Below are 56,959 nucleotides of genomic sequence, written 5' to 3'. Positions count from 1 at the left end.
CAGCACTGTTTCATCTGCGGCGCCGATCTTCTGGGCGATCCTTTGTAGTTCTGCCTTCAATGACTTGATGCTCATTGCTGCATTCCCTCCATTTGCGTGCGGAGTTCTTCGACGGCCTTTTGAAGCTCGGCAACCTCGATCACTCGGGCGACGGCGCCCAAGCCTTCAATGAGTGACTTTCCTTGGTCGGGCGCGAGTTGTCCGCCGGCAACTGCACGCATGATTGATTTGGCTGCGCTCGGTAGGTCTGTATCGTCGAGTTCAAATTGCACCGGCTCGGAGGTCGGTTTGATTGGCGGGACAAGGCGTTCAAGGATCAGTCGACAGGCTTGCATATCGCCCTTCTTGGCAGCCGCGAGCACCTTCTTTGTAACTGCGTCCGCACCCTCGGCAAGTCGAGCGCGAAGTTCCTGTGTTTGCCCGGAGCGCCCACCTGGGTTGCCTGACTGCCCGGGCTTCCATTTCCCGCTCTTGTCGCGCTCAGTCATGCGGAGGGCGATTCCATGGCAATGACCGGTTTGTTTTCCGCAAGCGCGATGAGGAGGGCGGATGCCTGGATGCTTCCTTCGCTGGCAGCGTCGCGCAGGCGACCCCACGCCGCGGCTACCTCTGAGCGAGTCGGTTTGTGTTGTCGACCTCGAGCGGTCTTGGCTGTGTTCATGGGATGGCCTCGAGTGGATTCGAATAAGCTTCAAACCCACATTAGGCATGATCTGATCTTATATCCAGTGTTTTTTGGGTGCACCTCAGGTGCTACACGTAACAGGACGGAATGGGACTGAAATAGTTGGTTTTGCTGGTCGAGAAGGGAGAATTTTTGTTGCAGTAAGTTGGCGACAGCCAAAGTGATACACGGCTGAACTTTCAGCCCAGTCATTCATCCTGCAATGAAGGTTGGGAAATTGCCGTGGAGTGGCGGGACTTCCTCAACTTGAGGAACACCCCCCAATGGGGGGAAGTTGAGCGATCCAACCCCCGTTGGGGGCTGGACCTGACCTCCCATTTCGGTATGGCAGGTGTCGCGACACGTTTTGCGAATTATGAAAACGTGTCGCGTACTCGATGCGCTCAGTTTTGAGCACATCTTCCCCCAGCGGGGTAATACCCCGGATATGAGGGGGTTCGAACTACCGAGAAATCCTCGGTAGTTCGCGGACAGGGCAAAGTGAGAAAATCCCACATCTGTATGAATGGCCCAAAAGTGAGCCAGTCATTTCGTAAAGCGAGTCTCTAGCACCTGGCCAGACGCTTCATCGATTCGGCAACTGAAGCCAGCAAAGTTCCCAACCCACAGCGGCTCCTCGTTCGTCACGCCGGTATAGGCATCCACGATCCCCATTCCGATGTCTTGCGCGCGCCATAGAAGGTTTCCGGATCGGTCATAGCAAAAGAGGTTTCGAGCAGGAACATCCTTCTCAAAGGCCATCCAGTCGAATGTCACCATCATTCGCTCCTCTATCAGCACTGCTTCAAGGACCGCGTACTCACCCTCAAAGCTTATTCCATCGCCGAAAATGCGTTTACCGCTGACATTGAGTCGCATCCGGCTTTTCCCCCTCTCTTATAACTTGATGCGGTTCACTCACGTCTACCTTGGCCTGATTGCCCTGTTCTAACCTGCTGTCAGGTATTTGTCCAATGATGCTTCGGGCACGGCGATATCTGAATGTTTTGAAGCCTACAGGGTGTATCCAGAGATGCTACCCTCGTCGGATACACGCTTTTGATGGAATATAAATGAAAAACAAGGGAGGTTGGTTATGAGCGAGCATCCGTCTCAAGAATGGTTCGAGATGGCAGAAGTACGCCGACGGCGTCTATCTGCATCGGTTTGGATTCCGCTTAGACGTAGTGAAACAGTAGTTATTCAAGGTGAAAAGAACACCATCGGTTTGCGGGAAGAAGTGGACTGCGTTGGGAGTGTAGCGGTTGCTCTTGAGCATCGTGCGATAGGCGAACGATTAAGTTGGAGCGATATTGGGCTGATTAAAAATCCAGGCCCGAGCGCCTACAAGAACTTACCGTATAAGCCGGCGGATGTTCATTGGTTTAATGATGATCAGCCCATCGGTGTCGATTTGGTCCTTGTGCACTCACTTAATGGTAACCATGAGCGCGAGTGGTTTATTAACCAGGACTTGATAATGGCGTTACGCCTGCTTAAGGAGGGTGATGTCTGGCTTGCTGTTGACGAGGGGTATGAAGAAGTCATTCGCCGACGTCGAGATGCAGGAGGCAATGTAGTTTCAATCGATATTAAGTCCGAATACTTACGTGATTATTTGTGCGCTAGAGGCATGGCTCTAAGGATCTCTCAATATCGTCAGCGGATGGCTTTACTCGACGATCCCTCTTATCTATCTTGGCCAGAAAATGGGCTTCTTGTCGAAGATGACAAGGGACGCTTTAGTAGCCGGGTGTTTGGAGTCGATTCCCGAGGCTGGATGACGGGGGGGAGCGTAGCCTTAATGCAAGTTTGGCGAACTGACGTTGATGAAGGCGAGGATGTTCCTATTTTTGATGGCGAGAGTGACGAAAATACGGAGTATAAATCGTCGACTTACACACGACCGGATACGCCCTACGCATATCGTACAGAGGGCGAATTGTGGCGAGAGGACTGGATTGAGCCAGCGGATCGCAGTACGAGAATCAGAGACGACGATCCGGTTGAAGATTTAGCATATGTAGTTGATGCAAGCGGCGAGCGCCTCCCTGCTTCGGCACTGGATAATGAGGATGTCGGCAGATGGTTGTGGTTTAAACCTCAAGTTATCGAAGCGTTGCTAGGTTTTCGAGGCAGTTCCCTAAGTTGGTATTCTAAAAATACTGGAGGGGTGAAATGTTCTCCAGATTACGATACGCATTTTGGTATCAATGCTGGTGGTTATATTAATGTGTATGCTTACGATATCGCGAAGCTACCACAGTGGCAGCAACGTGTGTGGTATGGGCACAACGCGGCACCAGATGGGCCGGTCTCCGCTGAATTGATGTCTGCTCAAATGGGAAAAGGGCCTGCTGATACTATAGCGCCTGAAGCCAGATTTGCAGAGCTTCTTGAAGAGTTAGATGTAACTTTCGTTAAAGGATTTGGATCTCCACTGTTCCGCCCCCATGACGTCCAGCAAGATGTGCTTTCTAGAGTTCATAGATTTAGATCGCTTGCTCCATCGGGGATTTTATCTCTGGCAAAGGACGTGGCGCGTTTAACGGCGGATTCATTCGATATTCCATTCTTGCGTAGTGTTCTAAAGCTTGGTCCAAAGGAAACATTAGGATCTATCAAGCTACTGCAGGCCGTGCTAAGTAAGGCAATTAATGATGAGGCTGAAGCCAGAAAAATTTTAGGTCCGCTGGTAGGCGTCTATGATTTGCGTCTGGGAGATGCTCATTTGCCTTCAAGCAAAATTGATGACGCTTACGCATTGGTCGGAATTGATCGATCAGCGTCTGCAATAGATCAAGCTGTTGGCTTGCTCGATAAGGTCTGTGTAACATTTGAGGCGATAAATTTAGGCATTCAAAGTGCAAAGGAAGGGCAATAGTTTTGCGCCGTTAAGCTGGGAGGTAGGAAGGCTCATTTATAGAGCCTTCTTTCATCCCTCAATTCTGGCACTAGCTGGTATGACACGTTTCGGTCATTAGGTCTCATGAGTCCGGTCCGTCTCACTCCGTTACGCCAGATTGAATGCTCCTGATCGGAAAATTTAATGAATAGTAGTCATAATATTCACTGCTCGCGCCCGTAATCTTTAGAACAATTCTGTGAAGAGTTAGCTTTAGTAATTTAGTATCTTTTATGAGAGAGATGTAATCCCCGTCTACTAACTCGTTGCCGTGAGCAGCATCGTTGCGCCGTTGCCATGCGTTAACTTCCGCGTCTCCCATGCTCAAATTTATATGCTCAAAGAATCGCTGAGATCTGACTTTTAGAGATATGGTATTCCCATTGCTAATCTTGTCATGAAAAACTTTTCTGATTTCGGGTGTTAAGTCGCAATCCTTAATGGCCTCGAATATAGCTGTTTTTAGGGTGTGGTATTCGCGCTTGGGAATAATGAGATTATTGAATTTGGCGCCCTCTCCATCGATATATTTTTTTTGAATCGTTTCGATGATTGCGCCAAAATATGCCGCAGCCATGTGTGCTGGTGCTGTCACGGCGTGCCAATAAACCCAATTGAGGGAGCTCAGACTGTAATTGTTGTAATTAGCAAAAAAAGAGGTCGCTACTTTTTCAAGTTTTCCCTTGTCGAGCATATTGCTTCCCACTGGCGTGGAGATTGGTGCTGGAGGCATAACAGCAACGTTATAGGCCCTACCATCCATAGAGTAGGCGTTTATTGCCTTGAAACTGAGCAGCTCCTGCTTTTCGCTATATTTTGCGCACCCCAAATAAACGATGGGGAATCCAAGTGCAAAGGACAAGCTATCTCGAATTCTCTTCCTGGTCTCCTCATCTGGATCTCCTATATAAAGGATATACCCCGGCTTAACATTTTCTCTTCCGGTTTCAGGCTTAGTGGAGCCTAGTATCGCCCGAAATCCTCCGATGTTGAGATCCAAGCAATTTCTTGAACCGCTTTCATCCGTGGAGGTGGTCGTCAGAGTGACCGCTTCATCGCCGTACCCGAAGGTACGGGTTGATATCTCCTGCATTGAGTCTTTTGCGATGTCTGGCCAGATATAATATCCCTTATCAATATTAGCCACCCAATCAAAAATGTAGCTCACAGTACCGGTTCGAGATGTTACGGTCTCAAAATTATGCAGCGAACAGGTCTGAGTTGTTTCATGCGTACCGTGCTGGTGATTTGAATGGCTCTTCGTATTCCTAATATCTACACCATAAGCGCGAGCTGTTGCCCCTCCTGGACTAATAAATTCCACCGCATCTTCATTCATGCGCACCGTGCCAGGCGGATATTCTTGTTCTCTATTTTTCAGGTGCTGCGCTGATTTTGTCTCCATAAAAAGGCGAAGGTTATGGTCTCTCCAGATTTTTACGCTGCGAATCGGAGCCAAGAGCTTCCCTGGATCGGATATTCTGAAAAAGTTCTTTTCTACATACGACTCTAAGCGTTCCCATTCCCAGAACAGCATAAGAACCTTCCTAAATTTTCGACAGTGACCAAAAGATAGCTCGAATCGTGATCATGGTGTGAACGGATGTGCTCAAAGTTGAGTACATCGAAGATGTGAACAGTTATCGACTAAACCTCGCAAATCGAGATTTTTTCCTGTGGCAGCGAGGTTTCTCAGGGGCTTTGCCTGCATTTGGCGATGTCCTCAAATCTCAGGACATCACCCGGAGCCCGTATGTCGTTCGTCAATTGCGATTACCTGCCAACCCAGCCAACACCAAAGTCCTCCCGGACTAGCCCTCCTGATCCTGCGCAGAGCTACGTCGGTCGCCGATGAATTCGAGCAGAATGCGCTGGATCAGCTCACTCGGGACGCGACCTCAGTGATCGCCGCCGACGCCGATCCGCGCCAGGTGATCAGGCAAATGCGTCTGTAACTCCAACCGGTGGTGGAAGTCTGGGTCTCCCACTATTGGTGGCGCGTCGAGGTTTCCGCCATTGGAGTAAACCTCTCCGCCTTTTACGACCTTCTCGCGAAAGTGTCGGCAAACCCGACAGATAACAGCAAAGCGGGAATTCCCACTTTCAGATCTCTAATCCAGATGTGAGCAAAAGTCCGCGCATCTCTGGGGGTGTAATTTTTTTGCACCCTTCCTCTTGCGTGACTGCTAACGATGATTCATTATTGGTCTATCGTGACTGCTAACGGAGGTTGTTGTGAAGAAAGAGGAATCGAAAGGCCCGCTATCTGCGGCCGATCGCCAGAGGATCTACAAAGAGCGTCAGCGCGAAGCTGGTTTTAGGCAAACAACCGTATGGATTCACGGTGAAACAGAGGAGGAGGGCAGGCAGGCAGCCCGGGATGGCAAGCCACTCAAGCCGATGGGAACGAAAGACCCAATGAGCTGGGCGGCAGGATGGATCAGCGAGAAGGGTAAGCAGTAACAGTTGAAATGGTGGCTCAAATCTGAGCCATCAGAGAAGAAGTGCCAGGCCGCTGCGTCAACAGCGGCCTGGCGATCACACGACGACTCTTGAAGGTGAACGTCATGCAATTTAAACAGAATACCATCCAAATTTTGGATGCGCACGGGCAGGTCATCACCACCATGGAGCTGCCGGCCAACATCAAGCTGACGCAGTTGGCGCCACTGAAGATCCTCGGCGACATCAGTGTGAAGGTTCTGCCAGGCGCCGCGCCATTCCGCGGAATCTGTGTAGGGGGTGTGCAATGAGCCAGCCAGCCGCCCGCATCGCCGACGAAGCCCTTGAGCTTCTGCGCGCCACGCACGAACGCATCAGCAATATGCGGGTGCTTTTCAACGCGATCGGCAAGGATTTGAAGCACGGCAAGTCACACGACATCGAAGAGCTGGCCAGCCTCGGCAGCTTCCTTGGCTACGACTGGGCGAATTACGTCGACAGCGAAGTCGAGCAGATGCAGAAGTCGCTCGACGCGGTGGAGGTGGCCCAATGAGCGCCTCTATTCGATCACGGGACGACCTGAGCTTCACCCAGCGCGATGATGTCGGACGCCTCGTAAACTGGCCTCGGAACAATCCCGGCGTTGCGGCCGATTGGCAGAAGGGTATCGACTTCTTCGAGTGCGAAGTGCGCGACCTAGCGACCCTTGACGAAACTGAAGCGTTCGACGCGATCCGGTTCGCCCTGTCCGGGATGGGAGGACGTTATACCTGCCTTGAACTTGGTTTTATTGAGCGCGTAGCCCTGGCGGCGATGGTCGGGATTCGCGCGCTGCGTGATGGTGCTCAGCCATTCAGCCCCGCGGAGACCGACTGAGTAACTACGAAACTTTCGTTGTATCGACGGCACTACCCTGCAAAGGGGTGGTGCCTTTTTGCTGTGGGAGCGAGTCGAGTTAGATCGTCAACTACCGGCCTTTTCCTTTCTCGACCTGGTAGATCAGATCCTTCCGTACCTCTTCCGCACATGGGCGACACATCCCGATCTGCGTCCATGGCAGGAACTCGACAACGAGAAAAGTGAAGCCTCCAGCTCGCTTACATTTGCCTGCATAACCGTGCTGGCAGCTGACCTGTTTGATGGCGTGCAAGGTCATTCAATAACCCCCATGGTGGTGTAATTATATAAGACTGGGATTTTTTCCCGTTGGCCTGATCGCTACAGGCCCCGATTTCATTGGGGGGGCACTGGGAAAAAATCCCAGTGGTTGATCAGCGAGAAATCTTGACCGGACAGAACCGGACAATTGCCACCCTAACCACTGGGAAAAATTCCCAGTACTTTCCGGAAAAAATCCCACCGGCAATTTCGAAATCAAACGAACTTGAAGCGGGGCGGGCCCGGGCGAAGTTCGAGGTTCTTGCCGGGGCAATCGTCTATCGCGGCCCAGGTGATCGCATACAGTGCCGGCTGGTGTTTCCCATCCTTTGCGAAAGGACCGTGCTCCCTCGTTTTCACGATCAGGCCCGCGGCTATCAGCTCTTCGAGCGCAGACCTCAGCGTTTTGTCATCCATGCTCCGTCCGCTCGACAACATCGCGACAGTGCAGGCGAGGTCGCCGTTGTTTTTGCCGTTGTAGTTCCTGGCCAGCTTGATCAGCACCACTACTGCTTTGGGCGATAGGTTGTCGAAGGCGTCACTGATCAACAGTCGATAGGGTAGGGCAAGCACTCGACCGCCGCCAAAGTCGACCTTGTAGGACTTTTTTCTGGCCATTCAAATGCTCACAGGCAGGCGCAAGGGGGTATCCTCAATATTGAGGAGACCTCCATGCGAACTCTGATTTACGACGCTTCGCGCATGAGAATGTACTTGGCGACCCGGTGCGGAGGTCGACCGGGCTCAGTCGATTGGTGCGTCCAGTAGGTGCGGATTTCGTGCCCCTTTTTCCTGAGGCGCCGAATGGTGCTCGGTGGCTGAACAATGTCGAGCATTTGAGCCGCTTCGACTGAGGAGATTGGGCCGTTTCTTAGCGCCTCGATCATCTTGCGGTCTTGCTCGGTGGAAGAGTGGCGTGTCATAGTTTGCCCTTCATATTGGTGCTATCCAGTGTGTTTTCGCCCAGGCGGTGTTCCCGCACCGCCTTGGCAATTTCTCGCGCATTCCTGCGCAGTTTCTCCCTGATCATTTGTCGCTCGGCTCGTCGACGAAGCGACTTAGAACAAGCCAAAGGACGGCAGACTTCTCCTCCTCCCAGCGCTTGCACAGTCGTTCGTATTCGGTGGTAGTGGTACTCACTCCTTGCATAGCCTGGAACGTGTCGCAGGCGGACTGAAGCATCAGCTGCTCCTTATCGGTAAATTCCAAGATCATCGCGCACCGTCCTTCGCGGCACGCTCAACCCACGCCTTGAGCTCTGTCATCAGGATCAACCGACGGCGGCCGATTTTGAACGCCTTCAGGTCGCCCGAGGCGATCAGCTCATAAACACCAGAGCGCGAATACCCGACAATTCGCGCCGCATCTTCGACGCTCACCGATAGCGGGCTTATCTGATTTGCTTGTTCCATGGGGCATCTCCAAATCCTCTGCCGACAGGGCAAGGTGCAACAAAATAATATTGCTGTAAGTATTGCACGTCAACTGCAATCACTGGCTGATTGTGATCGCGTGGACTTCGGCGGACGCAAAAGGTAGGATTCGTTTCAGGCGTAAATTTTGTGGGTGAAGCGGAATGGCGAAAAATAAGCCGAGTCAAGGAGCACGTAAGACAGAGACGTTGACGTTGCGCCTTGATCCAAAGGTTAAGCTGATGATCGAGTTGATATCACGCATCCGTCGTCAATCCATCACTGGGGTGGTGGAGGCTGCGATTGAGGAGATAGCTTTCGACCTAGATGCGCCGTTTGTTTCTGGCGGCGAAGCACATCCCATGTCGCTGCTTAGTGCCGTAAGCGAGATTTGGTCAACAGACGAAAGTGAGCGATTTATCCAGCTGTGTCATTACCTGCCTTCACTGATCACTTATGAAGAGCAGCGCCTATGGGAAACCATTAAAGCGTCGAAATTCTTTCTTACTCCTGGCACGGGGGATAACGCCCAATATTGGGAAGTGCCGGGCGTGGGGCGAATCGATCGGCAGAATCTTCGGCACTGGTGGCAGGAACTGCTGAATCATGTCGAGGACAACAAAGAGAGTAGAACTATTGTCCCCTACGAACCGCCGTTCTAAATGAGCTCCACTGCCGCTGCTTTGCTGTCAGGAGCAAGGTGGGCATAGCGAAGTGTCATCTTGAGGTCGGCGTGCCCCAGCAGGTCCCGGATCGTGTTGAGTGGCACGCCCTTCATGGCCAGTTTCGACGCGAAGGTGTGGCGCAGATCGTGCCAGCGGAAACCGCTTACGCCGGCTGCCTTCAGGACGCCATCCCAAGACTTTTTGACGTTATCCATGACGCCGCCGGTTTTGCTGGGAAAGACCCTTTCGCCGCTTGATTGATCCTTCCATGCCTTCACCACCGCGAGAGCCTCTTTATTCAGCGGAATGTGCCTCGTCTGGTCGGACTTCGCCCCCTCGCCGGCGACGGTCAGTGTCTTTTGCTGCAGGTCGATGTCGGCCCAGGTCAAATTGAAGAGCTCACCGCGACGAAGGCCGGTGTTTATGCTGACGATGGTCATGGGTTTCAGGTGATCGGCGAACGCCCTCTCTCTCAAGTCTGGCAGCGCTTCCTTTCTCCGCTCGGCGCGCCATTTGTTTGCGCTGTCACGCTCGGCCCTGATTCGCTCTTCTCGATCATCCAGCGCCTGGCGCAAGCGCTGTTCCTCCTCCGCTGACAGGAATCGAACCCGCCCCCGTGTGTCGAGCCTCATCGGCTTGAGCTTCGTCATCGGGTGCTGCTCAAGCATCCCCCACTCGACAGCCTTGGAAATGGCTCCGCGCAGGGCGGCCAGTTTCCTATTTGCCGTGGCATCCTTCAGACCGGCCGCGAGCCACTTCACCCGCATCGCTTCCAGATCGTGCTGCGTTATCTCCGACAGAGCTTTCCCCATCAGCGCGGCGAAACTGTACTCTATGGCGTGCCGCGTCTTCTGGTGGGCCTTGTGGTGGGTTTCCAGCCACGGGTAATAGCTGTCCTCCAGATATGACTGGAGCGTGTGCACAGCCCGGCGACTGCTCTTGCCGGTGATCAGCGGGGCGCCGTGGGCGTGCGCTTCTGCAAGCCAGCGCGCGGCCTCGGTCCGGGCCTGATCGAGAGTCATCATCCCAACGCGGCCCAGGGTGGCGGCCTTGTTTCTGCCCCAGCTCACCATGTAGCTGGCGTGACCACTGGGCAGCACCCGGATCGACAGGCCAGGCTGAGCGGTGTCGTGTATGCGAAATTGCTTTTCCTGAGGCTGAATGCCCGAGAGGGTTTTGGCGGTGATCTTGGTTTTCATACCGGAGCTTCCGTGACAGCAGGATGACAGCAAAAACGACTATACGGGTCTGTTTCGGCGGACTCAACCAGACGTTTGATCCCTGTCGATGCTGGGCCTGGCCCATATTCATTGGGCCAAAAAACGCACTCGTAACGCGAAGGTCGCAGGTTCGATTCCTGTCTCGGGCACCAACTCCTTATTTCACCTTGCGACTCAAATCCTCAACGGTGCGTTTGAGCTGGTCCATCGCCCGATCCTGATCGTTGATCTTCTGCTTCAGGTTTGAAATCTCGCTGCTGTTCGAGTTGGAGCTCGAGCCACTGTTGCGCTTGAGGTCTTCGACCTGACGGCCAAGTGTGTCCAATTCACGATCCTGCTCTTTGACTTTGTTCTTCAGCTCATCGATTTCCTTGCTGCTGGCACTGCTACTCGAACCGCTGTTGCGTTTGAGCTCTTCTATCTGGCGCGACTGATCATTGACGGTGTCGCGCATCTTTTTCAGTTCATCGATGCTGATGTCGCTTCTGATGACGACCTCTTTGCCGTAATCATTGTGAATCAGAGAAACCTTGTCGCCATAGGAGGGGCTGCTGGTGCTCAGTTCAACGGCCATTGCACTGGCCGGCAGAGCCAGTGCAGCCATTAAAGTGGTGACGGAGACAATGGAGGAAATCTTCGAAAAGCTGCGCATCACTGGTTTTCCTTGTGAACAGCGGAGAGGGTGCCGAAGTGGCACATCGCTATGACTCGAAATCCACCGTTATGTTCCGCAGGTCAACTTTTTGTGGGAGAGATGTAAAGAGCCGTGTAATTCGTCATGCAAACGTCCTATATTCGGTGCCTGCATGAGCATCGCCCAGCAGTTTTCAGATGATCCCGAATGGTTCCGAAGGCCGGACAAACCGCGTCAGAGAGATCCTTGATGATCCAGATCCATCCTCCATTCTTATGATCAGCGAGAACGCCATGACCGAATTAACTCAAGAGCAACGTCACGAACAAGCGCTGGAGAAATACAAACTCGACGTGCCCCAATTGATGGACGAGATCAAGGGCTTGAGTCCCGACGATCAGAAAGACGAGATTCAGTGGGCGTTCGAGGATGAAGCCGAAGCCCAGGGCCTGCAGCCGTGGGAGCTGACACTCAAGTACACGAGCACGCCAGAAGCGTTCGAAGCTCAACGTCTTGTCCTGCACAAAGAAGCAGCCGAAGTGCTGGGCGTAGAGTGGCAAGAGTATTGCGAGATGAACAATCTGGTGGTCTGAAACAAAAACGCCAGCCTCAACCGGGCTGGCGTTTTTTATCGCGTGAAGGTCTTAGAGACTCAGTCGCATCGACAGATCCACCGCTTTGACATCCTTGGTCATCGCGCCAATCGAGATGTAATCGACCCCGGTCTCGGCGATCGGCAGCAGCGTGCTTTCGTTGATGCCGCCGCTGGCTTCCAGTTTTGCCTTGCCGCCGTTCAGGCGCACGGCTTCGCGCATGTCGTCCAGGCTCAGTTCGTCGAGCATGATGATGTCCGCGCCGGCCGCCAGTGCTTCTTTGAGCTCATCCAGACTTTCCACTTCGATTTCCACCGGTTTGCCCGGGGCGATCTTGTGCGCGGCGGCAATGGCTTGCGCGATGCCGCCGCTGGCAGCGATGTGGTTTTCCTTGATCAGAAACGCGTCGTACAAACCGATGCGGTGGTTATGGCAACCGCCGCAGGTCACTGCGTATTTCTGCGCCAGGCGCAGGCCCGGCAGGGTCTTGCGGGTGTCGAGCAGCTTGACCTGAGTGTCGGTCACGAAGTCCGCCAGGTATTGCGCATGCGTTGCCACGCCAGAGAGCAGTTGCAGAAAATTCAGAGCACTGCGTTCGCCGGTCAGCAGCGAACGGGCCGGGCCTTCCAGATGAAACAGCGGCTGATTGGGTTTCACCCGCTCGCCATCAGTCACCTGCCAATGCACGGCCACCCGTGGATCGAGTTGGCGAAATACTGCATCGACCCACGCGGTGCCGCAGATGACGGCCGCGTCCCGGGTAATGATGGTGGCTTTGGCCAGGCGTTCGGCCGGGATCAGTTGCGCGGTGATGTCGCCGCTGCCGATGTCTTCGAGCAACGCACGGCGCACGTTGGCTTCGATTTCGGCGGTCAAATCGGCGAGACGTAGATTCGGCATAACGGGCTCCACAAACAAAGTGGGTCGATTATAGGGGCATGGCACGAACCAACCCAAGGCGAGAACTCGCGTGCTGGTCTGCATTCGGTCGATTTTATGTGAGCAAACCCGGCGAACGCGCGGTCATTGCAAGGTAGGCGGACATAGGGGAAACCCTGACGCCTCTGGCGCTGGAGACATCTTTTGCAAGATAATCCGCCTTGCATTTGACGTCATAGCTTTGACATCTCCTGCGCTCGAGGTTTCTGCTCAAAGAAGAATCACCGTTCCAGGAGGCTTGGATGCACAACGACGGGAAAGTAGTGCCTTTGCACAAGGCCGCTACCGATCAGGCGAATCACTCGCCGCTCGCCCGCCTGCCTGTGATTCTGCTTCAGGTTCGCGACAAGGCTGCCCAGCAACTTCGCCAAGGTTTGCAGGAGCTGTTCGATAACGCCGATGACACCTTGTTTGAAATGGCCGACCGCGCACGCAACGACGTCGAGCAGAATATCTTTTTTGAAGCCATGCGCGACCTGCGCCTCAAGCGCAAGAATATCGAGCGCGGCTTTCTCGAGCAGTTCTTCGAAGCCTTTGTCGGCCTCACTCAATACGATTCCACGCACAGCACGCTACCGCACTCTCTGATTTACGAAGACCTGGCGCCGCGCACCGATGACATGGAGCGCAATGTGGCGGTGGAAACCATGGTCGGTCGAGTGCTAAAACGCGATGGCTTCGCGCTCGATCAGTTGAGCACACGGTTCAACGCGCTGCTCGGCAACACCCTTGACGATCAAACCAACCCGCTCGGCCCGGCGCTGCTCTGCGAGTATTTCCTGCAAGCCGGACGTAACCTCGGCGTGGAGATCAAGGTCAAGTTGATCCTGCTTAAACTGTTCGAGCGCTACGTGCTGGCTGGCACGGAACAGCTTTATGCCGAAGCCAATCAACTGCTCAGCGCCACGGGTGTGTTGCCGGACCTGAAACCGGCACCGGCGCGGCGAGCTAGCGATCGTGCGGCGGCCACGGTGGACAGCGAAGAAAGCCAGGACCCGCCGCCCGCGGACGACAGCGTGCAGGAAGTCTTCGCCGCGCTGCAGGCGTTGTTGTTGCATGTGCGCGGCAGTGTCGCGCCGACCCTGGAACCCAGCGCTTGCGCCCAGCCGATCAGCACCCGCGACCTGCTGCGCCTGCTCTCACACTTGCAGCAATACGTGCCGGCGTTGGCTGCGCAGGACGATTTCGATCTGCGCAATCAGCTCGAACAGTTGCTGACGCGGGTCAGTGTCAAAAGTGGCAAATCGCGGGTTGTCGGCGGCGCAGACGAAGACGTGATCAACCTGATTGCCATGGTGTTCGACTGCATTCTCGATGACCGCAATCTGCCTGACTTCCTCAAGGCCTTGATCGCCCGCTTGCAAATCCCGATGCTCAAGGTGGCGGTGCTGGATAAGAGTTTCTTCAGCCGCAGCAGCCATCCGGCGCGGCGTTTGCTCAACGAAATCGCCGACGCGGCGATGGGCTGGGGCAATTGTGACGGTGATGCGCGCGACAGTTTGTATCAGCGTATCGAACAAGTGGTGCAGCGCTTGCTGACGGATTTTGTCGATGATCCGGCGATTTTTTCCGAGTTGCTGGCCGACTTCCTGGCTTTCACTGGCGATGAACGTCGTCGCAGCGAGTTGCTTGAGCAGCGATTGCGTGATGCCGAAGAGGGCCGGGCGAAAACCGATCTGGCGCGGCGCCGGGTCGAGCAGGCGCTGAATCAGGCACTGTTGGGTAAAGTCCTGCCACCGTCGGTGGTGACGTTCGTGCACAACGCCTGGAGCAAAGTGCTGCTGCTGACCTGCCTCAAGCATGGCGATCAGTCCGCCGAATGGCAGGCCGATGTGCAAACCATGACGCAACTGATCTGGAGCGTGCAACGGCATGAAGACGAGCAATCGAGCCTGCGTCTGCTGGCGCTGGTACCGGGGTTGCTCAAGTCATTGCGTGATGGCCTGAACGGTTCGGCGTTCGACCCGTTTGCCACCAGCGAATTTTTCAGTGAGCTCGAAGCCTTGCATGTTCGCGTGCTGGAGCGTTCCGCAGAGGCGGATGAGGCCACGGCGATGATCAAGGTGTCGCAACAGATCGTCTTGCAAACCGCTGATGAGGACGGCATGGCGCTGGTTCGTTTGCCTTGCGATGACGCCGGGCTGCGTCAGGTCGCTCAACTGCGTCTGGGCAGTTGGGTGGCGTTCGAGGAAGATGAGGAACATACCCTGCGCTGCAAACTCGCGGCGATCATCGAAGCCACCGGCAAGTATGTGTTTGTCGACCGCACCGGGATGAAAGTGCTGGAGCGCAGCCGTATCGGCCTGGCCCTTGAGTTCCGTCGTGGTGCGGTACGCGCATTGGACGACACCTTGTTGTTCGACCGGGCGCTGGAGTCGGTGCTGGGCAATCTGAGGCGACTCAATCGCGCCAAGTGATCGCGCGCCGGGGGCCGATCACGGCATACTGGGCGCCAACACAGTCGGCGTTGAAGGAATCGGTATGCAGTTGGATCCCGCTAGCGGGTGGTGTCACGGGGTGCAGGTTTGCCCATCGCCCAACTTCAATGAACGCCCTGCGGGCGAAATTTCCCTGTTGGTGATCCACAACATCAGTCTGCCGCCTGCGCAATTCGCTACCGGCAAGGTGCAGGAATTTTTCCAGAACCGTCTGAATGTCACCGAACATCCTTACTTTGCAGGCATTGCCGACCTACGAGTCTCGGCGCATTTTCTGATCGAACGTGACGGCAAGGTCACCCAGTTTGTCTCCTGTCTTGAGCGGGCGTGGCATGCGGGCGTGTCGATTTTTGACGGACGCGAAACCTGTAACGATTTTTCCGTGGGCATCGAACTCGAAGGCACCGATGATCTGCCGTTCACCGATGCGCAATATCAGGCACTGACAAGGCTGACGCGGCAGTTGCAAACAGCATTTCCGGCGATCACCGGCGCACGCATCTGCGGACACAGCGACATTGCACCCGGGCGCAAGACCGATCCTGGCCCGGCATTCGACTGGGCGCGTTACCGCGCAGCCCTGGCACAAGAGGAAGGACAATGAGTTTTCTGGTGTTACTGCTGGCAGTCTGGGTCGAGAAGTTCTCGGCCCTGCGCCATCGGGTTCAACGCGATGGCGGATGGATCCGCGAACTGAACAAACTCGAAAGCAGCGCGCGATTGGCCAAACGGCCGTGGCTGGTGCTGACGATTCTGGTGTTGCTGCCGGTGGCCTTGCTCGGCTTGTTGCTGGTGGTGTTGGGGCCAGTAGCTTATGGCCTGCTGGCCTTGCCGGTGCATTTGCTGGTGGTGATTTACAGTCTGGGGCGCGGCGACTTGCTGGGCGGTCTCGGGCCGTTTCGCGATGCCTGGCGCCGTGAGGATCTGCAAGCGGCGGCCCATGTGGCCAAGCGTGATCTGGATATCTGCGCCGACAGTGGTGAGCAATTGCTCGATCAGGTCCAGGGCCATTTGTTGTGGCAGGCCTATCAGAGCTTCTTTGCGGTGATCTTCTGGTATTTCGTGCTCGGCCCGGTGGCTGCACTGGCCTATCGCTTGTTGGCGCTGGCCGAAGAACATGGCCAGACCCCGGCATTGGTTGAACGCGCCGCGCAACTGCGCCATGCCTTCGACTGGGTACCGGTGCGATTGTTGGCGGCGAGTTTTGCCTTGGTGGGCAACTTCGTTGCGGTCAGTCGGGTGATGCTGCATGAACTGTTGAACTGGAACATCAGTGCTGCGCAACTGATCAACAAGGTCGGATTGGCGGCGGGGGAGATCCCGCCACCTGCGGTGGGCCCTGAAGGCATCAACACCCTTGATTGCCTGTGGGAACTGCTGCTGCGTGCGGCGGTGCTGTGGTTTGCCGGGTTTGCCTTGTGGACAGTTCTGATTCACTGACTGAGGGTGCCGAGGGAGTCATTTCCCTCGGTACACCCCGCCGTTAACCTTAAGTTACAAAAACTCCCTTCGTTTTGAGCTATACAGAGATGGCGCTCGATAGTGGCTATCTGCTTTCGCCCCGCGCCTGCCAATAAAAACAAGAAAAACCAAGGGAGACTTCCAGTGAAGAGCTTGCTCTATCCCGCCGTCTCGCTGATGAACCGTCTGAGCTTCGGTATGAAGTTCAGCCTGATCAGCGTGCTGTTTCTGGTGCCGATGCTGGTGACCAATTTCTATCTGGTACGCGATTCCTATCGTGAGTTTCAGGGCACCCGAGTCGAATTGCAGAGCCTCGACCTGCTGGGCAGCAGCCTGGCCTTGCGCCGGGATCTGGAGACCCTCAACAATCTGGTGCAAATCAACGTCACCCTCGGCCAGTCCGGTAAGACGAGTAACGTCGAGTCGCAGATCACCGCCCTCGAACAGACGGTATTGGCTCGCCTGCAAGGGTTGACGGCGATGAGCGACGATCCTGAGCAGATCAAAGTATTCGACGGCAAGCGCGATGAAATGCTTGCTGCATTCAAAGCCCAGCAAGCGGAACGCTCGCTGCAAAGCAAAAGCGCCCTGATCGGAAAGCTCTTGGCCAGTGCGCAGATTTTCAGCCAGATCATCAGCAGTCAGGCCGGGTTGAGCCGCGACAACCAAGGCGATATCCGTCAGCTCAGCGAACTGGTGACCCTGATCACTCCGACCGTCACGCAGACCCTTGGCGACGGTCGGGCCATGGGCTCGTATTCGCTGGGCCAGGGTTTTCTCAACAGTTCGTCGAGCACCCGTTTTGACGAGTTGCTGGTGCAGATCGAAAAGCTCCAGGCCGAGTACGGTTTGAAATTGAAGGATGCCCTCGGCTCCAGCAACGTGGCGCGTGAAACCCTCAGCGCTCAGGCCGACAGCAGCAAGGCGTCGCTCAAAGAGGCCAGCGAGTTGTTCGAAGAGCAAGTGGTGATGGCCGACACCCTGGATGCCCCGTGGCAGGCGTTTTACGACCAGGTCACCGTTCTGATGGACAAAACCTACCAGCTCAACGAAGCGACGTTGAAATTCCTCGACACCCAATTGCAGCAGCGCCTCGTGCAAAACCGCACGCACATGGTCTTGCAGGCTGTGGCGTTGTCGGTGGTGTTCGTGCTGATCTTCTATCTCTACGGCGGCTTCTACGCTTCGACCCGCACCACGCTCAAGCGCCTTGGCGCGATGATGGACAAGGTGGCGGCAGGCGACATGACGGTTAATTTCAAGGCCAATAGCCGCGATGAACTGGGCGAATTGGGCGAGGTGTTCAACGGCACGGTGAAGAAGATTCATGACTTGATCGAGCGCGTCGGCCAAACCGTTGGCGAAGTCGAGCGTCAGGCCGGGCAAGTGGAGGATGTCTCTGCACAAAGCAATCAAGCTGTCGCCGGGCAACGCTCGCAGATCGAGCAAGTGGCGACCGCGATGAACCAGATGTCGGCCACCTCGCTGGAGGTGGCGCGCAGTGCAGCAGCAGCGGTGAGCAGCGCCCACAGCGTGAATGAAGAGACGGTCAGTGGGCGCGGCCTGGTTGAGTCGCAGCAGGGCAGCATTGCTGCACTGGCCAGCGAAATCGACCAGTCGGTGCAGGTGATCAACCAATTGGCCAGCGACAGCCAATCGATCAGTCGCGTGCTGGAAGTGATCAAAAGCATTGCAGAACAGACCAACCTGTTGGCGCTCAACGCCGCAATCGAAGCGGCCCGGGCCGGGGAACAGGGGCGAGGTTTTGCGGTGGTGGCGGACGAAGTTCGCACGCTGGCCAAGCGCACGCAGCAATCGACTGAAGAAATCGAGCAGATGATCGGCAAGCTTCACGGCGGCGTCGGTGCAGCCGTCAAAGCCATGGGTGTCAGTCATCAGATGGCCAACGGCACGGTCGGGCAGTCGGAAAAGGTCCAGCAGGCGCTGGAAAATATACTCGGCGCTGTAGGCATGATCGTCGATCAGAACCAGCAGATTGCGGCGGCAGTGGAGCAGCAGACGGCGGTGGCCCATGACATCGACCAGAACATCGTCGAGATCAACCGCGCCGGTGAGCGTACCGCGCAAGGCGCGCACCAGACCGAGAACGCCAGTCGGGCGTTGTCGGCTCAAGTCGTGGAACTCAAGCAACTGATCAGCGCGTTTCGCGTCTGATTCATGAAACACCTTGTTTCCTGTGGGCGTGGGCTGTCCGCTCCCACAGGTTCGGTTTTTTGTCTGAATGGCTTGTAGTCCTTGTTTGCCAGCCTATGTAAGACATTTCTTGTTTTTCTCCATGCTCTGGCATTTCGCCTTCGATCAACCAAGATCACTCTTCACAAGGCTGCGTGGAGAAGGCCGCTAATGACTGTTGCAACTCTGGGCATCCAGGGCCGCTGCGCCCACTGCCAGATCACCCTGGTGCTCAAGCCCTGGCAACTCAATGCCATCGCAATCAATGAACCGTTCACCTGCCAGCATTGCCAGAAAAGCCTGGAGCTGCGCTGCCCGCAACAGATCAAACGCTTCAAGTCTCTCGATTCGCTGGCGTTGTTGCGCTTCAGCGTGTCAATGACGGTGTGCATTGCGTTGCTGTTGGCGTTGGTGATGGAGTGGATAGGGCTGCTAAGCGTCACCGAGCAGTTGAATGCGTCGCTGATAACTATTTTTCTGTACTTCGTTGCCGTTCGATACGCGCGTCAGCGCCAGCATCTGACGCTGGTGCTAGAAGCCGCCAAGGCTCACGGCGACTGATTACCAGCCAAACACTTCGCAGCTGTTGGCCGTGCTGGCATTGGCCAGTTGTGGCGCACTGATGTTCATCAGTGCGGCCAGCGCCTCGCAGATCGCCGGCAAGTGCGCCGGGCTGTTGCGCTGGCCGGGAAACATGGCGGGCGGCATGTCCGGTGAGTCGGTTTCCAGCACGATCGAATCCAGCGGCAGATCCGCCAGCACCCGATGCATGCGCAACGCCTGCGGCCAGGTCGGCGCGCCGCCTAAACCGAGTTTGAAACCGAGTTTGATGTACTCGCGCGCCTCTTCACGGCTGCCGGCAAACGCGTGGATGATCCCTGCACGTTTCAATCGAAAACGCTTGAGCGTGGCAATCACCGCCGCGTGGCTGCGGCGTACATGGATCAGCGCCGGTAATTCAAAGTCCGCCGCCAGTTGCAACTGCGCCTCGAACAGCGCCTGTTGGCGTTCGCGGTCAAGGGTTTCGATGAAGTAATCCAGACCGATCTCGCCCACTGCACATAACTGTCGATGGCTGCGCAACCGCGTCAGCCAGTCGCCGAGTGTCTGTAAATCTTCGGGGCGATGCTGATCCAGATACACCGGGTGCAAACCGAACGCCGCGTACAGATCAGCATCGCTTTGCACCAGATCCCACACCCGTTGCCAGTTGCCCTCATGGACGCCCAGCACCACCATCCGCCGCACCCCGAGGGCACGGCTTTCGGCCAGCAACGCCGAGCGATCGGCGTCGAAATCGGGAAAATCCAGGTGGGTGTGGCTGTCGATCAACTCCACGGTTCAGCCCTGGTGAATACGCTGCTTGAAGGTCCGCGCAATGGCCTGCACGCCAGGCTTGTACTCCGACTGCTCGACGGCCGCCAGCGCCAGTTCCAGTGCCTTGTCGGCAATCAACTGGTGCTGTTGGGCCATGGCGTTGACCGGCAGCGGCAGGAAGTCCAGCAACTGCGTGTCGCCGAACGTGCCGAGGCGCAGCGGTCGCGACTTGAGCGGGAAGTCATGCAGCGCATCGAACACCCCCTGCAACAGCACGTAGGACGTGGTTACCAGCGCATCAGGCAAATGCCCCAGGCGTTGCAGGAGGTCTTCCATCAACTGCTTGCCGCATTCGCGACTGAACGATTCGGCGTGCTCGACCAGCACTTCGCCTTTGAAGTCGACGAGGGCCTGTTTGAAACCAGCGGCACGCTCCTGGCTGATGCTCAGCTCCGCACGGGCGCCGAGCAACACGATCTGCTTGGGCTGCGGATCGAGCAGGCTCTGGGTCAGGTGCAGGCTGGCCTCGCGGTCGTCGCTGATCACCGAGCAGAAATGCTCCGGTTCCATGACCCGGTCGATGGCGATGATCGGCAGCCCCTTGGCCTGCAACTGACGATAACTGTCGTCACCGGCCGGCAGGCAACTGGCGACGATCAACGCATCGCAGCGGCGCGCCTTGAACAGTTGCAGCAATTGGCGCTCGCTGTCCGGCGCATCGTCGGAACTGGCGATCAGCAACTGATAGCCGCGCGCCCGCGCACCTTGTTCCAGCAGTTTGGCGATTCGCGCATAACTGGGGTTTTCCAGATCCGGCAGGATAAACCCCAAGGTGCGCGTATGCCGACTGCGCAGCCCGGCCGCCTGAGGGTTGGGCGTGAAGCCGTGCTGCTCGACCACCGCACGCACACGCTCGACGGTGGCGGTGCTGATGCGTTGCTGTTCGGCCTTGCCGTTGATGACGTAGCTGGCGGTGGTCACGGACACGCCGGCCAACCGCGCGATATCACTGAGTTTCAACCCGGTATTTCCTTGTTTTTTCGAGTTTGCCGCGAGATTTTCGCCAATCCTACCCGATTAGGGCAGACGACTATTGCCTGCGCGCATCCGACAAGTTGGACTTCAAGGATGAGACATTATCGAGTAACGTGCCGATCAATCTAGATTAAACGTTTCAGCAAGCGTATTTTCTACGTTTTAGACGCTTTTGGTCGGTTCTGCCGTGAAACCGCCAAAAATGCCCCTGAAAAGGAAGCTGACAAGCGCCTAAGCTGCAACCATTCAAAACAATACCTGGCACCTTCATGTGCCAAAAAGGAGATCGCATGCTCGAGCTCACTATAGAGCAGATATCCATGGGCCAATCGGCTGTGGATAAACCCGCTGCCTTGCAATTGCTGGCCAATCACCTGGTCGCCGATGGATTGGTCGCCGACGGATACCTGGCCGGATTGCAGGCTCGCGAAGCCCAGGGCTCGACCTTTCTCGGTCAAGGTATTGCCATCCCGCACGGCACTCCCGAGACCCGCGACCAAGTGTTCGCCACTGGCGTGCGCTTGATGCAGTTTCCCGAGGGCGTGGATTGGGGCGATGGTCAGATCGTTTATCTGGCCATCGGTATCGCCGCCAAATCCGATGAACACCTGCGCCTGTTGCAACTGCTGACCCGCGCCCTCGGCGAGACGGATCTGGGCCAGGCCCTGCGTCGCGCCAGCTCCCCCGAAGCGCTGCTGAAACTGCTGCAAGGCGCGCCGCAGGAGTTGGCGCTGGACGCGCAGATGATCGGCCTCGGTGTCTCCGCCGACGATTTCGAAGAACTGGTCTGGCGTGGCGCGCGTCTGTTGCGTCAGGCCGATTGCGTGAGCAACGGCTTTGCCGGCGTGTTGCAGCAAGTCGAAGCGCTGCCGCTGGGCGATGGCCTGTGGTGGCTGCACAGCGAACAAACAGTGAAACGCCCGGGCCTGGCTTTTGTCACCCCGGACAAACCGATGCGCTACCTCGGCCAACCGCTCAGCGGTCTGTTCTGCCTGGCCAGCCTGGGCGAAGCGCATCAGGCCTTGCTTGAGCGCTTGTGTGCGTTGCTGATCGAAGGTCGCGGTCACGAACTGGGTCGTGCCACCAGCAGCCGTAAAGTCCTCGAAGTGCTTGGCGGTGAATTGCCGGCCGACTGGCCGAGCGCACGTATTGCGTTGGCCAATGCCCACGGTTTGCATGCGCGTCCGGCGAAGATCCTCGCGCAACTGGCCAAAAGCTTTGACGGCGAGATTCGTGTGCGCATCGTCGACGGTCAGGACAGCGCCGTGTCGGTTAAGAGCCTGAGCAAACTGCTGAGCCTGGGCGCCCGTCGCGGTCAGGTGCTGGAGCTGATCGCTGAACCGAGCATCGCCGCCGATGCCTTGCCGGCCTTGTTGTCCGCCATCGAAGAAGGCCTCGGTGAAGAAGTTGAGCCGTTGCCGGCTGTGAGCCAGCAGCGCGAAGTGATTGCCGATATCGCCGAAGTCGTCGTCGCCCCTGCGTCCGGCAGCCTGCTGCAAGCGATCCCGGCAGCACCGGGCATCGCGATTGGCCCTGCGCACATTCAAGTGCAGCAAACCATCGATTACCCGCTGCGCGGCGAGTCCGCCGCCGTTGAGCGTGAACGTCTCAAGCAAGCGCTCAGCGATGTGCGCAGCGACATTCAAGGCTTGATCGAACGCAGTAAAGCCAAAGCCATTCGCGAGATTTTCATCACCCATCAGGAGATGCTCGACGACCCGGAACTGACCGACGAAGTCGACACGCGCCTCAAACAGGGCGAAAGCGCTGAAGCGGCGTGGATGGCAGTGATCGAAGCCGCGGCCAAACAGCAGGAGTCGCTACAGGACGCCTTGCTCGCCGAGCGTGCGGCGGATCTGCGTGATATCGGCCGTCGGGTATTGGCGCAAATGTGTGGCGTGCAGACCGCGAGCGAGCCCGAGCAACCGTACATTCTGGTGATGGACGAGGTCGGCCCGTCCGACGTCGCACGGCTGGACCCGGCACGCGTGGCGGGGATTCTTACCGCTCGCGGCGGAGCCACCGCGCACAGCGCCATCGTCGCTCGTGCGTTGGGCATTCCGGCGCTGGTCGGTGCAGGTGCAGCAGTGTTGCTGCTGGCGCCGGGCACGCCATTGCTGCTCGACGGTCTGCGCGGTCGCCTGCATGTCGATGCGGATGCCGCGACCCTGCAACGCGCCACCGAAGAACGCAACACTCGCGAGCAGCGACTCAAGGTGGCCGCCGAACAACGTCATCAACCGGCACACACCACCGACGGCCACGCCGTCGAAGTGTTCGCCAACATCGGCGAAAGCGCCGGCGTGATCAGCGCGGTGGAGCAGGGCGCCGAAGGCATCGGTCTGCTGCGCACCGAACTGATTTTCATGGCCCACCCGCAAGCGCCGGACGAGGCCACGCAAGAAGCTGAATACCGCCGTGTGCTCGATGGTCTCGCCGGGCGGCCGCTGGTGGTGCGTACGCTGGACGTCGGTGGCGACAAACCGCTGCCGTATTGGCCGATCGCCAAGGAAGAAAACCCGTTCCTCGGCGTGCGCGGCATTCGCCTGACCTTGCAGCGTCCGCAGATCATGGAAGCGCAACTGCGCGCCTTGCTGCGGTCGGCGGATAACCGTCCGTTGCGGATCATGTTCCCGATGGTCGGCAGCGTTGAAGAATGGCGTCAGGCCCGCGACATGACCGAGCGTCTGCGCCTGGAAATCCCGGTGGCCGATTTGCAACTGGGGATCATGATCGAAGTACCGTCCGCCGCATTGCTCGCGCCGGTGCTGGCCAAGGAAGTCGACTTCTTCAGCGTCGGCACCAACGACCTGACCCAATACACCCTGGCCATCGACCGTGGTCATCCGACCCTGTCGGCCCAGGCTGACGGCTTGCACCCTGCCGTGCTGCAACTGATCGACATCACCGTGCGCGCGGCCCATGCCCACGGCAAATGGGTGGGCGTGTGCGGTGAGCTGGCGGCGGACCCGCTGGCCGTGCCGGTGCTGGTCGGCCTTGGCGTCGATGAGTTGAGTGTGTCCGGACGCAGCATTGCCGAGGTCAAGGCGCGCGTGCGCGAACTCAGCCTGACCCAGGCGCAAACCCTTGCTCAACAAGCCCTCACCGTGGGCAGCGCCAATGAAGTGCGTGCATTAGTGGAGGCCCTGTAATGGCCAAGATTCTTACCCTGACCCTCAACCCGGCGCTCGACCTTACCGTCGAGTTGCCACGGCTGGACGCCGGTCAGGTCAATCGCAGCGACGAGATGCACACCCACGCCGCCGGCAAAGGCGTGAACGTCGCGCAGGTGCTGGCTGACCTGGGCCATCAATTGACGGTCAGTGGCTTTCTCGGCGAAGACAATCTGCAAGCGTTCGAAACCCTGTTCGCCAAGCGTGGATTTGTCGACGCGTTTATCCGTGTACCGGGGGAGACGCGCAGCAATATCAAAGTCGCTGAAAGCGATGGCCGTATCACCGACATCAACGGCCCTGGGCCGTTGGTCGATGCAGCCGCGCAGCAGGCGTTGCTTGAGCGTCTGGTGCAGATTGCGCCGGGGCATGACGCGGTCGTGGTCGCCGGCAGCCTGCCGCGTGGCGTAACTGCGCAGTGGCTGCGCGAATTGATCGAGCGGCTTAACTCGCTTGGCCTGAAAGTCGCCCTCGACTCCAGCGGCGAAGCGTTGCGCCAAGCGTTGAAGGCCAGCCCTTGGCTGATCAAACCGAACACGGACGAACTGGCCGATGCGTTGGGTTGCGAGGTGGTTTCCCACGCCGCCGAGGCTCAAGCGGCGAGTCGACTGCACGCTCAAGGTATCGAGCACGTCGTGATCTCCCACGGTGCCGACGGTGTGAACTGGTTCAGTGTCGGCTCGGCGCTGCACGCCACGCCGCCCAAGGTCAGCGTGGCCAGCACCGTCGGTGCCGGCGATTCGCTGCTGGCCGGCATGCTCCACGGTTTGCTCAGCGCCGACACGCCTGAGCAGACCTTGCGCACGGCCACGGCGATTGCGGCGATGGCGGTGACGCAGATCGGTTTTGGCATCAACGACGCCACGCAACTGGCGCAGCTCGAACAGGGCGTGCGCATTCGCCCCCTGACAGAACAATAAGAGGGTTTGTCATGAAGTTAGCCATTGTTACGGCATGCCCGAACGGCATGGTCACCAGTGTGCTGTGCGCCCGTTTGCTTGATGCCGCAGCGCAGCGTCAGGGCTGGAGCACCAGCGTTGAAGTGGTCGATGCGGCGCATCCGGAACGCGAGTTGTCGGCGGCGACCATCGAGGCGGCGGAGTGGGTGTTACTGGTGTCCACCGGCAACGTCGACATGACGCGTTTCGTCGGCAAACGGCTCTTTCAGATTGCCCCGGCGCAGGCCCTGCAGGACGTCGAGGAGGTACTGCGTCGCGGTGCCGAAGAAGCCGAAGTTTATGTCGCAACCGAAGCCGCCCCTGCTGCGGTTGCGCAACGTGCACCGCGCATCGTCGCCATCACCGCATGCCCGACCGGTGTCGCCCACACCTTTATGGCGGCCGAAGCGTTGCAGCAAACGGCCAAGCGTCTGGGCTATGAACTGCAAGTCGAAACCCAAGGTTCGGTGGGTGCGAAAACGCCCCTGAGTGCGACAGCGATTGCCGAGGCGGATGTGGTGTTGCTGGCGGCGGATATCGACGTCGCCACCGAGCGTTTTGCCGGCAAGAAAATCTACCGCTGTGGCACCGGCATTGCGTTGAAACAGTCCGAAGCGACGCTGAAAAAAGCCCTCGCCGAAGGCCAGCAGGAAAGCGCTGCCAGCGATGGCAAGGCCCCGGTCAAGTCGGAGAAAACCGGCGTCTACAAACACCTGCTGACCGGCGTGTCGTACATGCTGCCGATGGTGGTGGCGGGTGGTCTGATGATTGCCCTGTCGTTCGTCTTTGGCATCACCGCGTTCAAGGAAGAAGGCACGCTGGCGGCGGCACTGATGCAGATCGGCGGTGAGACCGCGTTCAAGTTGATGGTGCCGCTGCTGGCCGGTTACATCGCCTACTCGATTGCCGACCGTCCGGGCCTCGCGCCGGGGATGATTGGCGGCTTGCTCGCCAGCACCCTGGGCGCCGGGTTTATCGGCGGGATCGTCGCCGGTTTCATTGCTGGTTACGCGGCCAAGGCGATCAGTCGTTATGTCGCGCTTCCGCAAAGTCTTGAAGCGTTGAAACCGATTCTGATCATCCCGTTGTTCGCCAGCCTGTTCACCGGATTGGTGATGATCTACGTGGTCGGCAAACCTGTAGCGCAAATGCTCGCGGCGCTGACGCATTTCCTCGACAGCATGGGCACCACCAATGCGATCCTGCTGGGTGTGTTGCTCGGCGGCATGATGTGCGTTGACCTCGGAGGGCCGATCAACAAAGCGGCGTATGCCTTTTCGGTGGGGCTGCTGGCCTCGCAGAGTTACGCGCCGATGGCCGCGACCATGGCGGCAGGGATGGTGCCACCGATTGGTCTGGGCATCGCCACGTTCATCGCCCGACGCAAGTTCGCCCAGACCGAGCGCGAAGCGGGTAAGGCTGCCTTCGTGCTGGGGCTGTGCTTTATCTCCGAAGGGGCGATTCCGTTTGCCGCGAAAGACCCGCTACGGGTGATCCCGGCGAGCATCGCGGGCGGTGCGTTGACCGGCGCGCTGTCGATGTACTTCGGCTGCAAACTGATGGCGCCGCACGGTGGCTTGTTCGTACTGGCGATTCCGAATGCGATCAATCATGCGCTGCTTTATCTGCTGGCGATTGTCGCCGGTAGTTTGCTGACGGCGGTGGTCTACGCGACGGTCAAACGGCCCGAGTCCGTCGACCTCACAATGGCACCGGCGAAGGCCTGATGCACATTCCCTGTGGGAGCGGGCTTGCTCGCGAAAGCGGTGTGTCAGTCCATTCGATGTTGGCTGGCACGACGCCTTCGTGAGCAAGCCCGCTACCACATTGGGGTTTGTGGTGGTGCTGCTGCCTTGGCTGACTGCAGCGTTGATGATCTTGAGACGACACGGCAGTGAAGGCCTGACGCACATTCCCAGTGGTAGCGGGCTTGCTCGCGAAAGCGGTGTGTCAGTCCATTCGATGTTGGCTGTTACGACGTCTTCGCGAGCAAGCCCGCTCCCACATTGGGGTTTGTGGTGGGGCTGATGTCATGCCGGGTTCATAAACCCGTGCTTTAGTTTTCCTTTTTCCAGGGAGAACACCATGAGCGATTTCAACCTCGGTCGCCGTCGTGTCATGCAAGCCGTGGGTGCCGGGCTGTTGATGCCGGGGCTGGCGCCGGCGGTGATCGCGTCGGTCAAGGATCGTCCGCAACTCACCGACGGCGTGCAGTCCGGCGACCTGCAAGGCGACCGGGCGATGATCTGGAGCCGCAGCGACCGTCCGGCGCGGATGGTGGTTGAGTGGGACACGCGGAGCCTGTTCGGCAACCCCCGCCGATCTGTCTCGCCACTGGCCGACGCCCGCACGGATTTCACCGCTCGCGTCGAGCTGACCGGGTTGCCCGCCGATCAGGCGATTTTCTATCGTGTTTACTTTGAAGACGCGCAGACCGGCGTCGCCAGCGAACCGTGGTTCGGCCATTTGCGCAGCATGCCGACGGCCAAGCGTGATATTCGATTCGTCTGGAGCGGCGACACCGTCGGCCAGGGTTTTGGCATCAACCCGGACATTGGTGGCATGCGTATCTACGAAGCCATGCGTCTGCGCCTGCCGGACTTCTTTATCCACAGCGGCGACACCATCTACGCTGACGGCCCGGTGCCGGCGCAGCTGACCACTGAAAACGGTCGGATATGGCGCAACATCACCACCGAAGCCAAGAGCAAAGTCGCGCAGACCCTCGACGATTATCGCGGCAACTACCGCTACAACCTGATGGACGAAAACATCCGCCGCTTCAATGCCGAGGTGCCGCAGATCTGGCAGTGGGATGACCATGAAGTGGTTAACAACTGGTCGCCGGGCAAGCAACTGGATGAGCGCTATCAGGAAAAAGATATCCACACGCTGGTGGGCCGAGCACGTCAGGCCTGGCTCGAATACGCGCCGTTGCGCTTGCAGACCGCTGACGGTGGCGGGCGGATTTATCGCAAGCTCAGTTATGGGCCGATGCTTGATGTGTTTGTCCTCGACATGCGCAGCTATCGCGATGCCAACGATGACAACCTCGGGGCGGCGAAACCGTTTCTTGGGCGTGAGCAACTGAACTGGCTCAAGCAGGGGCTCAAGGGCTCGCAAGCGCAATGGAAGGTGATCGCCGCCGACATGCCGATTGGCCTTGGTGTGCCTGATGGCGAGGTGAGTCCTGGCGTGGCACGGTGGGAAGCAGTGGCCAACGGCGACCCGGGGCCGGCGCAGGGGCGTGAACTGGAAATTGCTGAATTGCTCGGATTTCTGCGGGCGCAGCAGGTGCGCAATTTTGTCTTTCTGACGGCAGACGTGCATTACTGCGCGGCGCATCACTATCACCCGGATCGTGCGGCGTTTCAGGATTTCGAACCGTTCTGGGAGTTTGTCGCCGGGCCGTTGAATGCCGGGAGTTTCGGGCCTAATCCGTTGGACAAGACCTTTGGCCCAGAAGTGGTGTTCGAGAAAGCCCCGCCGGCACAGAACACTTCGCCGTTTGCCGGGTTTCAGTTTTTTGGCGAGGTCAATATTGAAGGGCAGAGTGGGGAGATGAGTGTGGTGTTGCGGGATCTGGATGGGGTGGCGGTGTTTGAGAAAAAATTGCAGCCGGTTTGATCAGCGCATCCCCTGTAGGAGCGAGCCTGCTCGCGAAAGCGGAGTTACAGCCAACATCAATGTTGAGTGTTAAATCGCCTTCGCGAGCAGGCTCGCTCCCACAGTGGGGAATGTGTGGGGTCAGTAAACGTCCCTGCGATAACGTCCCTGTTCGATCAGACGTTCGACTTCGGCGGCGCCGAGGATGTCGTTGAGTGCCTGGTCCACGCCTGATGCCATTCCCTGCAAGCTGCCACAGATATAGATGACAGCACCGTCGGCCAGCCATTTTTTCAGGTCATCAGCCGATTCACGCAAGCGATCCTGCACATAAACCTTCTCAACCTGATCCCGCGAAAACGCTAGGTCCAGCCGCTCCAGATCGCCGTTGATCAACCACTCCTCCAGCTCCGCTCGACAGAGGAAATCGTGTTCACGATTACGCTCGCCAAACAGCAACCACTGGCGCTGCTGACCGTCGGCGATGCGTGCCTTGAGCAAACTGCGTAGCCCGGCAAGGCCCGTGCCGTTGCCCAGCAGAATCATGGGCACTGGCTCGTTCGGCAAGTGGAAACCGCTGTTGCGGCGCACTCGCAGACTGATGCTGCCACCCAACGGCGCGTGTTCGGTCAGCCAGCCGGAACCGATGCCGAGGCTGCCATTGCCGTGTTGTTCCTGACGCACAATCAGCTCCAGCACGCCATCGGCGGGAATCGATGCAATCGAGTATTCGCGCATCGTCAGCGGCACCATCGCGTCGACCAGCGCCTGCGCATGCAGACCGACCAGATGCGCGCGGTGCTCCGGCAACTGACGGGTGGCGAGGGCGACTTCCAGCGGCTCTTCCAGGCCATTGAGGGTCACCTTGTTCTCGCCGCGAATACCGAGGCCGTCGAGGAAGTGTTCGATGGCCCAACCGCCGTTGCGTGGCAGCACCTCCACCAAATCACCCGCCAGCCAACTGCTGGTGTTCGGTGCGCTCAGAGCGATCAGAAAAACCGGCGAGCCGCTGCTGTCCGGGTTCATCCGCTCGCGGCGCAGCAGCGTCCAGTTGTCGTAGTTCGGCGCTTGCCAGGTGTCGACCGGCGCTTGCCCGGTGATCTGGCCGAGTTGGGTTTGCCAGTGACGCAGGGCGTAGGGATCAGCGCTGTCGACTTCCACGGGGGCGAACAAGGTCTTGGCGCCGTGCTCGCTCAGCCATTGCTGCAAGCGTCGGGCGAAGCCGCAGAAGTGCGGGTACTGGCGATCGCCAAGGCCCAGCACCGCATAGTTCAGGCTGTCGAGTGTCGCCGCGTGGCTGAGCACTTTGCGCTCGAAACCGCGGGCGCTGTCTGGCGCCTCGCCGTCGCCGAAGGTGCTGACGACAAACAATGCGTTGGCTGACTCACGCAAATCCTGCTCACTGACGTTTGCCAGCGGTTGCACGTTCACCGGCATCCCGGCGGCTTGCAATTGGCCTGCGCTCTGCCACGCCAGTTGCTCGGCGAAACCGCTCTGGCTGGCGAAACCGATCAACCACGAAGACGCACCGCCGGCCGGTTGTTCAAGGCCTTTGCGGGCATTGTTGATCTGTTGTTTCTTGCGGCGACGATCCAGGTACAACAACCATCCGGTGATGAAGAACAGCGGCATGCACACTGCGGCGAGCGTGATGATGATCCGCCCGACAAGGCCGAAATAGCTGCCCACGTGCAGCGCATAAAGGCTGGTCAGCAGCTGCGCCTTGAAACGCTTGTCGGCGTAGCGATCAACGCGTTTGACGATGCCGGTGGCCGGGTCGAGGGTGATCTGGTTCAGCGCGCGATCATGGGGCGAGCGGTCGAGCAGGTAGAACACCGTCGCCGGTTGGCCAGCCACGGGCGGCATGCGGATGTTGTAGGCAGACAGGCCCGGGCCGGCGGCGCTGTAGATGCTGCTCCACATCGCGGCATAGTCGGCGGTCGGTGCCGGGCCTTGCGGCGCAGGCCCGCGACCACCGCGCACGCGCTCGTTCTGCGGTGCGTCGGAAAGCAGTTTGGTCAGGCCTTTGTTGTACCACTCGTACGACCACGACAACCCGGTCAACGCCAGCAGCAGATACACCAACAGGCACCAGGTTCCCGCCACGGAGTGCAGATCCCAATTGAAAGCGCGGCCCTTTTTCTTCCAGTCCAGGGTCAGCCACACGCGCCATTTGTTCCACTGGCGCGGCCAGCGCAGGTACAGGCCAGAGAGGCAGAAGAACAGCAGAATCAAGGTGCAGGCGCCGGTGATGTTGCGCCCGGTGTCGCCCATGGCGAGGAAACGGTGCAGTTGCAGCATCAGGCCGAAGAAGTCCTGGCCGGTTGCGTCACCCTTGAACTCGGCGGTGTACGGATCGAAGTAGCGCATCTCGCCACGGCGTTCGCCTTTGGGCGGGGTGAAGAACACCTTTGCTGCGTTGCCGCTGTCGGTCTCGACCCAGAGCATCGAGACTTTCTTGCCCGAAGTGGCCTCGATGCGCTCCACCAGTTCGACCGGCGGCAGGACCCCGGCGACGTGTTTTTCCACCTGCAGCACCGACGGGTTCAGCGCTCGCAGGATTTCGTCCTGAAACGAATAGGCCGCACCGGTAATGCCCATCAAGGCCAGCACCAGCCCGGCAGTGATGCCAAAAAACCAGTGCAACTGGAACAGGGTTTTCTTTAACACGTCACTCGCCGTCCGTTCGGAAATTGTCATCACGGCGCGCATTATGCCGTGGCTTATCGAGAAGCGTTCTTTATTACGCACAAAAGCCCCGTTCAACTGAGTGAACGGGGCCGTACCTTGCGGCGCACTCCTTGTGGGAGGGGGCTTGCTCCCGAATGCGCCATGTCAGTCGATATCTATTTCACTGACACATCGCCTTCGCGAGCAAGCTCACTCCCACATTTACAGCATTGATCAGAAGTGGAAGTTGGTGCTCAACAGTGCCGTACGGCCCGCCGCCTGGTTGGCGAAGTGGGTCGCGAAGGCTTTGTCGTAATAGGTTTCATTGGTCAGGTTCTGCACGTTGAGTTGCAGGTCGACGTTCTTGGTCAGCTTGTAGGCCGCCATCGCGTCGTAACGCACGTACGAATCGACCAGGGTGGTGTTGGCCACGCTGCCGAACACGTCATCGACGTAGAACGCACCGCCACCGATCGTCAGCTTCGGCGTGACCTGATAAGTGGTCCACAGGCTGGCGCTGTTTTTCGGCGTGTTAGGCAGTTGGTTACCGTCGTTGGCCTTGCCCATCGGGCCGCCGTCGACCTGCTCGCTGTCCATGTAGGCGTAACCGGCGAACACTTGCCACTGGTCGGTGATCTTGCCGCTGGCCGACAGTTCGATACCTTGTACGCGGGTTTTTCCGGCGTTCTCGTACGACGTGGTATCGACTTGCACGCGAGCGTTATCTTTCTCGGTGCGGAAGATATCAGCCGTCAGCGACAAGCGATCATTGAGCAGATCCCACTTGGTGCCGATTTCGTAGTTCTTGGTGGTTTCCGGCTCCATGTCGCTGCTGAGCAAGTTGCCGGCGCGGTTCGGGGTGCCGCCCAGCGGGTTGCCTTCCTGGCCTTCGCCGAGGGTGTTGCCCGGCGGGGTGGCGGAGGTGGCATAGGAGGCATAGATGCTGCCGTTATCCGCTGGTTTGTAGACCACGCCGAATTGACCGGTAACGAACTCGCTGGTGTCATCACCCTTGGAGGTGGTTTTGCCGGCCGCGGTGTAGGTTTTGTATTCGGTGTCGAAGTGGTCGTAACGCAGGCCCATGTTCACCAGCCATTGCTCGGACAGTTCCAGAGTGTCGAACACATACAGCGCGTAAGTGTTGGCCTTGGTGTCGGTGCCGGCGTAGTTGCGCGAGATCGCGCCGTTCCACGGATCGTTCGGGTTCGGGTTCGACAGCGAGGTGCAGTTGTAGCCACTCGACGCGCCGATCATCGACGGCGTGCAGTTATTGGTGACAGCGGTGGTGCGCGGCGTGGTGTCGGTGTTGACGGTGTACGAGGACTTCTGGCCTTGCTCGCGGGTGTATTCGACGCCGGTGGAGAAGCTGTTCTTGAAACCGGCGACGTAGAAGTTGCCGAACAGGTCCGTCTGGTTGGTGGTGGTCTCGGTGTTGCTCACGCGAGTGTTCGCACGACGCCAGACGCTGCCGTTGTTGACGTTGCCCTTGCTGTCGTCCGGCTGGGTCAGGATGTAATCCTGCATGCTGGTGCCGTGGCGCAGGGTGTTCTTGATCGTCAGCGAGTCGTTCAGATCGTGCTCGATGGCGAAGGTTGCGGTGTCGGTGCGGCCCTTGCGGAAGTCGCGATCCAGACCGTAGAAATTACTGTGGTCACCGCCGGCGTACGGCTTGTCCGGATTGGACTTGGTGCGTGCTGCCGAGCCACCGGTCGGGATGGTGTACGGCACGCCCGAGTCCGGTGTGTCGTTGCTTTCCAGATGGTAGTAATCGAGGTTGACGCGGGTGTCGGTGCCCAGGCCGAACGCCAGCGACGGCGCGATGCCCCAACGGTCGTAATCGACCTTGTCGCGGCCGGCGACGTTGCTCTCGTGGCTCATCAGGTTCAGACGCCCGGCAGCGGTGTCGCTGAACTGGTAGTTGCCGTCGAGGGTGTAGCGCTGGGTCTGGTCGGAGCCCCAGGTAAAACCACCGTCGAACGAATCGCCCAGGTGGGCTTTCTTGCTCACCAGGTTAATGCTGCCGCCCGCTGCGCCGCGACCACCGATGGCCGAGTTCGGGCCCTTGCTGACTTCGATGTTTTCGACGGCGAAGATTTCGCGGCTCTGCGAACCGGTATCGCGCACGCCGTCCAGGTAGGTGTCGCCCTGGGCGTCGAAGCCGCGGATGAACGGACGATCGCCCTGCGGGTTGCCACCCTCACCGGCACCAAAGGTGATGCCCGGCACGGTACGCAGCGCGTCCTGCATGTTCAGGGCGCCGGTGTCTTTGAGCACTTGTTGCGGGATCACGGTGACCGAGCGCGGTGTGTCGACCAGCGGCGCGGTGTACTTGGGCGAGGAGGCTTTCTCGACCTGGTAGGACGTGGTGTCCTGCACTTCGCCGGTGATGGCGGTGGCATCCAGGGCGATGGCATTGCCAGAGGCTTTGCTGTCGGTCTTTTCGGCGGCGAATACCATGTGGCCCGCGGAGCCTGCGGTGATTGCCACGCCAATTGCAGAGGCGAGCAAACGTGGTGAACTGACCGGTATTTGAGCGTGTTGACGTGCCATTTGAATTCCCCTCCCCAAGGATTTGAGGCGGCGGAATATAGGGTAAACAGGTATGTGTATCAATTGCGAAATATTGTTATTCGCACTGAATTTACATTCTTTACAATTTGACCTTACGGTTTTTACTGATTCATTCGTCTGTGGGTTTTACACGGCCAATAAGAATCAATACCATTGGCATCCTTTTACCATCAGGTGCGTTTGCCATGCTGCTGCACATTCCCGGCCTGTTCGCGAAAGAAGAAGTGCAGCGCATCCGCCAGGCGCTCGAAGAGGCGGATTGGGCCGATGGCAAGATCACCGCCGGCTACCAATCGGCCAAGGCCAAACACAATCTGCAATTGCCTGAGGGCCATCCGCTGGCCAAGGAAATCGGCGCGGCGATGCTTGAGCGGCTGTGGAAAAATCCGCTGTTCATGTCTGCCGCGCTGCCGCACAAAGTGTTCCCGCCGTTAGTGAACTGTTACACGGCCGGCGGCAGTTTCGACTTCCACATCGACAACGCCGTGCGCCAACCGAAGGGCAGCATCGAGCGGGTACGCACTGATCTGTCGGCCACGCTTTTTTTCAGCGAGCCTGCGGATTACGACGGCGGCGAACTGGAAATCCAGGACACCTTCGGCACCCAGCGGGTGAAGCTGCCTGCAGGTGACATGGTGCTGTACCCCGGCACCAGCCTGCACAAGGTCCATGCGGTCACTCGCGGTGCGCGTTATGCGTCGTTTTTCTGGACGCAAAGCCTGGTGCGTGAAGACAGCCAGCGCGCGTTGCTGTTCGAGATGGACGACGCGATCCAGCAACTCACCCAGGACATGCCTGATCACCCGTCGCTGATCCGCCTTACTGGCACGTATCACAACCTGCTGCGGCGTTGGGTCGAGGTATGAGTTTTCAATTGCGCCGCGAGGAAATCCTCAGCGGTGAACAACTCAGCGCCATGCTCGAAGAAAGTCCGGCCCGTGCCGCGCAGGCGATTTTGCTGGCGGCGGGTGAGGGCGAAGTTGAAGCCCAGGCGTTGCTGGGGCAGATCCTTCTGGAGGGGCAGGGCATTGCCAGGGATCAGCCGTTGGCGCTGCGCTGGTTTGGCATCGCCGCCGGGCGCGGTCATTTGATGGCGCGCAATATGCTCGGGCGTTGTCTTGAGCATGGTTGGGGTTGTCGCGCGGATGCGTCCGTTGCGGCGCAGCATTATCGGATCGCCGCGGATGCCGGGATGGATTGGGCGATGTACAACCTCGCCAATTTGCTGGCGACTGGGCGCGGGGTGGTGGTGGATCATCTGCAGGCGCTGGCGCTTTATCGGCGCGCGGCTGAACGGGGCCATGCGAAATCGATGAATCTGCTGGGACGTTATCTGGAAGAAGGGCAGGCATGTCCGGCGGATCCGGTCATGGCGCGCGAGTGGTATCGACGTGCGGCCAAGGGCGGGGATTTTCGCGGGCAGTTCAGTTACGCGGCAGTGTTGGCGGGGGAAGGGCGGATTGATGAGGCGGTGGCTTGGCTTGAGAAAGCTTTGGCTGGCGGTAATCTGAATTTTTTGCGGGTGGCGAGTCAGACTCTGTCAAGTGCAACAGATCCAAGGATTCAGGTGTTGGCATCCAGGTATCAACTTCGTACGGATGAGCTGAGCCGCAGCGCATAACCCTTGTGGGAGCGGGCTTGCTCGCGAATGCGGTGGATCATTGCGGGTGATGGAGACTGATACTAAGCGTTCGCGAGCAAGAACGCTCCCACAGTGATTGCATCAGGACATACAAAAAAGCCCACGACACGTCGTGGGCTTTTCGCATTACCGGTTCAACAATTACACGTAATACGATTTCAGCGGCGGAAAGCCATTGAACTCAACCGCGCTGTAGCTGGTGGTGTACGCACCGGTGGACAACCAGTACAGACGATCACCAATCGCCAGGTTCAGCGGCAAGCCGTACTTGTAGTTCTCGTACATGATGTCGGCGCTGTCGCAGGTTGGGCCGGCGATGACCACTTCTTCCATCTCGCCTTTCTTCTCGGTCCAGATCGGGAACTTGATCGCCTCGTCCATGGTTTCGATCAGGCCGGAGAACTTGCCCACATCGGTGTACACCCAGCGCTCGACGGCGGTGCGCGATTTACGTGCGACCAATACCACTTCGCTGACCAGGATGCCGGCATTGGCGATCAGCGAACGGCCCGGCTCCAGAATGATTTCCGGCAGGTCATCACCGAAGTCTTCTTTCAGGAAACGGATGATTTCTTCAGCGTAGGTTTCCAGGCTGTTGGTGCGGGTGATGTAGTTGGCCGGGAAGCCACCGCCCATGTTGATCAGCTTCAGGTGAATGCCGTCTTCTTCTTTCAGGCGTTCGAAGATCACTTTGACCTTGGCGATCGCCGCGTCCCAAACGCTGATGTCGCGCTGCTGCGAACCCACATGGAACGAGATGCCGTAAGGCACCAGGCCCAGATCGCGAGCGAGGATCAGCAGATCCATGGCCATGTCGGTCTGGCAGCCGAATTTGCGCGACAGGGGCCAGTCAGCGGTGGTCGAGCCTTCGGTGAGGATGCGCACATACACTTTCGAGCCCGGTGCAGCCTTGGCGATGTTGCGCAGGTCGGCTTCGGAGTCGGTGGAGAACAGACGCACGCCCTTCTCATAGAAGTAGCGGATGTCCTTGGATTTCTTGATGGTGTTGCCGTAGCTGATACGGTCGGCGCTGACGCCGCGATCCATCACTTTGTCCAGCTCATAGATCGAGGCGATGTCGAAGCTCGAACCTTTCTCTTTGAGCAGGTCGATGATCTCGACGGCCGGGTTGGCCTTGACCGCGTAGTAGACCTTGGCGAATTCGAAACCGGCGCGCAGGTCATCGTAGGCCTGGCTGATCATCGCGGTGTCGATCACCACGAACGGGGTTTCCTGTTTGTCGGCGAACGCCTTCATTTTGTCGAATGTAGCGCGCGCGAAATAGTCTTCGACCTGGATCGACATGCTGGGAGCTCCTATGGGCAAACAAGTAAAAACAATGGGTGCAAATGAACGTCCTCCGTATCCCCACTTTGGTTCGCCTACTTCCCAAGGCATGTCGCCGAAAGCAAAAAGGCCACGGGCGCCGATGCTGCCCTTGGCCTTGCTGTCTCGTCGTCAGTACTTGAGCCGGATGGATCGTTTCCAGCATGGACGTTCGGCGCGAACTTTAGGGCGTGAGGGGCCTGAGATCAACAAAAAATGTCGCGTTTTTGCACGCTTCCGTCGTGCGGTCTTCCTCCGGTACTGATGTAACCGACCGACATGACAGGCTGATGTTCCCTCGAGCATGGATTTGCGTAGTTGGTATGGCTGGAAAAAACGGAAATAAGTCACAGACGTTTAATTCCGAAAAAGCCTTGAGACAACCGTCAGGACTAGTATTTCTGACAGGTGTTTAGGCGCGGTTTTTTTTCTAGGATGAGGGTGCCGATTAGTTCTGAAAGAAAGTCTGGTGATCGGCGAGCACAGTATTTTTTGTTATTGGAAATGGCTCCGTCGACCCGTTTGCATGATGGGGGGAGTGCGCCTGTCTATCAATTCAAGCGGATGCTGGGGTAACAAGGATGAACAGAATATTACTGTGGCTAGTTGTATTGACTCTGTCAGGTTGTGCCACTCACGAAGTGGTTCAGCCGTCTGCTCCCGTATCGCGAGAGGAAGTGCTCGGGACCGCATCGACTGGGGTGATGGGCGCCGGCACCGGGCCACAGATTGCCGCCTATCTCACGGAGGCCTACCACAACAAGCTGAACATGTGCCGAAATAACCCTTCAGCCCCGGCATTCCTGTGTTCCGGGGTCATGTTGAGAGCCACTCAACACTCCACACAGTTTCATTTCTGGAACCCTAATCCAACGTCTACCGGCGTGTCTTTTTCCTATTTGCGGGCGGATGCGAAGTTCAGCAAGTTGGTCTTCGGTTATCACAACGGATTTATCTTGTATCCGTACTTTTTCAAACCCGTGGGTAAAATAGAACCGGAGATACTTTGTTTCTTTCCGGTGGACGGTGCAACGACCCCGCGCGCAGATCAGGGCTGCGGTCAAAGTCCGGGAATAGTTTCCAGTCGACCCTGCCAGTCACAAGGGATCAATACGGCCGCGCAATACATCGCGCATTACAATCAGCAAACGAACAAATACGGGCATCTGTGCGGCTTTGATGTGAGCGACGATTTGAATCAGGCAGCCACCACCGCTTTCAATGAGGCAATCAAGGCCCAGGGGATGGGCGGCACGTTCGCCTTCAATACGCAGAACGAGTTCCGGCTGGCCAAGTGGGGGCAGAATCTGGGCACGACGTTGCCAATCGAGGCTGTGTTCTACATCGGTGACGCCGGCAAGGCCGGTGCGCAGTATGACCAGCAGGATTTCAAGAACCAGACAGGTATCTGGATTCCGGCAATCAGGATCACGCTGCCCCAGACGCCATCGGCTGATGTGCGGTTCGAGTTCATTGCCGGTGACCAGGCCGTCTCTTCCTGATCCATTCAATTGTGCCGTGCCCCTCTGGCAGGGCACGGCACATCAGCGCTCTATCAGGCCAGCGCTGTCTCGGCGGGGGAGATGATGCTGGTCTTGCCACCGCGGGATTTGCCGGAACTCAGATACTCGGCAATCGACTCCTGCGTGACCTCGCCCAGGAACACCCGTTCCGCGTCCATCACCGGCAACCACGAACGATTGAACTCATACATGCGCGACAACAGGATGCGCAAATGCTCGTCATACGCCGCCGTGGCGTTGAACTCACGCAGGAACTGCGCGCAGGTGCCGGTCTGGCGGTGCAGGTCGCGGCGACGCACATAACCCAGCGCCTTGTTCTCGGCACAAGTCACCACGACGTAACGACGGTCATGCTCGTCCATCAACTCCAGCGCATCGGCCACCGGGGTTTCCGGGCTCACCGACGGCGCGTTGTCCGCGGCATCTTCTGCTTTCACCAGCAGCAGGCGTTTGAGTGTGCTGTCCTGGCCGACAAAGTTGCTCACGAAGTCATCTGCCGGGTGCGCGAGCAGGGTATCCGGATGGTCAATCTGCAGCAGCTTGCCGGCGCGGAAGATCGCAATCTTGTCGCCGAGTTTGATCGCTTCGTCAATGTCGTGGCTGACCATGATCACGGTCTTGTTCAGCGCGCGCTGCATCTCGAAGAACTCGTTCTGGATCATCTCGCGGTTGATCGGGTCGACCGCGCCGAACGGCTCATCCATCAGCAACAGCGGTGCGTCCGCTGCCAGTGCTCGGATCACGCCGATGCGCTGTTGCTGGCCACCGGACAATTCACGCGGGTAGCGATGCAGATACTGCTTGGGCTCAAGCTTGATCATGCTCATCAGTTCGCGGGCGCGGTCGTGGCATTTCTGTTTGTCCCAGCCGAGCAGCTTCGGCACCACCACAATGTTCTCTTCGATGGTCATGTTCGGGAACAGACCGATCTGCTGAATCACGTAGCCGATGTTGCGGCGCAGAGTCACTTCGTCCAGGTCGGTGGTGTCTTCACCGTTGATCAGGATCTTGCCCGAGGTCGGTTTGATCAGGCGGTTGATCATCTTCAGCGTGGTGCTTTTGCCGCAACCCGATGGCCCGAGGAACACACAGATTTCGCCTTCATTGACGGTCAGGCTCACCGAGTCCACGGCTTTGACATCTTTGCCGTTGCTTTGGAAGGTCTTGCTGAGGTTTTGAAGTTCGATCATTTGAGGAGTCCTTTTGGAGTCAGCGCGCGTTGCAGCCACTGCAGGAGGAGGTCGGCGAAGATCGCCAGAAGACTGACCAGCAGCGCGCCGACGATGAGCATCGACATGTCACTGCGGCTGATGGAAGCAAGGATCAACACACCGAGACCGCCGGCGCCGACGGTGGCGGCGATGGTCATCACGCCAATGTTCATCACCACGGCAGTACGCACACCGGCGAGGATCACCGGTACCGCAATCGGCAACTCGACCATGCGCAGGCGCTGGCCGAAGGTCATGCCGATGCCGCGTGCGGCTTCACGGATGCCCGGTTCGACGCCGGTCAGGGCGAGGTAGGTGTTGCGCATGATCGGCAGCAGTGAATAAAGGAACACCGCGGTGATCGCCGGCATCGGGCCCAGGCCTTGGCCGAACTTGGAGTAGAACGGCAACAGCAGGCCGAACAGGGCAATCGACGGCACGGTCAGCAGCACTGTGGCGCTGGCCTGTAAAGGGCCGGCGAGGCTCGGAAAGCGGGTCATCAGAATGCCCAGCGGCACACCGGCGACAATCGCCAGACTGACGGCGATCCCCACCAGAGAAATGTGCTGCAAGGTCAGGTGCAACACCTGCTGCCAGTCAAGATGGGAAAAGGCGTTCAAGAATTCCATGACGTTTCCTCCCTTCAATTCAATGGATGTTGGCGCAGGAAATCAGCGGCAACAGCGGATGGGCTTTCATGATCGACATCGACCCGCGCGTTGAGCCGGCGCATGGTTTCGTCATCAAACAGTTCGGCCAGCGGCTTGAGTTGCCCGGCCAGTTTCGGGTGGGCGTCCAGATAGGCCTGGCGCACCACGGGCGCGGCGGTGTAGTCCGGGAAGTAATGCTTGTCGTCCGCCAGCAATTTCAGATTGAAGGCGCTCAGGCGACCGTCCGTGGTGTACACCAGACCGGCGAACACTTGGCCATTGCGCAGGGCGGTGTAGACCAGACCGGCGTCCATCTGGCGGGTGTTCTCGCGTGTCAGGTTCATGTCATAGAGCTTGACCATGCCGTCCAGGCCGTCGGAGCGGTTGGCGAACTCAGTGTCCAGAGCCACCAGGTGATTGGCCTCGGCCTCATCCCGCAGCACGGTGTTCAGTTCGCTGATGTTGTTGATCTGTGGGTACTGGTCGGCGATTTTCTTCGGCAGGGCCAGTGCATAGGTGTTGCTGAATTTGGACGGCGTGAGCCAGGTCAGGCCTTTTTGGGCGTCGAGTTCTTTCACCCGAGCGTAGGACTGTTCGCTGTCGAGTTTTTCGGTGACATGGTTGTAGGACACCAGCGACACACCGGTGTACTCCCAGAGCATGTCCAGTTGGCCACTTTCCTGAGCGCTGCGCGCCAGATTGCTACCCAGCCCACCGGTGATTTGCGCGTCGTAGCCTTTGCTGCGCAGGTACTGCGAGGTGATTTGCGCCAGCAGGGTTTGTTCGGTGAACACCCGGGCGCCAATGCGGATAACCGGTTTGTCGGCGGCTTGGGCGATTCCTGCGAACAGCAGGGCGCAGCCTAAAATCAAGCTAAGTCGTTTCATGAAGATTCCTTTGCCGAGGCTTAAGACGGGCGCAAGCCGCGTTCGAGCCAGAGTCGACTGCCCAGGGTGACAGCGCCATCGAGCAGCAGCGCCAGTAAGGCGGTACACGCGGCGCCGAGCAGCAGTTGCGGCTGATTGTTCAGCGCGATACCCGGGAAGATCAGGCTGCCAAGGCTGTTGGCGCCGATCAGGAACGCCAGCGGCGCTGTCCCGACATTGATCGCCAGCGCCACACGCACACCACCGACGATGATCGGTACGGCGTTGGGCAACTCGACTTTCCACAGCACCTGACGCGGGGTCATGCCGATGCCGACGGCGGCTTCTTTGAGTGAACCCTGAACGTTTTTCAGGCCTTCGTAGGTGTTGCGCACAATTGGCAACAGTGACGCGAGGAACAGCGCGAAGATCGCCGGGCCACTGCCGATGCCCAGAATCCCCAGGGCAATCGCGAGCACGGCCAGCGGTGGCACGGTGTTGCCGATGTTGAAGATCTGCATGAAGCGTTCAGCGCGGCCGACCATGTTCGGGCGACTGAGGAAGATGCCAGCGGGGATGCCCACGACGAGGGCAGCCAGCATTGAAGCGAGGACAAGAATCAGATGAGCTTGCAGGTAAAACAACAAATCGTCGCGGTAGTGTTCGATCGTGTTGATGCCGATCCAGTGGACCAGCAGGGCCAGGAGCGCGATCACCACCGCACCTCCCATCAGCCCTTTGCCATAGCGGATAGCCACAGGCGGACTCCTTTTTTTTAGTCGGCGAACGCCATCCTGCGTGGCAGGCCAAACCTTGGCTGCCGGGAAAGAACGTTCGCGAGAAGCAGCTCCCTCAGCACCGGCAAAAAACGGTCTGAAAGCGAGCCATGAGCGCAGCCTCGTCAGGCTAACTTGCTGATTTTTCAGCCCCTGACGCAATGTCGTAACAGGGGATGGACGTCTCCGTGCTTCAAAAGGTTCCCATCTGAGACAGCATTTGGCCACCCCTGATGTGCTCAACGGTTCGGTTATTGTCTGGACTTGGGCTATAATCGCGGCCCTTTTTTGAATCACCGCCAGGCGATTTCCCATGACCAACCAGGCCGCCGAAGTCGCGAAACGCCGCACTTTCGCCATTATTTCCCACCCCGATGCCGGTAAAACCACGATCACCGAAAAGCTCCTGTTGATGGGCAAGGCGATTGCGGTGGCCGGTACGGTGAAATCCCGTAAATCCGACCGCCATGCGACATCCGACTGGATGGAGATGGAGAAACAACGGGGTATTTCCATTACCACGTCGGTCATGCAGTTCCCGTATCGCGATCACATGGTCAACCTGCTCGACACCCCGGGCCACGAAGACTTCTCCGAAGACACCTACCGCACTCTGACGGCAGTGGACTCGGCCTTGATGGTCCTCGACGGCGGTAAGGGTGTTGAGCCACGGACCATTGCGCTGATGGACGTTTGCCGTCTGCGAGACACGCCGATCGTCAGCTTCATCAACAAGCTCGACCGTGACATCCGCGACCCGATCGAACTGCTCGACGAAATCGAAGCCGTTCTGAAGATCAAGGCGGCGCCGATCACCTGGCCGATCGGTTGCTACCGCGACTTCAAAGGCGTGTACCACCTGGCCGACGACTACATCATTGTCTACACCGCCGGTCACGGTCACGAACGCACCGAAACCAAGATCATCGAGAAGCTCGACTCCGACGAAGCGCGCGCGCATCTGGGCGACGAGTACGACCGCTTCACCGAGCAGTTGGAACTGGTACAGGGCGCCTGCCACGAGTTCAATCAGCAAGAGTTCCTCGACGGCCAACTGACCCCGGTGTTCTTCGGTACCGCGCTGGGCAACTTCGGTGTCGACCACGTGCTCGACGCCGTCGTTGACTGGGCGCCGCGCCCGCTGGCACGCGTGGCCAACGAGCGCACCGTGGAACCGGTCGAAGAGAAGTTCTCGGGCTTCATCTTCAAGATCCAGGCGAACATGGACCCGAAACACCGCGACCGCATCGCTTTCATGCGTATCTGCTCGGGCAAGTACGAGAAAGGCATGAAGATGCGCCATGTGCGTACCGGCAAGGACGTGCGCATCGGCGACGCCCTGACGTTCTTCTCCTCCGAGCGTGAGCAACTGGAAGAGGCGTTTGCCGGCGACATCATCGGTCTGCACAACCACGGCACCATCCAGATCGGTGACACCTTTACCGAAGGCGAAGTCCTCGGTTTCACCGGTATCCCGCACTTCGCCCCGGAACTGTTCCGTCGCGTACGTCTGCGTGATCCGCTGAAATCCAAGCAACTGCGTCAGGGCCTGCAGCAGTTGGCTGAAGAGGGTGCGACCCAGGTGTTCTTCCCGGAGCGCAGCAACGACATCATTCTCGGTGCCGTCGGTGTGCTGCAGTTCGACGTGGTCGCCAGCCGCCTGAAAGAGGAATACAAGGTCGAGTGCTCGTACGAGCCGATCACTGTTTACTCGGCGCGCTGGATTGAATGCGACGACAAGAAGAAGCTTGAGGAATTCTCCAACAAAGCTGTGGAAAACCTGGCAGTCGATGGCGGTGGTCACCTGACTTACCTCGCTCCGACGCGGGTTAACCTGGCGTTGATGGAAGAGCGCTGGCCGGATGTGAAATTCCGTGCGACGCGTGAGCATCACTAAGCGCTGAATTGTTTTGTCCAAAGCCCCCTAGGTGTATGCCTAGGGGGCTTTTTTTGCTTGGTTGGTTTGGGTGTATATCCGTTTCTGCGGGTGTTGCGGCTGACGGTTTCGCCCTTACGGCGACTCACTTTTTTTACAAACGCCTAAAAAAAGTAAGCAAAAAAACGCTTGCTCCTACGTGCGGCCCGCTCGCTGGGGCTCGGGGTTCCTTCGCTGCGGGATTGATCCGGGGGGCATCGCCTCCGGTTTGCTGCGCTGCACCTCCTCTCGATGTGTTTGGCTTCGCCAAACGGTCGCTGCGCTCCCATCCCCGGATCAATCCCTCCACTCAGCCTTCCGACGTCGCCCGTGGATCAAGATCAAGAGCTGCAGCCGAGCTAACGCTCATCCTGTTGAGTGGTGAGGAGCAGAGGGGATACGCGTTCTGCTCATGCTTTTTTGTGGGAGCGAGCCTGCTCGCGAAGGCGGCCTGATGGCCGACCATTTTCTGACTGAGTGCATTCAATCTACCTGAGCTGCCGAAGGTTGCACCTGCATGGGGCTGTAGGGCGACTCCGTTTTTTGTGATCTCGACATACTTGAGCGCGACAATCCGCGAGCTGACCGTTAGTGTCTCAGGTTTGCGAAAGTCGCTTTGAGAGGTCAAAGGAATGACAAGTCGGCTGACTCACCTGCTGCGAATCAATGGCTATTTCGGCGTAATGGCCTGGGTGCTCGCGGCGCTGCTGTTCATCAATCGCCTCAGCAGCATGGTCAAGCTGTTCATGGCCTTGTATCTGCGTCAGGAACTGGGGCTGGCAATTGAAACCGTGGGCTGGCTGCTGTCCGGTTACGGCGCGGGGCTGTTGATCGGTTCGATGGTCGGTGGGTTGCTCAGTGATCGCTTTCCCACGGCGCGGCTCACGGCGGCGCTGTTTTTCCTGTCGGTATGGACCCTGATCCTGTTGGGGTTGGTCACCGACGTGCCGTGGCTTGCGGCGTTATTGCTGTTGAGCGGTGTGCTCGACGGGGCGATCCGCACCCTGCATCAACGGTTGATCATGGAGTATTGCGAGGTTGCGCAGCGTTCGCGTGCGCAAGCTTTGAGCCGGGTCGCGAGAAATCTCGGGATGGCCGCTGCCGGGGTGGCTGGCGGGGTGTTGGCGCAGACGGATTTTCGCTCGGTGTTTTTCGCCAGTGCGGCGATGACGCTACTGGCGTTGCTCTGGTTTGTCCGCACGACCTGGCGTCGACCGGTGCTGATCGTTGAGGCGTCAGCCGACGCGGGCTCCGGCTCATCCTCTGCGTATCGCGACAAGGCGTTTCTCTGGTTACTGGCAGCGGCGGTCTTGCTCGGCATGGCGTTCGATACCGTCTACAGCACGCTGGGCAACTATCTGCGTGACTACTACCACTTGAGCACAGAAGCCATCGGCTGGCAGTTCGCGCTCAACGCGATACTGATCGTGGCCCTGCAGATTCCGCTGTCCCATTGGGGCGAACGGTGGGGCATGCGGCGGCAACTGGTGGCCGGCAGTCTGTTGCTGGCTATCGGGCTGGGCATGTTGCCGTTGGGCTCCGGACTGTTTTTCGTCTGCCTGTCGACGGTGGTCTGGACACTGGGCGAAGCGCTGTTCATGCCGCCGCTCAATGTGTTGGTCATGCAGCATGCACAGAGTGGCAAAAGCGGGCAGTACTTCGGTCTGTTTTTCATGAGCTGGAGTGCGAGCGCACTGGTATCACCGGTGCTGAGCGGTCAAATGTACGGATACTTTGGCGGGCACAGTGTCTGGCTGGTCAGTGCGACGCTGGCGCTGTTGGCCATCCCGCTGATTTATCAGGCCACTCGCACACGCGTCTCGGACGCGCCTTAAGGGCAGGCCGGCGTCCTCTAGCGGCTCCGGCTATTGGCGTTATTCGAAACCAGTCTTTGTGCCGAGGGTATTTCTGCCGGCTGATTAGTGTCTTGTCTGGTGAACCCGGCGGATCGGAACTAGATTTCATTCATCGCCGGATCGGCATGTTTGTCTCACCCGCAGAGGATGGAATCGATCATGAAAAACAGATTGCTACGCGTTTTGCTGCTGTTGAAAGTGATGGTGATGTTCTCCCTCGGCACCGCGACGGCTTGGGCCGAGTGCGAGGATCACGATGCCCAGGCCTTCAGCGGGCAGGTGGGGCACAGCGGGCTGATGCTGGCCAAGTCTGATTCTGAGGGCGGTGATAAAGGCCAGGGCGGCAGCGAAGGCGATGATGATTCGACCACCGACGAGCCGGATACCGACGACGGTGACGAAGGCGACAGCCAGACGTAAATTGCAGACAAAAGAAAACCCCTTCTTCCTCGACTGATGCGCAATCGAAGCGGAAGGGGTTTGGTTAACACTTTGACTCTAAGTCCAACACCCTCTCTGTGGGAGCGGGCTTGCATTTGCCTCTGGATTTGCGGATGCCGCGCCGTCGTCGCTGGGTTTTGCTGACGCGTACAGACCTGCAACTCAAATCCCCTGTGGGAGCGGGCTTGCTCGCGAAAGCGGTGTGTCAGTCGACACAAATATTGACTGAACCACCGCCTTCGCGAGCAAGCCCGTTTCCACCGGTTTTTGCATTTGCCTCTGGATTTGCTTACGCCGCGCCGTCGAGGAACTGCTCGGCGTAGTGGCACGCCACCTGCCGGTTGTCGAGCTCGCGCAGGGCCGGCTCTTCAGTGCTGCAACGCTCGGTCGCATACGGGCAACGCTTGTGGAACGCGCAGCCTGCGGGCGGGTTGAGCGGGTTGGGCAATTCGCCGACGATCTTGATTTTCGGCTTGTCCGGATCCGGGTGAATCGTCGGGGTCGCCGACAGCAGAGCTTGGGTATACGGGTGCAGAGGACGATCATAGATGGCGTTTTTCGGACCCATTTCCACCGGGCGACCGAGGTACATCACCATCACGTCATCGGCCACGTGTTGCACCACCGCCAGGTTGTGCGAGATGAACACGTAGGCGGTGTTGAACTCCTGCTGAAGATCCATGAACAGGTTCAGCACCTGCGCCTGAATCGACACGTCCAGCGCCGAAGTCGGTTCGTCCGCCACCAGCACTTTGGGTTGCAGCATCATTGCTCGGGCCAGGGCGATCCGCTGGCGCTGACCGCCGGAAAACATGTGCGGATAACGCTGGTAGTGCTCGGGACGCAAGCCGACCTGCTTCATCATCGCCTGGACTTTCTCGCGACGTTCGGCGGCGGACAGGTTGGTGTTGATCAGCAGCGGCTCGCCGAGCTGATCACCGACTTTCTGCCGTGGGTTCAACGACGCGTACGGGCTCTGGAACACCATCTGCACGTCTTTGCGCAGTTGTTTGCGCTGGGCCTTGTCGGCACCGGCCACTTCCTGGCCGGCGATTTTCAAGGAGCCGGACGACGGCTCTTCAATCAGGGTCAGGGCGCGGGCGAGGGTGGACTTGCCACAGCCCGACTCGCCGACAACCGCGAGGGTCTTGCCGGCTTCCAGTTCGAACGACACGCCGTTAAGCGCGCGCACGGTCGCCTGGCCCTTGAACAGGCCACGGGAGACTTCGTAGTGACGGGTCAGGTCGCGGGCGGTAAGTACGACGGCCATTACGCCACCTCCTGGTTCAGCGGGTAGAAGCAGCGGGCGAGGCTGTGGCTTTTCGGGTCAAGGGTCGGACGCTGCGCGCGGCAGCTTTCCTGCACGTACGGGCAGCGCGGCGACAGCAGGCAACCCTGCGGACGGTCGTAACGGCCCGGGACGATGCCCGGCAGCGTCGCCAGACGCTCGGCGCCCTGGCTGTGCTCCGGAATCGCCTTGAGCAGCGCTTCGCTGTACGGGTGCGCCGGGATGTCGAACAGTTGTGGCACCTGACCGACTTCAACGGCTTGGCCGGCATACATCACGCACACGCGCTGGGCGGTTTCAGCCACGACCGCGAGGTCGTGGGTGATCAGCACCAGGCCCATGTCCTGTTCTTTCTGCAACGCCAGCAGCAGATCCATGATCTGCGCCTGAATGGTTACATCGAGTGCCGTGGTCGGTTCGTCGGCGATCAGCAGTTTCGGCTCGCCGGCAATCGCCATGGCGATGGCGACGCGCTGGCTCATACCGCCGGACAGTTGATGCGGGTAGGCGTCCATACGGCTGGCGGCGCCCGGGATTTCCACTTTTTCCAGCAGTTCGATGGCACGTTTACGCGCTTGCTTGCCGGACATTTTCAGGTGCAGGCGCAGCACTTCTTCGATCTGGAAACCGACGGTGTAGCTCGGGTTCAGTGCGGTCATCGGGTCCTGGAACACCATCGCCAGGTCTTTGCCGACGATCTGCCGGCGCTGGCGGTTGCTCAGGGTGAGCATGTTCTTGCCGTCGAAATTCAGGGCGTCGGCCGTGACGATACCCGGGTGCTCGATCAGGCCCATCAGGGCCATCATGGTCACGGATTTGCCCGAACCGGACTCGCCCACGATCGCCAGTACTTCGCCCTTGTCGACTTTGAGGTCGAGGCCGTCGACCACCGGCACGGCGGTTTTGTCGCCGAAGCGAACGTTGAGATTCTTGATTTCTAGCAGTGACATGGGAATCTCCTCAGGCGGCGTTCTTGAGTTTCGGGTCCAGCGCATCGCGCAGACCGTCGCCCATCAGGTTGATTGCCAGCACGCTTAGCAAAATTGTCAAACCAGGCAGGCTCACCACCCACCAGGCGCGTTCGATGTAGTCGCGGGCCGAGGCCAGCATGGTGCCCCACTCAGGGGTTGGCGGTTGTACGCCAAGGCCGAGGAAGCCCAGGGCGGCGGCATCGAGAATCGCCGAGGAGAAGCTCAGGGTCGCTTGTACGATCAGCGGTGCCATGCAGTTGGGCAGCACGGTGATGAACATCAGGCGTGGCAGCCCGGCACCGGCCAGGCGCGCGGCGGTCACGTAGTCGCGGTTCAGTTCGCCCATGACGGCGGCACGGGTCAGACGCACGTAGGACGGCAGCGATACCACAGCAATCGCAATCACGGTGTTGATCAGGCCAGGGCCGAGGATGGCGACAATCGCCACCGCCAGCAGCAAGGACGGCAGGGCCAGCATGATGTCCATCAAACGCATGATGGTCGGGCCGAGGACTTTGGGGAAGAAACCGGCGAACAGACCCAGCAGGATGCCCGGGATCAACGACATCACGACCGAAGACAAACCGATCAGCAGCGACAGGCGCGAACCCTGGATCAGACGCGACAGCAGGTCGCGACCCAGTTCATCGGTGCCGAGCAGGAACTGAATCTGCCCGCCTTCGAGCCACGACGGTGGCGTCAGAAGGAAGTCACGGTATTGCTCGCTCGGGTTATGCGGTGCGACCCACGGCGCGAACAGCGCGCAGAAGACGATCAGCAGCATGAACAGCAAACCGGCAACTGCGCCCTTGTTCTTGGAGAAGGCTTGCCAGAATTCTTTGTACGGTGACGGGTACAGCAGGCTTTGATCCACGTCGGACGCGGCGGTGGCTGCTGAGGAAGTTGGAGTGCTCATGGGTAATTGACCTCAGCGCTGATGACGGATGCGTGGGTTGGCAAAGCCGTAGAGGATGTCCACTACGAAGTTGACCAGAATCACCAGGCAGGCGATTAACAGGATGCCGTTTTGCACAACCGGGTAGTCCCGGGCGCCGATGGCTTCGATCAGCCATTTACCGATGCCGGGCCAGGAGAAGATGGTTTCGGTCAGAACTGCACCGGCCAGCAGCGTGCCGACTTGCAGGCCGACCACGGTCAGGACCGGAATCAGCGCGTTACGCAAACCGTGGACGAACACCACGCGTGCCGGCGACAGGCCTTTGGCCCTGGCAGTACGGATGTAGTCTTCACGCAGGACTTCGAGCATCGAGGAGCGGGTCATCCGCGCGATCACCGCCAGCGGAATGGTCCCCAGCACGATGGCCGGCAGGATCAGGTGATGCAGCGCGTCGAAGAATGCGCCGACGTCATCGGCCAGCAGCGTGTCGATCAACATGAAGCCGGTGCGCGGCTCGATGTCGTAAAGCAGGTCGATCCGCCCGGACACCGGTGTCCAGCCCAGGCTCACCGAGAAGAACATGATCAGGATCAGGCCCCACCAGAAGATCGGCATCGAATACCCCGCCAGGGAGATGCCCATCACCCCATGGTCGAACAGGGATCCTCGCTTGAGTGCCGCAATCACCCCGGCCAAAAGGCCCAGAATGCCGGCGAACAGCAGGGCGGCCATGGACAGTTCCAGGGTCGCCGGGAAAAGGGAGGTGAACTCGGTCCAGACGCTGGTGCGTGTACGCAGGGATTCGCCGAGATCGCCGTGAGCCAGTTTGCCGATGTAGTCCAGATACTGGGCATACAGCGGTTTGTTCAGACCTAGGCGTTCCATTGCCTGAGCGTGCATTTCGGGATCGACCCGACGTTCGCCCATCATCACTTCCACGGGGTCGCCCGGAATCATGCGAATCAACGCGAAAGTCAGCAAGGTGATGCCGAAAAACGTGGGGATCAACAACCCCAGTCGGCGGGCAATAAAACTAAACATCTTGTGTGGTACCTCATCAGCCGGTTAGGCGTACCCGGCTTCCCTGGGCTCAGGGAGGCCGGGCGTTTCTTATCTACTTCACCTGGGTGGTGGCGAAGTTATTAGTTGTCAGAGGGCTGATGTGGTAGCCCTCTACGTTGTTGCGCATTGCAGTGAACATCCGGGTGTGGGCCATGCTGATCCACGGTTGGTCCTGATTAAACAGGACCTGGGCTTGCTCGTAGAGTTTCGCGCGTTCGGCCGGATCTACTTTAGCCCGTGCTTCATCCAGCAGAGCCTGGAATTTCTCGTTGCACCAGCGCGCGTAGTTCTCGCCATTCTTGGCCGCCTCGCAACTGAGCATAGGCGTCAGGAAGTTGTCCGGGTCGCCATTGTCGCCCGCCCATCCGGCCGAGACCATGTCGTGCTCACCGGCCTTGGCGCGTTTGAGCATTTCGCCCCATTCCATCACGCGGATGTCGATCTTGATCCCGACTTTCGCCAGGTCAGCCTGCATCATCTGCGCGCCGAGCATCGGGTTGGGGTTGGTCGGGCCGCCGCCGTTGCGGGTAAACAGGGTAAACGTGGTGCCTTCTGGAACACCGGCTTCCTTGAGCAGGGCGCGAGCCTTGTCGAGATCGCGAGGCGGGTTCTTCAAGTCATGGTTGTAGCCCAGCAGCGTTGGCGGGTACGGGTTGACTGCGACGGTGGCGTTACCTTTGCCAAACAGCGCGTTGACGTAGGCTTCTTTGTCGAAGGCGATGTCGATCGCTTTGCGCACCCGCACGTCGCTCATGTATTTGTGCTGGGTGTTCATGGCGATATACGACACGGTCATCGCGTCGAGTTCGGCGACTTTCAGGTTGCTGTCTTTCTTGATGCTCGGGATGTCATCCGGCTTCGGATACAGCGCAATCTGGCACTCGTTGGCCTTGAGTTTTTGCAGGCGCACGTTGTTGTCGGTGGCAATCGCCAGAATCAGCGCATCGGCCGGTGGCTTGCCACGGAAATAGTCCGGGTTGGCCTTGAACCGTACTTGAGCGTCCTTGGCGTAACGCTGGAAGATGAACGGGCCGGTGCCGATCGGCTTGCTGTTCAGGTCGCCGGTCTTGTTGGCCTTGAGCAACTGGTCGGCGTATTCGGCCGAGTAGATCGAGGAGAACGCCATGGCCAGGTCGGCCAGGAACGGCGCTTCGCGGCGGGTCAGGGTGAACTTGACCGTGTTGTCGTCGACTTTTTCTACGCTTTTGAGCAGTTCCTTGAAGCCCATGCTCTCAAAGTATGGGAAGCCCACGCTCGACAGTTTGTGCCACGGGTGATTCGGGTCCAGCTGACGCTGGAAGCTCCAGACCACGTCGTCGGCGTTCATGTCGCGAGTCGGCTTGAAGTAATCGGTGGTGTGAAACTTGACGCCTTTGCGCAGGTGAAACGTGTAGGTCAGACCGTCATCGCTGATGTCCCAGGAGTCGGCCAGCGCCGGTATCACTTCGGTGGTGCCGGGCTTGAAGTCCGCCAGCCGGTTGAAGATGGTTTCGGCCACCGCGTCGGCTGTGACTGCAGTTGTGTACTGGACCATGTCGAAGCCTTCCGGACTGGCTTCGGTGCAGACCACCAAGGGTTTGGCCGAGACGCCGATGGCGGCGCTCAACAACGCGGCAGCAACGGCCGCACGTAGGGGAAGCATTTTCATCGATAACCCTCTGCAATCGGTTGAAGACAAAAAACCGAACGGCCGACTCTTCATGAGTCAGCCGTCGGTTAGCGTTTTTTACAGGATGTTGAATGGGATGGTGGTCACGAGACGGAACTCGTTGATGTTGCCGTCAGCCTGGTGCTCGCTGGCGCGGTGAGTGGTGTACGTCGCACGAATAGCGGTGGCCTTGAGCGGGCCGCTCTGCACGGCGTAAGAAGCACCGACGCCGTATTCATAGTGGCTCTCGCCATTCATCAGGCTCAGGTCGCCGCGCTTGGCTCCTGGATCGGTGTAAGCCGTGCCACGGTAGTGAGTGCCGTCGATGCCCCAGCCGCGCGCCTGGTAGATGTTGAACTTCAGGCCCGGTACGCCGTATTCAGCCATGTTCAAGCCGTAAGCGATCTGGAAGGATTTCTCGTTCGGGCCGTTGAAGTCCGACAGCAGGGAGTTGGCCAGGTAGATGCCGTTGGTTTCGTGCAGGTAGTCGAAGTACTCGTTACCGTTCACTTCCTGGTACGAGAAGGTCAGGCTGTGTGCCTGGTGAGTCAGACCAAGCGACAGCGAGTAGGTGTCGTTGTCGATGTTGCCCATCAACTTTTTGCCTTCGTCGACAGTCTTGTAGTAGTTCAGACCGGTGGTCAGGCTCAGGACCTGGCTGTCACCCAGTTCGTGGGTGGCGCCGAAGTAGTACTGGTTCCAGAAGTCTTCAACGTTCGCGACATACAGGCTGGTTTTCAGGCTCTTGAGCGGCTGGTAGTTCAAACCGGCTGTGTAAACCTTGTCGGTTTCAACACCAGTGGCCGAGTACTCGGAACGGAATTTCGACAGGCTCTGTTCGGTACGTGGCGAGACGCGGTCGAAACCGGCCAGGTCAAACGACAGGTTGCTGAATTCTTCGCTGTGCAGGCTGATACCTTCGAAGCTCGAAGGCAGCGGACGGTTGCCGATGACATCGACGATCGGCGTGCTGAAATTCTGGCGACCGGCGGTCAGGGTGGTGTTCGATACGCGGAACTTGACGTTGGCCAGACCCAGTTTGCTCCATTGGCCGACAGCGTCGCCGTCGGAGTCGGCGAGGGTGCGGTTGGAGCCGCCAGCGATGTCCTTACGGTCACGATCCAGAACGATGGCGTTGTAGGCGGCCACTTCAGTGCTCACGCCAACGGTGCCTTGGGTGAAGCCCGAGGTGTAGTTGACGATGGTGCCCTGAACCCAGTTGATACGACGCGGGGTTTTGGTTCTGACCTGTGGCGTGGTGTTCTTGTCGCTGTTCTTCACGTAGCTGAAACTGTCGTCACGACGCTTCAGTTCATTGGCATAAAAGTTACGGGTTGTGCCGCCCAGGCTCTGTCCATCAATAAAGCCTTTGGCCTCGCTTTGGGCGCTACTGCCGGCCAGGGTAGTCGGGACGAACTCCTGACTGACAGGTTCTGCATACGCCGTGGCGGTGATGCTGCTGATGGCCAAAGCCAGTATCGCGGTGCTGCTCAGTTTCATGGGTGAAGCTCCTTTACTTTCTTTTTATACCGGTCTTTTTTTGGTCGTCCGGCTATTTGGTTTAGAACTCAATCACACATCGCAAACGTTTGCCAAAGGCCGGATTGGCGAATTTCGGCAAAGCGCTTGCATGAGGGGGATAGACGGCCCCCCTCAGCATTGCGGCTAATCGGTTGGGTTAATCGATACTGACGCCCGAGAACACGTTGCGACCGAAGGGGCTCACCTTGAACCCTTCAACCCGCGTGCTTAACGGTTGGTTGACCGTCGAGTGGGCGACAGGCGTGATCGGCACTTGCTGCTTGAGCAACTGCTGCGCCTGTTTGTAAAGCGCGGTGCGCTGGTCGCGGTCGGTGACGACCTTGGCCTCTTTGATCAGCTTGTCGTAAGCCGGATCGCACCACATCGAGTAGTTGTTGCCACCAATGGCATCGCAGCTGTACAGCGTGCCGAGCCAGTTGTCCGGGTCACCGTTGTCACCGGTCCAGCCGATCAGGCTGACGTCGTGTTCGCCATTCTTGGTGCGCTTGATGTACTCGCCCCATTCATAGCTGACGATCTTCACTTTCAGACCGATCTTGGCCCAGTCAGCCTGGAGCATTTCGGCCATCAGTTTGGCGTTCGGGTTATACGGACGCTGTACCGGCATCGCCCACAGGGTGATCTCGGTGCCTTCTTTTACGCCGGCAGCCTTGAGCAGCTCTTTGGCTTTTTCCGGGTTGTAGGCAGCGTCTTTGATCGTATCGTCGTAAGACCACTGGGTCGGTGGCATGGCGTTGACCGCCAGTTGGCCGGCGCCTTGGTAAACGGCGTTGAGAATCCCCTGTTTATTCACAGCCATGTCCAGCGCCTGACGCACTTCGAGCTGGTCGAACGGTTTGTGGCGCACGTTGTAGGCGATGTAGCCGAGGTTGAAACCCGGCTTGGAGATCAGTTGCAGTTTTGGATCGCTCTTCAGCGCCTCGACATCGGCCGGGCGTGGATGCAGGGTGATCTGGCATTCGCCAGCCTTGAGCTTTTGCACGCGCACCGAGGCGTCGGTGTTGATCGCGAAAATCAGGTTATCGAGCTTTACCCGGCTCGGGTCCCAGTATTGTTTATTAGCTGTGTAACGGATGTTCGAGTCTTTCTGGTAGCTCTTGAACACGAACGGGCCGGTGCCGATCGGCTTCTGGTTGATGTCGCTCGGCTTGCCTTCGGCCAACAGCTTGTCGGCGTATTCGGCGGACAGAATGGCGGCGAAGCTCATGGCGATGTTCTGGATGAACGCGGCGTCAACGCTGTTGAGCGTGAACTCCACGGTCAGTGGCCCGGTCTTTTCGACCTTGGCGATGTTCTTGTTCAGGCTCATCCCGTTGAAATACGGGAACTCGGTCGGATAAGCCTTACGGAAGGGCTGTTGTGCATCGAGCATGCGATTAAACGTGAACAACACGTCGTCGGCGTTGAAATCGCGGGTCGGCTTGAAGTAAGGCGTTGTATGAAATTTCACACCTTCACGTAGGTGAAAGGTGTACTTGAGACCATCCTCGGAAATATCCCACTTGGTAGCCAGACCTGGGACGACATTGGTCGCGCCTTTTTCGAACTCGACCAAACGGTTATACAGCGGCTCGGCGGCGTCGTTATCGGTGGCCGTCGTGTATTGCGCGGTATCAAAACCCGCCGGGCTGCCTTCGGAGCAGAACACCAGGCTTTTGGGGGCGGCGAAACTGGCGGACGTGGCGGCCAACAGGCCGGCGCCCAGCAAAGCGGAAAAAACCAAGGTATGGCGCATGACGCTCCCTCTTTTTTAGTGTTTTTCGATGCGCTGCGATCCCATCCGGGGACGTTGTGGCTGCATCAAGCTCAAACCAGTGCGGACAGCAAACCGTTAGCCCACACAGTCACTGGTCAGAACCCGACGGTAGGGGCCGTGGGTCTGGCAGTAAATGCGTTGAGTCCTAAAGACTCGTAGGAAAAGGCAACACAGCCTGTACCACTCTGGTAAGACCAGGCGGAAATGGTTGTAGGCAAATTCCTAGCTGATCGGCAGAAAAAAACAGCGGCGACGCTGGAAACGTCGCCGCTGTGTCTTTTTATTTGCTGACGCTGACGCCGTAGAAGGAATTCAAGCCGAATGGGCTGATCTTGAAATCCTGCACGTTGGCGCGCATGGGTTGGTACACCGTCGAGTGAGCGATAGGTGTCATTGGGACTGCATCTTTGAGGACGTGTTGCGCCTCTTTGTACAGTTCGGTGCGCTTGGCCTGGTCGGTTGTGCGCTTGGCTTCCTTGACGAGGCCGTCGAACTTCTTGTCGCACCACTTGGAGAAGTTGTTGCCGCTGAGCGAGTCGCAACCGAACAGCACGTTCAGCCAGTTGTCCGGATCACCATTGTCACCGCTCCAGCCAATGATCATGGCCTGGTTCTCGCCACCTTTGGAGCGCTTGATGTACTCGCCCCATTCGTAGCTCTGGATCTTGACGTTCAGACCGATCTTCTTCCAGTCCGACTGCAGCATCTCAGCCATCAGTTTGGCGTTCGGGTTGTACGGACGTTGTACCGGCATTGCCCACAACACGATCTCGGTACCTTCCTTGACGCCGGCTTCCTTGAGCAGCTCTTTGGCTTTCTCAGGGTCGTACTTGGCGTCCTTGATGGTGGTGTCGTAAGACCACTGGGTCGGTGGCATGGCGTTGACGGCCAACTGGCCAGCGCCCTGGTAAACCGAGTCGATGATCTGCGGCTTGTTCACCGACATGTCCAGCGCCTGGCGCACACGCAGGTCAGCCAGAGGGTTTGGCTCGTTGCTGCCTTTGACCTTGTCCATCACGTTGTAGGCGATGTAGCCCAGGTTGAAGCCGGCCTGGTCAGGCATTTTCAGCGACTTGTCTTCTTTGAGGGCTTTCAGGTCGGCTGGACGCGGGAACAGGGTGATCTGGCACTCGTTCTTTTTCAGCTTCTGAATACGTACCGACGGGTCGGTGGTGATGGCGAAGATCAGGTTGTCGATCTTCACATCGTCAGGCTTCCAGTAGTCCTTGTTCCCGGTGTAGCGGATGTTGGAGTCTTTCTGGTAGCTCTTGAACACGAAAGGCCCAGTGCCGATCGGCTTCTGGTTGATGTCGGCAGCCTTGCCTTCCTTGAGCAGCTTGGCAGCGTACTCGGCGGACTGGATCGAAGCGAAGCTCATGGCCATGTTCTGGATGAACGCAGCATCCACTTCTTTGAGCGTGAACTTGACGGTGTGGTCGTCGACTTTATCGATCTTGGTGATGTTGGTGTCCATCCCCATGTCGGTGAAGTACGGGAATTCAGTCGGGTACGCCTTACGGAACGGGTCATCCTTGTTAATCATGCGATTGAAGG

Annotated in this window: 48 protein-coding genes and 2 pseudogenes (2 of these 50 only partly in view); 23 read left to right on the top strand and 27 right to left on the bottom strand. The window is 58.4% G+C overall.

What is annotated here, in order from left to right; all coding sequences use genetic code 11:
• The 3 genes from ACIOU6_RS13335 to ACIOU6_RS13325 all read right to left on the bottom strand — a co-directional run.
• Positions 1–75: the start of a hypothetical protein gene (locus ACIOU6_RS13335; protein WP_401136838.1), read on the bottom strand. It extends 357 nt beyond the left edge of the window; the window shows 75 of its 432 coding nt (coding positions 1–75); the start codon lies at positions 73–75; its stop codon lies off the left edge, out of view.
• Positions 72–488: a DUF5681 domain-containing protein gene (locus tag ACIOU6_RS13330; protein ID WP_085730375.1), complete on the bottom strand. Its 417-nt coding sequence runs from the start codon at positions 486–488 to the stop codon at positions 72–74. Before ACIOU6_RS13330 ends, ACIOU6_RS13335 begins: the two co-directional genes overlap by 4 nt.
• Positions 489–1,210: 722 nt before the next feature.
• On the bottom strand, positions 1,211–1,543 hold the full coding sequence (locus ACIOU6_RS13325; protein WP_083368172.1) for a hypothetical protein: 333 nt from the start codon (positions 1,541–1,543) through the stop codon (positions 1,211–1,213).
• A 217-nt stretch (positions 1,544–1,760) separates the two neighbouring features.
• On the opposite strand from ACIOU6_RS13325, the gene ACIOU6_RS13320 reads away from it, so the two are divergent.
• Positions 1,761–3,548 (top strand): hypothetical protein, encoded by a 1,788-nt coding sequence (locus ACIOU6_RS13320; protein ID WP_401136836.1) that lies wholly within the window; start codon positions 1,761–1,763, stop codon positions 3,546–3,548.
• A 121-nt stretch (positions 3,549–3,669) separates the two neighbouring features.
• On the opposite strand, the gene ACIOU6_RS13315 is transcribed toward ACIOU6_RS13320, so the two are convergent.
• Positions 3,670–5,106 (bottom strand): hypothetical protein, encoded by a 1,437-nt coding sequence (locus ACIOU6_RS13315; RefSeq protein ID WP_401136834.1) that lies wholly within the window; start codon positions 5,104–5,106, stop codon positions 3,670–3,672.
• Positions 5,107–5,804: 698 nt separating this feature from the next.
• On the opposite strand from ACIOU6_RS13315, the gene ACIOU6_RS13310 reads away from it, so the two are divergent.
• From ACIOU6_RS13310 to ACIOU6_RS13295, 4 genes are all read left to right on the top strand, one after another.
• Positions 5,805–6,032, top strand: coding sequence for a hypothetical protein (locus ACIOU6_RS13310; RefSeq protein WP_401136831.1), 228 nt, complete (start codon positions 5,805–5,807; stop codon positions 6,030–6,032).
• A 104-nt stretch (positions 6,033–6,136) separates the two neighbouring features.
• A complete protein-coding gene (locus ACIOU6_RS13305) occupies positions 6,137–6,322 on the top strand; it encodes a hypothetical protein (protein ID WP_401136828.1) in 186 nt (61 codons plus the stop codon).
• Positions 6,319–6,564 (top strand): hypothetical protein, encoded by a 246-nt coding sequence (locus ACIOU6_RS13300; protein ID WP_401136826.1) that lies wholly within the window; start codon positions 6,319–6,321, stop codon positions 6,562–6,564. The genes ACIOU6_RS13305 and ACIOU6_RS13300 overlap by 4 nt, the downstream gene beginning before the upstream one ends.
• Positions 6,561–6,887 (top strand): hypothetical protein, encoded by a 327-nt coding sequence (locus ACIOU6_RS13295; protein WP_401136824.1) that lies wholly within the window; start codon positions 6,561–6,563, stop codon positions 6,885–6,887. The genes ACIOU6_RS13300 and ACIOU6_RS13295 overlap by 4 nt, the downstream gene beginning before the upstream one ends.
• Before the next feature lie 498 nt (positions 6,888–7,385).
• Here the strand turns inward: ACIOU6_RS13295 and ACIOU6_RS13290 are convergent, their stop codons facing one another.
• The 3 genes from ACIOU6_RS13290 to ACIOU6_RS13280 form a co-directional block, all read right to left on the bottom strand.
• The gene (locus ACIOU6_RS13290; RefSeq protein WP_401136821.1) at positions 7,386–7,787 is read right to left on the bottom strand and encodes a hypothetical protein; all 402 of its coding nucleotides are present in this window, start codon (positions 7,785–7,787) and stop codon (positions 7,386–7,388) included.
• Positions 7,788–7,855: 68 nt separating this feature from the next.
• Positions 7,856–8,092: a helix-turn-helix domain-containing protein gene (locus ACIOU6_RS13285; RefSeq protein ID WP_401136818.1), complete on the bottom strand. Its 237-nt coding sequence runs from the start codon at positions 8,090–8,092 to the stop codon at positions 7,856–7,858.
• A gap of 288 nt (positions 8,093–8,380) precedes the next feature.
• Positions 8,381–8,581 carry a helix-turn-helix domain-containing protein gene (locus ACIOU6_RS13280; RefSeq protein WP_085730386.1) on the bottom strand — a complete coding sequence of 67 codons (201 nt, stop codon included), beginning with the start codon at positions 8,579–8,581 and terminating at the stop codon, positions 8,381–8,383.
• 242 nt (positions 8,582–8,823) lie between these two features.
• Between ACIOU6_RS13280 and ACIOU6_RS13275 the strand changes: the two genes are divergently transcribed.
• Positions 8,824–9,243: a hypothetical protein gene (locus ACIOU6_RS13275; protein WP_175553458.1), complete on the top strand. Its 420-nt coding sequence runs from the start codon at positions 8,824–8,826 to the stop codon at positions 9,241–9,243.
• Here the strand turns inward: ACIOU6_RS13275 and ACIOU6_RS13270 are convergent.
• Together ACIOU6_RS13270 and ACIOU6_RS13265 are read right to left on the bottom strand one after the other, a co-directional pair.
• The gene (locus ACIOU6_RS13270) at positions 9,240–10,445 is read right to left on the bottom strand and encodes a tyrosine-type recombinase/integrase (RefSeq protein WP_401136816.1); all 1,206 of its coding nucleotides are present in this window, start codon (positions 10,443–10,445) and stop codon (positions 9,240–9,242) included. The two genes, ACIOU6_RS13275 and ACIOU6_RS13270, sit on opposite strands and share 4 nt — an antisense overlap.
• A gap of 178 nt (positions 10,446–10,623) precedes the next feature.
• Entirely contained in the window at positions 10,624–11,118 is a 495-nt protein-coding gene (locus tag ACIOU6_RS13265) for a hypothetical protein (RefSeq protein ID WP_401136813.1), read from the bottom strand.
• 275 nt (positions 11,119–11,393) lie between these two features.
• On the opposite strand from ACIOU6_RS13265, the gene ACIOU6_RS13260 reads away from it, so the two are divergent.
• Complete coding sequence (locus ACIOU6_RS13260) at positions 11,394–11,693, top strand: DUF6388 family protein (protein WP_401136811.1); 300 nt, start codon at positions 11,394–11,396, stop codon at positions 11,691–11,693.
• Between the two features lie 51 nt (positions 11,694–11,744).
• Here ACIOU6_RS13260 and nadC read toward each other — a convergent pair whose 3' ends face one another.
• On the bottom strand, positions 11,745–12,593 hold the full coding sequence (gene nadC, locus ACIOU6_RS13255; RefSeq protein ID WP_221730619.1) for a carboxylating nicotinate-nucleotide diphosphorylase: 849 nt from the start codon (positions 12,591–12,593) through the stop codon (positions 11,745–11,747).
• Positions 12,594–12,874: 281 nt separating this feature from the next.
• Between nadC and ACIOU6_RS13250 the strand changes: the two genes are divergently transcribed.
• From ACIOU6_RS13250 to ACIOU6_RS13225, 6 genes and pseudogenes are all read left to right on the top strand, one after another.
• The gene (locus ACIOU6_RS13250; RefSeq protein ID WP_221730620.1) at positions 12,875–15,049 is read left to right on the top strand and encodes a DUF1631 domain-containing protein; all 2,175 of its coding nucleotides are present in this window, start codon (positions 12,875–12,877) and stop codon (positions 15,047–15,049) included.
• A 64-nt stretch (positions 15,050–15,113) separates the two neighbouring features.
• The gene (ampD, locus tag ACIOU6_RS13245) at positions 15,114–15,674 is read left to right on the top strand and encodes a 1,6-anhydro-N-acetylmuramyl-L-alanine amidase AmpD (RefSeq protein ID WP_401136807.1); all 561 of its coding nucleotides are present in this window, start codon (positions 15,114–15,116) and stop codon (positions 15,672–15,674) included.
• Positions 15,671–16,510: a regulatory signaling modulator protein AmpE gene (ampE, locus tag ACIOU6_RS13240; protein WP_221730622.1), complete on the top strand. Its 840-nt coding sequence runs from the start codon at positions 15,671–15,673 to the stop codon at positions 16,508–16,510. Before ampD ends, ampE begins: the two co-directional genes overlap by 4 nt.
• 198 nt (positions 16,511–16,708) lie before the next feature.
• Positions 16,709–17,800, top strand: a pseudogene (locus tag ACIOU6_RS13235) (methyl-accepting chemotaxis protein); the annotation flags it as partial.
• The gene (locus ACIOU6_RS13230; protein WP_401136876.1) at positions 17,777–18,706 is read left to right on the top strand and encodes a methyl-accepting chemotaxis protein; all 930 of its coding nucleotides are present in this window, start codon (positions 17,777–17,779) and stop codon (positions 18,704–18,706) included. The pseudogene ACIOU6_RS13235 and the gene ACIOU6_RS13230, both read left to right, overlap by 24 nt.
• A gap of 189 nt (positions 18,707–18,895) precedes the next feature.
• Positions 18,896–19,285 carry a hypothetical protein gene (locus ACIOU6_RS13225; protein WP_401136804.1) on the top strand — a complete coding sequence of 130 codons (390 nt, stop codon included), beginning with the start codon at positions 18,896–18,898 and terminating at the stop codon, positions 19,283–19,285.
• On the opposite strand, the gene ACIOU6_RS13220 is transcribed toward ACIOU6_RS13225, so the two are convergent.
• Positions 19,286–20,062: a TatD family hydrolase gene (locus ACIOU6_RS13220; protein WP_221730625.1), complete on the bottom strand. Its 777-nt coding sequence runs from the start codon at positions 20,060–20,062 to the stop codon at positions 19,286–19,288. It abuts the gene before it with no gap.
• 3 nt (positions 20,063–20,065) lie between these two features.
• Positions 20,066–21,061, bottom strand: coding sequence for a catabolite repressor/activator (cra, locus tag ACIOU6_RS13215; RefSeq protein ID WP_221730626.1), 996 nt, complete (start codon positions 21,059–21,061; stop codon positions 20,066–20,068).
• A 305-nt stretch (positions 21,062–21,366) separates the two neighbouring features.
• Here cra and ptsP point away from each other — a divergent pair, with 305 nt between their 5' ends.
• From ptsP to ACIOU6_RS13195, 4 genes are all read left to right on the top strand, one after another.
• Positions 21,367–24,228: a phosphoenolpyruvate--protein phosphotransferase gene (gene ptsP, locus ACIOU6_RS13210; RefSeq protein ID WP_401136801.1), complete on the top strand. Its 2,862-nt coding sequence runs from the start codon at positions 21,367–21,369 to the stop codon at positions 24,226–24,228.
• Positions 24,228–25,169: a 1-phosphofructokinase gene (pfkB, locus tag ACIOU6_RS13205; protein ID WP_401136799.1), complete on the top strand. Its 942-nt coding sequence runs from the start codon at positions 24,228–24,230 to the stop codon at positions 25,167–25,169. The genes ptsP and pfkB overlap by 1 nt, the downstream gene beginning before the upstream one ends.
• A gap of 11 nt (positions 25,170–25,180) precedes the next feature.
• Positions 25,181–26,914: a PTS fructose-like transporter subunit IIB gene (locus ACIOU6_RS13200; RefSeq protein WP_401136797.1), complete on the top strand. Its 1,734-nt coding sequence runs from the start codon at positions 25,181–25,183 to the stop codon at positions 26,912–26,914.
• A 358-nt stretch (positions 26,915–27,272) separates the two neighbouring features.
• Complete coding sequence (locus ACIOU6_RS13195) at positions 27,273–28,814, top strand: alkaline phosphatase D family protein (protein ID WP_401136794.1); 1,542 nt, start codon at positions 27,273–27,275, stop codon at positions 28,812–28,814.
• Positions 28,815–28,934: 120 nt separating this feature from the next.
• Here the strand turns inward: ACIOU6_RS13195 and ACIOU6_RS13190 are convergent, their stop codons facing one another.
• Together ACIOU6_RS13190 and ACIOU6_RS13185 are read right to left on the bottom strand one after the other, a co-directional pair.
• Positions 28,935–31,463: a PepSY domain-containing protein gene (locus ACIOU6_RS13190; protein ID WP_401136873.1), complete on the bottom strand. Its 2,529-nt coding sequence runs from the start codon at positions 31,461–31,463 to the stop codon at positions 28,935–28,937.
• 234 nt (positions 31,464–31,697) lie between these two features.
• Entirely contained in the window at positions 31,698–34,013 is a 2,316-nt protein-coding gene (locus ACIOU6_RS13185) for a TonB-dependent receptor (protein ID WP_401136792.1), read from the bottom strand.
• Between the two features lie 206 nt (positions 34,014–34,219).
• Between ACIOU6_RS13185 and ACIOU6_RS13180 the strand changes: the two genes are divergently transcribed.
• Both ACIOU6_RS13180 and ACIOU6_RS13175 read left to right on the top strand, forming a co-directional pair.
• The gene (locus ACIOU6_RS13180) at positions 34,220–34,900 is read left to right on the top strand and encodes a Fe2+-dependent dioxygenase (protein ID WP_401136789.1); all 681 of its coding nucleotides are present in this window, start codon (positions 34,220–34,222) and stop codon (positions 34,898–34,900) included.
• On the top strand, positions 34,897–35,655 hold the full coding sequence (locus ACIOU6_RS13175; protein ID WP_401136786.1) for a tetratricopeptide repeat protein: 759 nt from the start codon (positions 34,897–34,899) through the stop codon (positions 35,653–35,655). Before ACIOU6_RS13180 ends, ACIOU6_RS13175 begins: the two co-directional genes overlap by 4 nt.
• Before the next feature lie 162 nt (positions 35,656–35,817).
• Here ACIOU6_RS13175 and ACIOU6_RS13170 read toward each other — a convergent pair whose 3' ends face one another.
• Positions 35,818–36,981, bottom strand: a complete 1,164-nt coding sequence (locus tag ACIOU6_RS13170) for a type III PLP-dependent enzyme (RefSeq protein WP_008088754.1) — start codon at positions 36,979–36,981, stop codon at positions 35,818–35,820.
• Positions 36,982–37,706: 725 nt separating this feature from the next.
• Here ACIOU6_RS13170 and ACIOU6_RS13165 point away from each other — a divergent pair.
• Positions 37,707–38,504: a hypothetical protein gene (locus ACIOU6_RS13165; protein WP_401136784.1), complete on the top strand. Its 798-nt coding sequence runs from the start codon at positions 37,707–37,709 to the stop codon at positions 38,502–38,504.
• A gap of 53 nt (positions 38,505–38,557) precedes the next feature.
• On the opposite strand, the gene ACIOU6_RS13160 is transcribed toward ACIOU6_RS13165, so the two are convergent.
• From ACIOU6_RS13160 to ACIOU6_RS13145, 4 genes are read right to left on the bottom strand one after another with little or no spacing between them, the layout of a single operon-like run.
• The gene (locus tag ACIOU6_RS13160) at positions 38,558–39,715 is read right to left on the bottom strand and encodes a betaine/proline/choline family ABC transporter ATP-binding protein (RefSeq protein ID WP_401136781.1); all 1,158 of its coding nucleotides are present in this window, start codon (positions 39,713–39,715) and stop codon (positions 38,558–38,560) included.
• Positions 39,712–40,365 (bottom strand): ABC transporter permease, encoded by a 654-nt coding sequence (locus ACIOU6_RS13155; RefSeq protein WP_221730077.1) that lies wholly within the window; start codon positions 40,363–40,365, stop codon positions 39,712–39,714. Before ACIOU6_RS13155 ends, ACIOU6_RS13160 begins: the two co-directional genes overlap by 4 nt.
• Positions 40,366–40,379: 14 nt before the next feature.
• The gene (locus ACIOU6_RS13150; protein WP_221730076.1) at positions 40,380–41,273 is read right to left on the bottom strand and encodes a glycine betaine ABC transporter substrate-binding protein; all 894 of its coding nucleotides are present in this window, start codon (positions 41,271–41,273) and stop codon (positions 40,380–40,382) included.
• 20 nt (positions 41,274–41,293) lie between these two features.
• Positions 41,294–41,983, bottom strand: coding sequence for an ABC transporter permease (locus ACIOU6_RS13145; RefSeq protein ID WP_221730083.1), 690 nt, complete (start codon positions 41,981–41,983; stop codon positions 41,294–41,296).
• A 358-nt stretch (positions 41,984–42,341) separates the two neighbouring features.
• On the opposite strand from ACIOU6_RS13145, the gene ACIOU6_RS13140 reads away from it, so the two are divergent.
• The 3 genes from ACIOU6_RS13140 (at position 42,342) to ACIOU6_RS13130 (ending at position 46,219) form a co-directional block, all read left to right on the top strand.
• Positions 42,342–43,925 carry a peptide chain release factor 3 gene (locus ACIOU6_RS13140; RefSeq protein WP_401136777.1) on the top strand — a complete coding sequence of 528 codons (1,584 nt, stop codon included), beginning with the start codon at positions 42,342–42,344 and terminating at the stop codon, positions 43,923–43,925.
• 650 nt (positions 43,926–44,575) lie between these two features.
• Entirely contained in the window at positions 44,576–45,778 is a 1,203-nt protein-coding gene (locus ACIOU6_RS13135; protein ID WP_401136774.1) for an MFS transporter, read from the top strand.
• 180 nt (positions 45,779–45,958) lie between these two features.
• Positions 45,959–46,219: a hypothetical protein gene (locus ACIOU6_RS13130; protein ID WP_401136772.1), complete on the top strand. Its 261-nt coding sequence runs from the start codon at positions 45,959–45,961 to the stop codon at positions 46,217–46,219.
• A 310-nt stretch (positions 46,220–46,529) separates the two neighbouring features.
• On the opposite strand, the gene ACIOU6_RS13125 is transcribed toward ACIOU6_RS13130, so the two are convergent.
• From ACIOU6_RS13125 to ACIOU6_RS13090, 8 genes and pseudogenes are all read right to left on the bottom strand, one after another.
• Positions 46,530–47,510, bottom strand: a complete 981-nt coding sequence (locus ACIOU6_RS13125) for a peptide ABC transporter ATP-binding protein (protein ID WP_401136769.1) — start codon at positions 47,508–47,510, stop codon at positions 46,530–46,532.
• On the bottom strand, positions 47,510–48,478 hold the full coding sequence (locus ACIOU6_RS13120; protein ID WP_221730071.1) for an ABC transporter ATP-binding protein: 969 nt from the start codon (positions 48,476–48,478) through the stop codon (positions 47,510–47,512). Before ACIOU6_RS13120 ends, ACIOU6_RS13125 begins: the two co-directional genes overlap by 1 nt.
• Positions 48,479–48,488: 10 nt before the next feature.
• Positions 48,489–49,415, bottom strand: coding sequence for an ABC transporter permease subunit (locus ACIOU6_RS13115; protein ID WP_221730070.1), 927 nt, complete (start codon positions 49,413–49,415; stop codon positions 48,489–48,491).
• A gap of 12 nt (positions 49,416–49,427) precedes the next feature.
• Positions 49,428–50,438, bottom strand: a complete 1,011-nt coding sequence (locus ACIOU6_RS13110) for an ABC transporter permease subunit (RefSeq protein ID WP_221730069.1) — start codon at positions 50,436–50,438, stop codon at positions 49,428–49,430.
• Between the two features lie 73 nt (positions 50,439–50,511).
• The gene (locus ACIOU6_RS13105) at positions 50,512–52,107 is read right to left on the bottom strand and encodes an ABC transporter substrate-binding protein (protein WP_401136765.1); all 1,596 of its coding nucleotides are present in this window, start codon (positions 52,105–52,107) and stop codon (positions 50,512–50,514) included.
• 78 nt (positions 52,108–52,185) lie between these two features.
• Positions 52,186–53,607, bottom strand: a complete 1,422-nt coding sequence (locus ACIOU6_RS13100) for an OprD family porin (RefSeq protein WP_221730067.1) — start codon at positions 53,605–53,607, stop codon at positions 52,186–52,188.
• 178 nt (positions 53,608–53,785) lie between these two features.
• Positions 53,786–55,384, bottom strand: coding sequence for an ABC transporter substrate-binding protein (locus ACIOU6_RS13095; RefSeq protein WP_221730066.1), 1,599 nt, complete (start codon positions 55,382–55,384; stop codon positions 53,786–53,788).
• A 301-nt stretch (positions 55,385–55,685) separates the two neighbouring features.
• A pseudogene (locus ACIOU6_RS13090) lies at positions 55,686–56,959 on the bottom strand (ABC transporter substrate-binding protein) (it continues 363 nt past the right edge of the window).

Source organism: Pseudomonas sp. NPDC087615 (genome assembly GCF_044743445.1).
GTDB lineage: Bacteria > Pseudomonadota > Gammaproteobacteria > Pseudomonadales > Pseudomonadaceae > Aquipseudomonas > Aquipseudomonas baetica_A.
Note: the sequence above shows the minus strand (reverse complement) of the source record. Positions and strands in the feature narration are given on the sequence as shown.

Coding starts and splice junctions, on each gene's coding strand:
- ACIOU6_RS13330 (WP_085730375.1), bottom strand. CDS start 488: ATGACTGAGCGCGACAAGAGCGGGAAATGGAAGCCCGGGCAGTCAGGC.
- ACIOU6_RS13325 (WP_083368172.1), bottom strand. CDS start 1,543: ATGCGACTCAATGTCAGCGGTAAACGCATTTTCGGCGATGGAATAAGC.
- ACIOU6_RS13320 (WP_401136836.1), top strand. CDS start 1,761: ATGAGCGAGCATCCGTCTCAAGAATGGTTCGAGATGGCAGAAGTACGC.
- ACIOU6_RS13315 (WP_401136834.1), bottom strand. CDS start 5,106: ATGCTGTTCTGGGAATGGGAACGCTTAGAGTCGTATGTAGAAAAGAAC.
- ACIOU6_RS13305 (WP_401136828.1), top strand. CDS start 6,137: ATGCAATTTAAACAGAATACCATCCAAATTTTGGATGCGCACGGGCAG.
- ACIOU6_RS13300 (WP_401136826.1), top strand. CDS start 6,319: ATGAGCCAGCCAGCCGCCCGCATCGCCGACGAAGCCCTTGAGCTTCTG.
- ACIOU6_RS13295 (WP_401136824.1), top strand. CDS start 6,561: ATGAGCGCCTCTATTCGATCACGGGACGACCTGAGCTTCACCCAGCGC.
- ACIOU6_RS13290 (WP_401136821.1), bottom strand. CDS start 7,787: ATGGCCAGAAAAAAGTCCTACAAGGTCGACTTTGGCGGCGGTCGAGTG.
- ACIOU6_RS13285 (WP_401136818.1), bottom strand. CDS start 8,092: ATGACACGCCACTCTTCCACCGAGCAAGACCGCAAGATGATCGAGGCG.
- ACIOU6_RS13280 (WP_085730386.1), bottom strand. CDS start 8,581: ATGGAACAAGCAAATCAGATAAGCCCGCTATCGGTGAGCGTCGAAGAT.
- ACIOU6_RS13275 (WP_175553458.1), top strand. CDS start 8,824: ATGATCGAGTTGATATCACGCATCCGTCGTCAATCCATCACTGGGGTG.
- ACIOU6_RS13270 (WP_401136816.1), bottom strand. CDS start 10,445: ATGAAAACCAAGATCACCGCCAAAACCCTCTCGGGCATTCAGCCTCAG.
- ACIOU6_RS13265 (WP_401136813.1), bottom strand. CDS start 11,118: ATGCGCAGCTTTTCGAAGATTTCCTCCATTGTCTCCGTCACCACTTTA.
- ACIOU6_RS13260 (WP_401136811.1), top strand. CDS start 11,394: ATGACCGAATTAACTCAAGAGCAACGTCACGAACAAGCGCTGGAGAAA.
- nadC (WP_221730619.1), bottom strand. CDS start 12,593: ATGCCGAATCTACGTCTCGCCGATTTGACCGCCGAAATCGAAGCCAAC.
- ACIOU6_RS13250 (WP_221730620.1), top strand. CDS start 12,875: ATGCACAACGACGGGAAAGTAGTGCCTTTGCACAAGGCCGCTACCGAT.
- ampD (WP_401136807.1), top strand. CDS start 15,114: ATGCAGTTGGATCCCGCTAGCGGGTGGTGTCACGGGGTGCAGGTTTGC.
- ampE (WP_221730622.1), top strand. CDS start 15,671: ATGAGTTTTCTGGTGTTACTGCTGGCAGTCTGGGTCGAGAAGTTCTCG.
- ACIOU6_RS13230 (WP_401136876.1), top strand. CDS start 17,777: ATGACGGTTAATTTCAAGGCCAATAGCCGCGATGAACTGGGCGAATTG.
- ACIOU6_RS13225 (WP_401136804.1), top strand. CDS start 18,896: ATGACTGTTGCAACTCTGGGCATCCAGGGCCGCTGCGCCCACTGCCAG.
- ptsP (WP_401136801.1), top strand. CDS start 21,367: ATGCTCGAGCTCACTATAGAGCAGATATCCATGGGCCAATCGGCTGTG.
- pfkB (WP_401136799.1), top strand. CDS start 24,228: ATGGCCAAGATTCTTACCCTGACCCTCAACCCGGCGCTCGACCTTACC.
- ACIOU6_RS13200 (WP_401136797.1), top strand. CDS start 25,181: ATGAAGTTAGCCATTGTTACGGCATGCCCGAACGGCATGGTCACCAGT.
- ACIOU6_RS13195 (WP_401136794.1), top strand. CDS start 27,273: ATGAGCGATTTCAACCTCGGTCGCCGTCGTGTCATGCAAGCCGTGGGT.
- ACIOU6_RS13185 (WP_401136792.1), bottom strand. CDS start 34,013: ATGGCACGTCAACACGCTCAAATACCGGTCAGTTCACCACGTTTGCTC.
- ACIOU6_RS13180 (WP_401136789.1), top strand. CDS start 34,220: ATGCTGCTGCACATTCCCGGCCTGTTCGCGAAAGAAGAAGTGCAGCGC.
- ACIOU6_RS13175 (WP_401136786.1), top strand. CDS start 34,897: ATGAGTTTTCAATTGCGCCGCGAGGAAATCCTCAGCGGTGAACAACTC.
- ACIOU6_RS13170 (WP_008088754.1), bottom strand. CDS start 36,981: ATGTCGATCCAGGTCGAAGACTATTTCGCGCGCGCTACATTCGACAAA.
- ACIOU6_RS13165 (WP_401136784.1), top strand. CDS start 37,707: ATGGGCGCCGGCACCGGGCCACAGATTGCCGCCTATCTCACGGAGGCC.
- ACIOU6_RS13160 (WP_401136781.1), bottom strand. CDS start 39,715: ATGATCGAACTTCAAAACCTCAGCAAGACCTTCCAAAGCAACGGCAAA.
- ACIOU6_RS13155 (WP_221730077.1), bottom strand. CDS start 40,365: ATGGAATTCTTGAACGCCTTTTCCCATCTTGACTGGCAGCAGGTGTTG.
- ACIOU6_RS13150 (WP_221730076.1), bottom strand. CDS start 41,273: ATGAAACGACTTAGCTTGATTTTAGGCTGCGCCCTGCTGTTCGCAGGA.
- ACIOU6_RS13145 (WP_221730083.1), bottom strand. CDS start 41,983: ATGGGAGGTGCGGTGGTGATCGCGCTCCTGGCCCTGCTGGTCCACTGG.
- ACIOU6_RS13140 (WP_401136777.1), top strand. CDS start 42,342: ATGACCAACCAGGCCGCCGAAGTCGCGAAACGCCGCACTTTCGCCATT.
- ACIOU6_RS13135 (WP_401136774.1), top strand. CDS start 44,576: ATGACAAGTCGGCTGACTCACCTGCTGCGAATCAATGGCTATTTCGGC.
- ACIOU6_RS13130 (WP_401136772.1), top strand. CDS start 45,959: ATGAAAAACAGATTGCTACGCGTTTTGCTGCTGTTGAAAGTGATGGTG.
- ACIOU6_RS13125 (WP_401136769.1), bottom strand. CDS start 47,510: ATGGCCGTCGTACTTACCGCCCGCGACCTGACCCGTCACTACGAAGTC.
- ACIOU6_RS13120 (WP_221730071.1), bottom strand. CDS start 48,478: ATGTCACTGCTAGAAATCAAGAATCTCAACGTTCGCTTCGGCGACAAA.
- ACIOU6_RS13115 (WP_221730070.1), bottom strand. CDS start 49,415: ATGAGCACTCCAACTTCCTCAGCAGCCACCGCCGCGTCCGACGTGGAT.
- ACIOU6_RS13110 (WP_221730069.1), bottom strand. CDS start 50,438: ATGTTTAGTTTTATTGCCCGCCGACTGGGGTTGTTGATCCCCACGTTT.
- ACIOU6_RS13105 (WP_401136765.1), bottom strand. CDS start 52,107: ATGAAAATGCTTCCCCTACGTGCGGCCGTTGCTGCCGCGTTGTTGAGC.
- ACIOU6_RS13100 (WP_221730067.1), bottom strand. CDS start 53,607: ATGAAACTGAGCAGCACCGCGATACTGGCTTTGGCCATCAGCAGCATC.
- ACIOU6_RS13095 (WP_221730066.1), bottom strand. CDS start 55,384: ATGCGCCATACCTTGGTTTTTTCCGCTTTGCTGGGCGCCGGCCTGTTG.